The following is a 55,330-nucleotide window of genomic DNA, read 5'->3' as shown; positions in this document are numbered from 1 at the left end:
CGATCTGGGTCAGCGAGATCACCAGACCGAGCTCGGTCTGCAGCAGGCGCAGCGGCTCGGAGATCACGCCGAGCCCCAGCAGCGCCTGATTGACCACGCCCTCGCGGCCGAGCACGACGATCCAGGCGAAAGTGCGCACCACGACCGACAGCAGCATCGGCATGATGATGATGAACAGCAGCACCTTCTGCAGGCGTGGGCTGAGGTCCATGTAGACCAGCGCCAGCGGGTAGCCGACGATCACCGTGGCGCAGACGGTCTTCAGCCCCAGGAGCAGGGTGTCGGCGATGACCTTGTAGTTGAAGGGATCGCCGAAGAATTTCGCCCAGCTCGCGAAGCCTGGCTCGGTGATCTTGTCGTCGTTGAAGAAACTGGTCGCGACCAGCAGCAGCAATGGCGCCAGGAAGAGCGCCGCGAACGCCAGCGCAAGCGGCAGGGCGAGCTGCCACTCGGCGAGGCGCAGCGAGCGCCGTTCACCATAAATTTCGGCGGTGACGACAGCCGACGTCATACTCCTCACCCGCCGTCATGCTCCTCTCCCCCTTGGGGGAGAGGCTGGGTGAGGGGGTGATGCAGGAGGAAATCTTCACGTTGAACCCCCTCACCTAACCTCTCCCCCAAGGGGGAGAGGAACATGAGAGGATGTGACGGGCCTACGATCACTTCGCCATTTCCTTGTTGAACTTCTCGATCCAGGCGGCGCGCAGGGGGTTGATCTTCGCCCAGTCGTGCTGGACGTAGTTGGCCATCTCGTCGAGGTTCTTCATCGGCATGTCGGCCGCCAGGGGCACGTCCTTGTTGACGGGCAGGAAGTTGTAGGGCGGCTTGGTCAGCGCCTCCTGCGCTTCCTTGCTGATGACCAGGTCGAGATACTTGTAGGCATTGCCGATATCGCCGCTGCCCTTGGCGATGTGCATGGTCGTGAAGAAGGTGATGGCGCCGCTCTCGGGCTTCACGAACTCGACATCGACGCCCTTGCCCTTGAGCGTCGCGACGGTCTGGGTGTTGGTGTACATCACGTCGCACTGGCCTTGCTGGAACAGGCCCGGCATCGCCGCCGGCAGGCCGACCGCGGCGATCTTGGGCAGTACCTTCTTGAGCTCGACCAGGGCGGGATCGACGTTGGTCAGCGAGCCGCCGAACAGCTTCGACAGCTCAATCAGCGACGAGGTGCCGAAGGTCGTCTGGAAGCCGGTGATGCCGAGCCGCGACACCCACGGATCCTTGAGCAGGTCGCCCCAGCCCTTGGGCGCCGGCAGCTTCTTGGGATTGTAGGCGATGCCCACGACCTGGGCGCTGACATGGACGCCGACGTCGTCGGTGAAGCCCGCCGGCAGCTTGGAAAGGTTGCCGAGCTTCGTGGCGTCGAACTTCTCGAACAGGCCGCCTTCCAGGCCGACGATGCGCGGGCCGGGATCGAGCACGAAGACGTCGAACGGCGGCGCGCCGCGGGCCGCCTTGGCCTTGCCAATCTGGTCCATGGCGAACAGCGGCGCCAGCTCGAGGTCGATGTCGTCCTTCTTCTTCAGCATCGGGGCAACGACCGTGCGATAGGCGTCTTCCCAGGTGCCGGGGTAGGTGGTGGCGATGACGCTGCCCTTGGCGTGGGCGATTCCAGGCAGGAACGACGCGCCGCCGAGCGCGGTGACGCCGGCGAGCAGGCTTCGACGATTGAAGATCATGGAGCTACTCCGTTGCTGTAGGCGTTGAGCGCGGGAAAAGGGAAGGGCGGGCGTCGGTCGCCAGGGCGCAGAAACGCCGCGGCACCTCGGTCGGCGTGTGCCGCCGCGGCTCGACGATCTTGAGGGCGGCGCCGTCGACGGTGCGCGCCTCGTGGATGAGCTGGGAGCCGAGCGGCAGGCTGAGGCCCGGTTCGATCGCCCAGCTGTCGGTCGTCGCGATGGGCGACAGCACCAGCTGCTCGGGTCGCACGGACAGCACGACGGGCGAACCCGCAGCGATTCCCTGGGGCGCCGGCAAGCGAAGCGTGGCGCCGGCCCCCAGTTCGACCATGGCAGTATCGCCTACGACCGCGGCGATCTTGCCCGGCAGGAGGTTGGTCGTGCCGATGAAGCCGTTGACGAACAAGGTCTTGGGCCGGTCGTAGATCGCGACCGGCGTATCGAACTGCTCGACCTTGCCCCTGTTCATGACGGCGATGCGGTCGGCGACGCTCATCGCCTCGTCCTGGTCGTGCGTCACCAGGATGGTGGTGAGGCCGAGCTGGCGCTGCAGGCGCTTGACCTCGATCTGCATGTCGAGCCGCAGGTTGCGGTCGAGCGCGGCGAACGGTTCGTCGAGCAACAGGATCGACGGCTCGACGGCAAGCGCCCTGGCCAGTGCCACGCGCTGCTGCTGGCCGCCCGAGAGCTGGCGCGGCAGGCGCGCGCGGAAGGCGCCAAGCTGCACCATCTCGAGCATGCGCTCGACACGCTGGTCGACCGAGGGACCGCGCTGGCCGCGGGCGCGCAGGCCGTAGGCCACGTTCTCCGCCACGGTCATGTGCGGGAAGAGGGCGTAGTTCTGGAAGACGATGCCGACATTGCGCTGGTTGGCCGGCAGATGGTCAATGGCCGTGCCGTCGACCAGCACGCGGCCGCCAGCCTGGCGGACGAAGCCCGCGATGACGCGCAGCAAGGTGGTCTTGCCGCAGCCGGAAGGACCCAGCAGCGCCACGACCTCGCCCGGCTCGATGCCCAGCGCCACGCCATCGACCGCGACGGCTGCACCATAGCGGACCGTGAGGTTGTCGACGTCGAGCGTGCGCCCGGCCGGCGCGACCTGTTGTGGAGTTGGCGCTAACGCTTGCACACCTGCTTCCTCCCCCGCGGTACGCAACGCAAGCTGCGTGCCAAGGCCCGGCTGGCACGGAACACGCTAGATCGACGGCAGGTTTGCTTGGATGTGCACATCTGTCTAGAGAATGTGCACATTATTTGTGAATGGGGCGCAGTGAGCGGGCAGATGGCACGACGGCGGGCAAAGACGACGGCGCGGCGGCGCAGCCCCAAGGGCAACGTGGCGATCGACGACGCCGTCTACGGCGCGATCCGCCAGGCGATGCTGAGCGGTCGTCTGCGGCCCGGCACCAAGCTGCAGGAGCCCGTGCTCGCCCGCCTGCTCAAGGTCAGCCGCGAGCGGGTACGCAAGGCCCTTCACCGGCTGGTGCACGAACGCTGGCTGGAGGCCGTGCCCAACCGCGGCACCTTCGTGCCGGCGCCGTCGGTCGAGGAGCTGCGCGAGCTCTACGAAGTGCGCGGCATCCTGGAGGACGCCGTCGTTGCCAGGCTGGCGCGCGTCACGGCCAACGGCTCGGCCCAGAAGCTTCGGGCGCATGTCGCCGAGGAGCGCTCGGCGGTGAAGAGCGGCGACCGCAGCCGGCTGTTCGGCCTGTCGACGGAGTTCCACGCGTTGCTGGCCGAGCTCAGCGGCAACGAGCAATTGTCGCGCACGCTACGGACCCTGCTGCCGCGCTCCTCGCTGCACTTCTCGCTGTTCGCGCCGCCGGCGCTGCACAATTGCGCTGGCCCGCACGATCACGGCGATATCGTCAAGGCGGTGCTGGCGGGCGACACAGACAAGGCGCGGGCCCTGATGCGCCAGCACCTGGCGGGCCTGGTCGAGCTGTTGTCCGCGCGCGAGGAGGCGCCGGAGAATCTGACGTTGGAAGAGGTCTTCTTGCCGGAGCGCGGACCTCCAGGTCCGCTCATGAATCTTGATGCGGGTGGGTCGCGGTTTACCGCGACCTTGGAGGCCCGCGGTCCGGCAAGAAAAAGGCGCGCTGCCAAGGCAGCGCGCCTTTGAGAAGAGAATAGAAAGGCGAGCTTAGCCCAGCTTGCCCATCGCGACGGCCGTGTCGGCCATGCGGTTGGAGAAGCCCCACTCGTTGTCGTACCAGCTCATGACGCGCACCAGCGTGCCGTCCATGACCTTGGTCTGGTCCATGTGGAAGGTCGACGAGTGGCTGTCGTGGTTGAAGTCCATCGATACGTTGGGCTGGTCGGTCCAGCCCAGGATGCCCTTGAGCTGGTTGGCGGCGGCGAGCTTCACCGCCTTGTTGATCTCGTCCTTGTCGGTCTTGCGCTTGGCGACGAACTTGAAGTCGATCATCGAGACGTTGGGCGTCGGCACGCGGATGGCCACGCCGTCGAGCTTGCCGTTCAGCTCGGGCAGCACGAGGCCAACGGCCTTGGCCGCACCGGTCGAAGTCGGGATCATCGACAGTGCGGCGGCGCGGGCGCGGTAGAGGTCCTTGTGCATGGTGTCGAGCGTCGGCTGGTCGCCAGTATAGGCATGGATGGTCGTCATGAAGCCATGCTCGATGCCGACCGCGTCGTTCAGCACCTTGGCAACCGGCGCCAGGCAGTTGGTGGTGCACGAGGCGTTGGAGACCACGACGTGATCCTTGGTGAGCTTGTCGTGGTTGACGCCGTAGACGACCGTGAGGTCGGCATTGTCGGCCGGCGCGGAGACCAGCACGCGCTTGGCGCCGGCATCGACATGGGCCGAGGCCGCCTTCTTGGAGGTGAAGAAGCCGGTGCATTCCAGGGCAAGCTCGACGCCCATCGCCTTGTGCGGCAGCTTGGAGGGGTCGCGCTCGGCGGTGACCTTCATCTTGCCGCGGCCGACATCGATCGTGTCGCCGTCGACCTTGACCTCACCGTTGAAGCGGCCGTGTACGCTGTCGAAGCGGAAGAGATGGGCGTTGGTCTCGACCGGGCCGAGATCATTGATCGCCACGACCTCGATGTCCTTGCGGCCCGATTCGATGATGGCGCGCATGATGTTGCGGCCGATGCGACCGAAGCCGTTGATTGCAACCCGAACTGCCATGTCTTCCTCCGTTATCTGCTGAGCCCGCCTACTTGCTGAGTTGACGGGCCGCTTCCGCGATCGCCTCGGCGGTGATGCCGAAATGCTTGTAGAGGTCGGACGCCTTGCCCGACGCGCCGAAGCTCTTCATGCCGACGAAAGCGCCGCGCGAGCCGAGCCAGCGCTCCCAGCCGAATCCCGATGCCGCCTCGCAGGCTACCCGCACCGTGCCGTCGGCCCCAAGGACCTGCTGATGATATGTTTCGTCTTGCGCAGCGAACAGCTCCCAGGACGGCATGGACACGACGGCCGCCTGGATGCCGTCCTTGGCCAGAAGATCGCGCGCACCGAGCGCAAGCTGGACTTCCGAACCCGAGGCGATCAGCCGGACCGGGGCAGACGCGTCGCCCGCCAGGATGTACGCCCCGCGGGCGCAGAGGTTGCCGTCGCCGGCGTCGCGGATGGTCGGCAGGTTCTGGCGCGTGAGCGCAATGACAGTCGGCGCCTTCTTCGCCTCGAGTGCCAGCTGCCAGCACTCGGCCGTCTCGATCGTATCGGCCGGCCGCATCACGCGCAGGCCGGTGATGGCGCGCAGCGCCGCCAGATGCTCGACCGGCTGATGCGTCGGACCGTCCTCGCCGAGGCCGATCGAATCATGGGTCATGACGTAGATGACGCGCAGGCCCATCAGCGCCGCGAGACGGATCGACGGGCGGCAGTAGTCGGTGAAGACCAGGAAAGTGCCGCCGTAGGGGATGACGCCGCCATGCAGCGCCATGCCGTTCATGGCCGCGGCCATCGCGTGCTCGCGGATGCCGTAATAGACGTAGCGGCCGCCGGCGTCGCTCGGCGTGTTGCCCTTCAGCGAGGCGGTCTTGGTGTTGTTGGAGCCGGTGAGGTCGGCCGAGCCGCCGACCGTATCGGGCAGCACGGGGTTGATGACTTCCAGCACTTCCTGGCTCGATTTGCGCGTCGCCCACGACGGCTCCTCGGTGGCGACCTTGGCCTTGAAGGCATCGATGGTTTCGCCGACGGCGGCCGGGATGTCGCCCTTGATGCGGCGGTCGAACTCGACGCGATCGGACTCGGCCATGGCGGCATGGCGCTTCACCCACTTGCGGCGGGCCGACTTGCCGCGCGATCCGATCTTGCGCCAGGCGGTGAAGATCGGCTCGGGGATCTCGAACGGCGGGTAGGGCCAGCCGAGCTTCTCGCGCGCACCGGCGACCTCGTCCTTGCCGAGCGGCGAGCCGTGCGTGGCGGCAGTACCGGCCTTGGTCGGCGCGCCGAAGCCGATCACCGTCTTGCAGGCGATCATCGAGGGCTTGTCGGTGACGTTGCGCGCCTTGCGGATCGCCCGGGTGACGGCGTCGGGGTCGTGGCCGTCGACGGCCTGCACGTGCCAACCGGCGGCGGCGAAGCGCTTCTTGTGGTCCTCGGAGGTCGAGAGCGAGGTCGGACCATCGATCGAGATGCCGTTGTCGTCGAACAGCACGATCAGGCGGCCGAGGCCGAGATGGCCCGCCAGCGTGATCGCCTCCTGGCCGATACCTTCCATCAGGCAGCCGTCGCCGGTGATGACGTAGGTGTAATGATCGACGATGTCGCGGCCGAAGCGCTCGGCCATCAGCCGTTCGGCGAGCGCAAAGCCGACCGAGTTGCCGAGACCCTGGCCGAGCGGGCCGGTCGTGGTCTCGATGCCGCTGGCGTGGCCGTATTCGGGATGGCCCGCGGTCTTGGAGCCGAGCTGGCGGAAGTGCTTCAGCTCGTCGAGCGTCATGTCGGCGTAGCCGGTCAGGTAGAGCAGCGAATAGAGCAGCATCGAGCCGTGACCGGCCGACAGGATGAAGCGGTCGCGGTCGGCCCAGTGGGGCTCCGAGGCGTCGAACTTCATGAACTTGGTGAACAGCACCGTGGCGACGTCGGCCATGCCCATGGGCATGCCGGGGTGACCCGAATCCGCTTGCTGCACGGCGTCCATGGCAAGAGCCCTGATGGCGTTCGCCATGTCGCGGCGGGCAGCGATTGGATCGGTCATTTTGCGGGGGCGCCGGTATGTTTTTTGAAACGGCGCGCAACATGCCGACCGCTCTCCCGGGCGTCAATGCGCAAAAACCGTCGGCAAAGCCAACATCTAGCGCCTCTAGACGCTCCACAGGGCCAAGATGTTGACCATTCACCGGCCCAACACTTATCCTCCGACGATGGAGCAGGTGCGGACGGGAGAGCAGCTACCGCCCTCCGGCGGGGGAGCGGTGTCCAAGGCGGCGGCCAGCGTAAAGGACCGCGTGGACAGTGCGCTCAGCCGGCTGGAATCGATGGTGGAAGAACGCCTGCAGGCGGAAGCCGACCGTGCCAACGATCTGGCCAAGCGGCTCGACAGGCTTGAGCGCCAGCACGACGAATTGAAGAAGGTGGCAATGGAGGTCGAGGGTCGCCTCGAGCGCGCGATGGAGTACATCCGCTCGCTGCTGGCCGCCGACCAGAAGTGATCAAAGCAAGACATCCACGCTCAAGGATGCTTCGCACAGGCTGACGTGTCAGAGTGTGCACCCCCTCGACGCCCGATAAAGGGCGCAACAAAAAGGAGTAACGTACGATGCCGGAGGTCTCGGTTCAGATCGCCAATCGCAACTATGAGCTTGCCTGCGGCGACGGCGAGGAAGAGCGGGTCCAGGAACTCGCTTCCTATGTCGACGAGAAGGTCACCGAACTGCGCCGGCAGCTGCCCGGCACCCCTGAAGTCAAACTGCTGGTATTCGCGGCCCTGATCCTGGCCGACGAAAGCCGCGAGGCGCGGGGCATCGCCAAGGCGGCCGAAAGCGCGAGAGCCAGCGCCACCGACAGCGCCGAGACGCTGGCGACGGCGCTCGAGGACCTGATCACCTCGCGCGTCGACAAGATGAGCAAGAAGGTGAGCGGGGCGGCTTAGAGATTCGACGCCCGCCAAGAAACAACCTCATGCTGAGGAGCAGCCCGCAGGGCTGTGTCTCGAAGCATGGGCAGCACAAAAGGTGCTTGTTGCCCACCCTTCGAGACGGCCGCTGCGCGGCCTCCTCAGGGTGAGGTAAATCGTCGAACCACCGCTGCATTGCGGTGACCCCCTCAAGTGCCTACATTGAAGGGGGGCGGATTTCTGCGCGGTGCGTGGTTCGCTTAAAACCCCGGGGCCAATAAGAACTCCTGGGAACTGTTCCTGGCCTTGACCCTGGTCTTGGCTACACGGTGCCCACCTGCTTACGCAGGCCTTGGAGGTTCTACGAGCCACGGCCCATCGTGGAGCCGCCCCACCTTATGCCCTTCCAGACATGTCCCTGATCCACGACAAGCGCACGCTGCGCTCCGCCATGCTGGCCTGGCGCGGCGGCCTCTCCGAGGACGAACGCCGCGTCGCCGCCGACGGGCTGGTGGCGAGCTTCGAGCGCGAGCAGCCGTTCGAGACGCCGACGGTCGTGTCGGGTTTCTGGCCAATCAAGGACGAGATCGACATCCGGCCGCTGATGATCGAGCTGCACAACGGTGGGTGCCAGCTGGTGCTGCCCGTCGTGCAGGGCCGCGGCAAGCCGCTGCTGTTCCGCGCTTGGCGACCGGGCGATCCGCTGGAGCAGGGCGTGTTCGGCACGCTGCAGCCCTCGCCCAAGCGCGAGACGCTGGAGCCCGACGCGCTGATCGTGCCGATGCTCGCCTGCGACGAGGAGGGCTGGCGATTGGGCTATGGCGGCGGCTTCTACGATCGCACGCTGCTTGGCCTGCGTGGCCGCAAGGCGGTGACGGCGGTAGGGGTGGGCTTCAACGCCCAACTCGTTGACGACGTTCCGCACGGGCCCGACGACCAGCGCCTCGATTGGTTGTTGACCGACAAGCGCGCTTGCGCCTTTGTCTAGCTATGAAGGTCCTGTTCTGCGGTGACATCGTCGGCCGGGCCGGCCGAGATGTGGTGATCAAGGAAGTCCCACGTTTACGGCGTGAGCTCGGTCTCGATTTCGTGGCGGTCAACGGCGAGAACGCGGCGGCGGGCTTTGGCATCACCGCCAAAATCTGCGGCGAGCTGCACGCGGCCGGCGTCGACTGCATCACCACCGGCAACCACGCCTGGGACCAGCGCGAGATCATCCCCTACATCGCCCAGGACAAACGTCTGCTCAGGCCCATCAACTTTCCGCCGGGCACGCCCGGCTGGGGCGCCAACCTCTTCCAGACCGCGCGTGGCCAGAAGATCGTGGTGATCAACGTCATGTGCCGGCTGTTCATGGACGCGCTCGACGATCCGTTCCGCGGCGTCGATGCCGAACTCGCGAAGTACACCCTGGGCAGCACCGCCAACTTCATTTTGGTCGACGTGCATGGCGAGGCGACCAGCGAGAAGCAGTCGGTCGGCCACTATTGCGACGGCCGCGTCTCGGCCGTGCTCGGCTCGCACAGCCATGTCCCTACAGCCGACAGCTGGATCCTGCCGGGCGGCACGGCCTATCAGACCGACGTCGGCATGTGCGGTGACTACGATTCGGTGATCGGCATGAAGAAGGAGTCGGCCGTGCAGCGCTTCGTACGCAAGGTGCCGGGCGAACGCCTGGCGCCGGCCGAAGGCGAGGGCACTTTGTGCGCGGCGGTTGTGGAAAGCGACGACCGTACAGGCCTCGCCACCGCGGTCCGGCCGATCCGGCTGGGCGGCCGACTGCCTCAGGCCCTGTGAATTGCTGCATCTTGTGTTGCAGAACTGGGCGTCCTACCTATTAGAGGTAGTCTGAAGACGCTCGTTGACGGCTTGGGGAAAAAGCGGCATCGTCTTGATGTTAAACGATTTTTCGCCGGCTTCGGCGACTGTCTTCAGGTTAGAGGGGGCGTCGGAATCTAGGTTCCGACGTTTTTTAGCGGGGGCTTCGGCCCCCGCCTTTTTTTGTCCCGGGCCCTGCAGACACGGTCTAGCACTCCCAAAGCCCACGAGAAGTGGTATAGGCGGCCCATCAACTCACTGAATCTGGTTTTGGGGCGATGGCGGGCCATTCGCAATTCAAGAACATCATGCATCGCAAAGGGCGCCAGGACGCCCAGCGGGCCAAGATCTTCACCAAGCTCATCCGCGAGATCACCACCGCGGCGCGGCTCGGCGCGGCCGATCCCAATGCCAATCCGCGCCTGCGTGCGGCGATGATCGCGGCGCGCGAAGCCAACATGACGCGCGACACCATCGATCGCGCCATCAAGCGCGGCTCGGGCAGCGACGCCGACGCCAACTACGACGAAATCCGCTACGAGGGTTACGGCCCGGGCGGCGTGGCGCTGATCGTCGAGGCGCTGACCAACAACCGCAATCGCACCGCCGGCGAGGTCCGCTCGATCTTCGCCAAGCACGGCGGCAATCTCGGCGAGTCGAACAGCGTCAGCTTCATGTTCGATCGCGTCGGCGAGTTCCGTTTCCCGCTGTCGGTCGGCAGCGCCGACGAGGTGCTGGAGAAGGCGATCGACGCCGGCGCAGACGACGTGGTGAGCGGCGAGGGCCCCGAGGGCGTGCACGAGATCTACGGCGCTCAGGAGAACTTCAACTCCGTGCGCGAGGCGCTCGAGAAGTCGCTGGGCCAGCCCTCGGTCGCCAAGCTGTCGTGGCGGCCCAAGACCACGTCGCCGGTCGAGGGCGAGACGATGCAGACCCTGCTCGACATGATCGCGGCCCTGGAAGACAACGACGACGTCCAGAACGTCTACGCCAATTTCGAGGTGTCGGACGACGCTCTGGCGAAGTTCGCGGCCTGAAGCCCGGGACGATGAGACTGATCGGCCTCGATCCCGGTCTACGATTGACCGGCTGGGGCGTGATCGACGTCGACGGCAACAAGCTGCGCCATGTGGCGCACGGCGTCGTCAAAGTGGCGGCCGAGGGCACGCTGGCCGATCGATTGTGCGCGCTGTTCGACGGCGTTGCCGCCGTGGTCGAGGCCCAGCGGCCGGTCGAGGCGGCCATCGAGGAGACCTTCGTGAACGTCAACCCGGCATCGACGCTGAAGCTCGGCCAGGCGCGTGGCGTCGTCATGCTGGCGCCGGCGCGGGCCGGCCTGCCGGTGTTCGAGTACGCCACCAACCTGGTGAAGAAGTCGGTCACGGGCGCGGGCCATGCCGACAAGCGCCAGATCGCCATGATGGTCGGCCGCCTGCTGCCCGGCGTCGATGCGACGGCCGATGCCGCCGACGCGCTGGCCGTCGCCATCTGCCACGCACATCATCGCGCCACTGCCAAGCGCGTGGAGGCGGCACAGTGATCGCCAAGCTGAAAGGCATCGTCGATTCGGTCGATACCGACAGCGCCGTCATCGACGTCGGCGGCGTGGGCTACCTGGTCTCGGCCTCGTCCCGCACCTTGCGCGACCTGGTAGCCGGCGGCGACGCGACAATGCTGGTCGAGACGATCGTGCGCGAGGATGCGATCGCGCTCTATGGCTTCCTCGAGACCGCCGAGCGCGACTGGTTCCGCATCCTGACGACCGTGCAGGGTGTCGGCGCCAGGGTGGCGCTGTCGATCCTCTCGACCCTGTCGCCCGACGAGATCGCCCGCGCCATCGCCGCCCAGGACCGCGCGACGCTCAGCCGCCCGGCCGGCGTTGGTCCGAAGCTGGCAGCGCGGCTTGCCACCGAGCTCAAGGACAAGGCGGCTGCCTTCGGCATCGCCCCTGTTGCCAAGGGCGCGGCGGCTTCCGCTGCGGTGGCGCCGACGGGATCGATCAACGAGGACGCCGTCTCCGCCCTGGTCAATCTCGGCTACAAGCGCGTCGAGGCATTCGGCGCCGTGGCGCGGGTGACGCAGCGCCTGGGTGACGGCGCCACCTTCGACGCCGTGGTCCGTGCCGGGTTGCAGGAGCTGGCTCGATGAGCGGCGAGGAGAGGTTGGTCACCTCCAAGCGCGCCGAGGAGGACGCTGCCGAACTGGCGCTCAGGCCGCAGACGCTCGACGACTTCATCGGCCAGAAGCAGCTGCGCGAGAACCTCAAGATCTACGTCGCCGCCGCGAAGGCGCGCAAAGAGGCGCTTGATCACGTGCTGTTCCATGGCCCGCCGGGGCTTGGCAAGACGACGCTGGCGCAGATCGTGGCGCGCGAGATGGGCGTAGGCTTTCGCGCCACGTCGGGCCCGGTGATCCAGAAGGCGGGCGACCTCGCCGCCCAGCTCACCAACCTGCAGCCGCACGACGTCCTCTTCATCGACGAGATTCATCGCCTCAATCCGGCGATCGAGGAGATCCTCTATCCCGCCATGGAGGACTTCCAGCTCGACCTGATGATCGGCGAAGGCCCGGCGGCGCGCTCGGTGCGCATCGAACTGCCTCCCTTCACCCTGGTGGGCGCCACCACGCGCTCGGGCCTGATGACGCGGCCGCTGCGCGAGCGCTTCGGCATCCCGCTGCGCATGGTCTTTTACGAACCGGCCGAACTCGAGACGATCGTCCATCGCGCGGCACGCGTGCTCAAGATGGAGATGGCCAAGGACGGCGGTGCCGAGATCGCCAAGCGCTCGCGCGGCACGCCGCGCGTCGCAAACCGCCTGCTGCGCCGCGTGCGCGATTTCGCCACCGTTGGTGGCCATGCTGTGGTCGACGCCAAGGTGGCCGACGAGGCGCTGAGTCGGCTCGAGGTCGACGGCCGCGGCCTCGACGCCATGGACCGTAAGTACCTCTCCTGCATCGTCGAGCACTATGGCGGCGGCCCGGTCGGCGTCGAGACGCTGGCGGCGGCGCTCTCCGAGCAGCGCGACGTCATCGAGGACGTGATCGAGCCCTACCTCATGCAGCTCGGCCTCCTGATGCGCACGCCGCGCGGCCGGCTCCTGTCGGAGGGCGGCTACCGTCATCTTGGCGTCGCCATGCCGCGCGACCAGAAGCGGCAACTCGACCTGCTGACGGCAGGCGATGCGGAGGACGAGGCGTGAGCGCTCCCGCTGGCCCCACCAGCGGCCATATCGCGGGTGGCGTGCATGTGCTGCCGTTGCGGATTTATTACGAGGACACCGACGCTGCAGGCATCGTCTACTACGCCAACTGGCTGCGCTTCCTGGAGCGTGGCCGCACCGAGCTGTTGCGATTGCTCGGCCAGGACCACAGCGCCCTGCGCGACGAGCGCGGTGTGAATTGGATCGTGCGCCGCTGCGCCATCGACTATCTGAAGCCAGCGCGACTGGACGAGACGATCGAAGTCGTCACCAGTTGCGGTGAAATGCGCGGCGCCTCGCTGGACATGATCCAGATCGCGCGCCGCGGCGAAGAGATCCTGGTCCGTGCCGAGCTCGTCGTCGCGTGCATGGGGGCGACGGGACGGCCGGTCCGATTGCCGCCGCACGTGCGGACTGCCTTGGCCCAGGTTAGTGCGGGGGAGTCGCCCCGCTCACGCCACATTCAGGTATAACCCTTTGAACTAACGGAGATATCAAAATGGACGCGTTTGCGCAGGTCGCCAGTACCCCTCTTGGCGGCAGCACCGGGCCGATCGACATGTCGGTCTACGGCCTGTTCATGCAGGCCGACTGGGTCGTCAAGGCAGTGATGATCGCGCTGCTGCTGGCCTCGTTCTGGTCGTGGGCGATCATCTTCGAAAAGATGTTGCGCCTGCGTTCGCTGAAGAAGAGCGCCCAGGCCTTCGAGGACACCTTCTGGTCGGGCGTCTCGCTGGAAGACCTCTACGACCGCGTCGGAGCGAAGCCGGATGACCCGATGTCGAGCATCTTCTCCGCCGCCATGCGCGAATGGCGCCGCTCCGTCTCCAAGGGCCTGGCGACCAGCGCCACGGCGCGAGCAGCACTTCGCCAGCGTATCGAGCAGGTGATGAGCGTCACCATCCAGCGCGAGATGGAGGCGATCGAGAAGCGGCTGGGCTTCCTCGCCACGGTCGGCGCCAACGCCACCTTCGTCGGCCTGTTCGGCACGGTGTGGGGCATCATGAACAGCTTCGGCCACATCGCGCAGTCGAAGAACACCTCGCTCGCGGTCGTGGCGCCCGGCATCTCCGAGGCGCTGTTCGCCACCGCGATCGGCCTGGTCGCGGCGATCCCGGCGGCCGGCGCCTACAACATCCTGTCGGGCCAGGTCGCGCGCTACGCCCAGCAGCTCGAATCCTTCGCCGGTGAGTTCATCACCATCCTGTCGCGTCAGCTCGAGGAGCAGGTCTGATGGCCGGCGTCATTCCCGCCGCCGGCAGCAGCGCAGGCGGCGGCAAGTTCCGGCGGCGGCGCTACACGCCGATCGCCGACATCAACGTCACGCCGCTGGTCGACGTCATGCTGGTGCTGCTGATCATCTTCATGATCACCGCGCCGCTGTTGCAGGTCGGCGTGCCGGTCGATCTGCCCAAGACCAGCGCGCAGCAGGTCGGCGGCAAGGACGAGCCGCTGGTCGTGTCGGTCAATGCCCAAGGCGAGGTGTTCCTTGGCGAGACCAAGTACGACCTCGGCGAGCTCGGCACCAAGCTCAAGGCCGTGCACGAGGAGAAGCCCGACCAGCGCGTGTTCATGCGCGGCGACAAGGCCGTCGACTACGGCAAGATGATGGAAGTGATGGGCGTGGTGATCGACAGCGGCTTCCGCCAGCTTGGCCTGCTCGGCGAGGCCGCGCAGCAGCTCGGCAAGGGCGGCGGCGGCACCGTCACGCCTGCACCCGCACCGGCACCGCGTGGCCAGCAGCCGGCGGCACCGACGCCGGCACCGGCGCCAGCACCGGCGCCGCGGCGCTAGGGCGACAGGAAGGAGAGGCGAAGCGATCGATGGATGACCGCATCATCGGCCGTATCCCGAGAAGCGTCGAAATGCGCACGCCGGCCATCGTGTCGGCGATGCTGCATGTCGTCGTGCTGGGCGCGGCGGTGATGAATCTCGACTTCTTCAATCGGCCGCCCTTGATGGATCCCGAGCCGGTGATGGTCGACTTCGAGATGATCGACAAGAAGGCTGCGGCGCCCAAGGTCGCCAATCCGCCGCCGCAGCCCAAGGACGTGCCGATCGCCGAGGAAGCGACCAAGGCGCCGCCGCCCAAGTCGGCCGAGCCGCCGCCCGCGCCCGAGAAGCCCAAGGTTGAGACGGCCGAGGCCAAGCCGCTGCCGCCACCGCCGGTCGAGAAGCCCAGGCCCGAGGCGCCGAAGCCCGCGGAGGACCTGATCGCGCTCAAGCCCAAGGAGCCCGAACCGCCCAAGGTCGAGAAGCCGCCTGAGCCGCCCAAGCCCGCGCCGCCGGAAGTAAAGAAGCCGGAGCCGCCCAAGCCGCCGCCGCCCAAGCCGCAGCCGGAGAAGAAGTCCGTCGATTCGATGATCGACGACATCCTGAAGAACAAGCAGTCGCCGCAGAAGCACCAGACGCCCGAGCAGCAGCCCAAGCCCGTGCAGCAGGTGACGCGCCAGGCGCCCGCCGCGCCCAACCTCGCCGCGGTCGTGACGGCGAGCGAGATCGAGGGCGTGCGCAACAAGATCCGGCCGTGCTGGAACACGATCGGCGGCGGGCGCGACCAGAACATGATCATCACGCTGATCGTGCAGATGAACCAGGACGGCACGCCGGTGAAGGCCGAGCTCAAGGATACCGGCCGCTACAACAACGATCCCAACTATCGCGCCGCGGCCGACGCCGCCCACCGTGCGATCATGAACCCACGTTGCCAGCCATGGCCGTTGTCACCGGAAAAATACAACTCCTGGCGCAACATCACTTTCAATTTCGACCCCCGCGACTACTGACAGCCTGTCGCGCTATAGAGACACCCCCTCAATGAACAAGAGGTCCGACATGATGCTTCCCCGACGCTCGACGATCCTGGGCGGCGCAGCACTTGCCGCCGGCGCGGCCGCCGTTCCCGCGCGCGCCCAGCTCACGATCGACATGACCCGGCCGAGCTTCGAGCCGGTGCCGATCGCCATCGTCGACTTCGCCGGTGACCGCGTGGGCGCCGACATCGCCAACGTCGTGCGCAACGACCTGCAGAACTCCGGCCTCTTCCGGTCGATCCCGCCCAGTTCCTTCATCCAGCGCGACGTCAATGCCAGCACACCGCCACGCTTCCCCGACTGGCGCCAGATCGGCGCGGCCGGCGTCGTCGTCGGCGAGGTCGGCCAGGCCGGCGGCAACATCAAGGTCGACTTCCGGCTGTGGGATGTCGTGGTCGGCCAGCAAGCCGCCGGGCTCTCCTTCACCAGCCAGCCCGCCAACTGGCGGCGGCTCGCCCACATCATCGCCGACGCGATCTACAAGCGCGTGACGGGCGAAGAGGGCTACTTCGACACGCGCATCGCCTACGTCGGCGAGAGCGGCCCGGGCAATGCGCGCGTCAAGCGCATCGCCATCATGGACCAGGACGGCGCCAACAACCGCTACATCACCGACGGCCGCACGATCGCCGTCACGCCGCGCTTCTCGCCGACGCTGCAGGAGATCGTCTACATGGCCTTCGGAGAAGACCGCAGCAGCCCGCCGCGCGTCTATCTGCAGAACGTCGATTCGGGTCGTCGCGAGCTCATGGGCAACTTTCCCGGCATGAGCTTCGCGCCGCGCTTCTCGCCGGACGGCACCAAGGTGGTGATGAGCATTGCCGCCGAAGGCCGCACCAACATCTACGAAATGGACGTGCGCGGCCGCGCGCTGCGCCGCCTGACCAACTCGTCGGCCATCGATACCTCGCCGTGCTTCTCCAACGACGGTGCGCAGATCGTCTTCAACTCCGACCGCGGCGGCACCCAGCAGCTCTATGTCATGAGCGCAGGCGGCGGCGGCGAACGGCGCATCAGCTTCGGCGAGGGCCGCTACGCCACGCCGGTGTGGTCGCCGCGCGGCGACTGGATCGCCTTCACCAAGATCAGCGGCAGCAGCTTCGGCATCGGCGTCATGCGGCCCGATGGCGGCGGCGAGCGCATGCTGGCGTCGGGCTTCCTGGTCGAGGGACCGACCTGGGCGCCGAACGGCCGCGTGCTGGCATATTTCCGTCAGCAGCCGAGCTCGGCCGGTCGCACAGGGGCGGTGACTTTGCACCAAGTTGACATCACCGGACGCTTCGAACGTCAGATACCAACACCGACCGATGCTTCGGATCCGGCCTGGTCACCCTTGATTCCGCAGTAGCGAAGGATATGATCTTTCTTGTCGACCCGAGCGCCTTCCTAGCGCTCGGGTCGATGTTGTCAGGGAGCGCTGAATGATGAAGACTTTCAAGGCTTTAGCAGCCATCGCGGCGATGATCGTCATGGCCGCGTGTAGCAGCCAACAGGAGGCTGCGGGCCCTGCGACGACAACCGTCACCCCAGGCTCGATTGCGGACTTCCGCCAGAATGTCGGCGATCGCGTGTTCTTCGACACCGACCAGTCGACGATCCGCGAGGATGGTCGTCAGACCTTGGCCCGCCAAGCCGAGTGGCTGAAGAAGTACGGCCAGTACAAGATCACCGTAGAGGGCCATTGCGACGAGCGCGGCACGCGCGAGTACAACTTCGCGCTGGGCGAGCGCCGCGCCAACGCGGCCAGGCAGTACCTCATCGCCCAGGGCATCCCGGCCGCGCGCATCAATACCGTCAGCTTCGGCAAGGAGAACCCCGATCCGCCGGGTTCCGACGAGGCGGCCTGGGCGCGCAATCGCCGCGCCGTCACGGCGCTGCAGTAAGACACCGAGCTGGAATCTCGGGAGCGCCGGTCCCTCAGGGCCGGCGTTTTCGTTTGGAGGCGAAGCGGCCGTGCCTGAAAATGGCCGCCTTTGCACAGAAACTGTCGGCTGCCATGAAGATCTTCCGTTCCTCCCTGCTCGCGATTGCGCTCGTCCTGCCGACAGCGGCCGGCGCCCAGCGCGCTGACCCGGTCTATCTTGAGGATCGGTTCAACCAGCTGCAGCAGTCGATCACCATGCTGACCGGCCAGATCGAGCAGCTCCAGTACCGCAACCAGCAGCTCCAGCAGCAGCTCGAGAAGATGCAGGCGGATTACGAGTACCGACTCGACCAGATGGAGAAGGGCCGCGGCGGCGCCGGCGGACCGCGTCCCGCTGGCGGCGCAGCGGGGGGCGGCGCGCAGGCGGCCGCCCCACCGCCACCACCCCCTGCGCCGCCGGCGGCGGGCGGCAGTGCCGACCAGATGTACCACGACGCCATGAAGAAGCTGCAGGATGGCGACAATGCCGGCGCCGAGCGCGGCTTCAAGGCGTTCCTGCAGAGCAATCCCAAGCATACGCTGGCGGGCAACGCACAGTACTGGCTGGGCGAAAGCTACTACGCGCGCAAGGACTACCAGAACGCGATGACCGCCTTTGCCGAAGGCTACAAGAACTACAAGACCAGCCCCAAGGGCCCCGACAATCTCCTGAAGCTTGGCATCACGCTGGCGGTGATGGGCCGCAAGGCCGACGCCTGTCAGATCTTCTCCAAGTTCAGCCAGGACTATCCGCGCGCCCCCGACCTGCAGAAGCGCCGCGTCGACCAGGAGCGCCAGAAGAACGGCTGCGGGTGAGCACGGCCGGCGATCGACCTCTTGAGGCTGCGGAGTTCGAGCGCCTGATGGCGCCGTTCGAGCCGTTCGAGCGTGCACCCATCGTCGCCGTTGCCGTCTCCGGTGGACGCGATTCGCTCGCTTTGGCGTTGCTGGCTGAGGAGTGGGCCAGCGCACGCGGCGGCCGCATCGCCGGCCTGATCGTCGACCATGCGCTGCGGCCCGAATCAGCGTCGGAAGCGGCGGCTACCGCGGCCCTGCTCGGACGCCACGGTTGCGAGGCCGAGATCCTGCGCTGGTCCGAGGCCAAGCCGCGCGCCGGCCTGCAGGAAGCCGCGCGCGTGGCGCGCTATCGGCTGCTGCGCGAAGCCTGTCGCCGGCGCGGCGTTCTCCATCTGCTGGTCGCCCACCATGCCGACGACCAGGCCGAAACGGTCGCCATGCGCGCTGCGCGGCAAAGCGGCCCCGACGGTCTTGCCGGCATGTCGGCTGCGCTCGAGCTGCCGGAAGTGCGGCTGCTGCGGCCGCTGCTTGGGGTTCCCCGGTCGCGGCTCACGGCAACGCTGGTCGCTCGTGGCGTGCCGTGGATCGACGATCCTTCCAACGCCGATCCGCGCTTCGAGCGCGCGAGACTTCGCGTCGGCCACCCGACGACCGGGCAGGCCGCTGATAGGGGCCGCCCTGCCCGGGAGTTAAGGCTGGCCGCGGTGGCAGTCGAGGCCCTCGGGGTCACGTCGGCGGGCGAGGTCGCAATTGATCGATCAGCCTTTGTTCACTTGGGGCGCGACCAGCAGGAGAGGCTTTTGAGCCGGGTTGTCCAAGCGGTCGGCGGCGGCGATCACCCGCCGCGACGGGACCGGTTGGAGCGGGCGGCCGGCCGTCTTTGTGGCTCTGTGATGCGGGGAAAGTCCGGAATTGCTCAGGATTTCACCCTTTCCGCATGTAGGCTGGTCCTGCGACAAGTCCCCCGGGGTTGTCGCCTGCAGTGGATTGTTCGGCCCGAGCATGGCAGGAGAGATGGCAGAAACGGGGCGCAGTCCCTGATTCCGGCTGCTTTTTTTGCTTGCGGCGCGTCCCGTGCTTCCCATCTAGAATGAACTCGCATCCCATTGGAAAGCTCCCGTGAACCCATTCAACCGTAACGCCGCCCTGTGGATTGTCATCGTGCTGCTGTTGGCGCTGCTCTACAGCGTCTTCCAGGGTGGCGCGACCCGGTCGGCGGGCAACACGGTTTCGTATTCGGACTTCGTGCGCGCCGTCGAGCAGCGTCAGGTCCAGGACGTCCGTATCCAGGGCAACACCATCACCGGCACCTTCCGCGAGCCGCGCAATGGCGTGCAGAAGTTCGCGACCTATGTGCCGTCGACACCGGTTGACGAGCAGCTGATGCCGATGCTGATCAAGAACGTCGACCGCGTCGATGCCGGGCCGGCGGAGGAGGGCGTCAACCTCGGCTCCATCTTCGTGAGCTGGCTGCCGGTCCTGGTTCTTGTCGGCGTCTACATCTTCTTCCTGCGCCAGATGCAGAGCGGCACCGGCCGCGCCATGGGCTTCGGCAAGTCACGGGCGCGCCTGCTGACCGAGAAGCACGGCCGCGTCACCTTCGAGGACGTCGCTGGCATCGACGAGGCCAAGGCCGAGCTCGAGGAGATCGTCGACTTCCTGAAGGACCCGCAGAAGTTCCAGCGGCTGGGCGGCAAGATCCCCAAGGGCTGCTTGCTGGTGGGCCCGCCGGGTACCGGTAAGACCCTCTTGGCGCGCGCCATCGCCGGCGAAGCCAACGTGCCGTTCTTCACCATCTCGGGCTCCGACTTCGTCGAGATGTTCGTGGGCGTCGGCGCCAGCCGCGTGCGCGACATGTTCGAGCAGGCCAAGAAGAACGCGCCCTGCATCGTGTTCATCGACGAAATCGATGCCGTCGGCCGCCATCGTGGTGCCGGCCTGGGCGGCGGCAACGACGAGCGCGAGCAGACTCTCAACCAGCTGCTGGTCGAGATGGACGGCTTCGAATCCAACGAAGGCGTCATCCTGATCGCCGCCACCAACCGTCCCGACGTGCTCGATCCCGCGCTGCTGCGTCCGGGCCGCTTCGACCGCCAGGTCATCGTGCCCAACCCCGACGTCGGCGGCCGCGAGAAGATCCTCAAGGTCCATATGCGCAAGGTGCCGCTGGCGCCCGACGTCGATCCGCGGGTTCTCGCCCGTGGCACGCCGGGCTTCTCCGGCGCCGACCTCGCCAACCTGGTCAACGAGGCCGCGCTGCGCGCCGCCCGCGTCGGCAAGCGCCTGGTCACCATGGCCGATTTCGAATACGCCAAGGACAAGGTGCTGATGGGCACCGAGCGTCGCTCGATGGCCATGACCGACGAGGAGAAGAAGCTCACGGCCTACCATGAGGCCGGTCACGCGCTGGTCGCCATGCATGTCCCGAAGAGCGATCCGCTGCACAAGGTGACGATCATCCCGCGCGGCCGCGCGCTGGGCGTGACCATGCAGCTGCCCGAGCGCGACCATCTCAGCCACACCAAGCAGTTCCTGGAATCCCGCCTGGCGATCATGTTCGGCGGCCGCATCGCCGAGGAGATCATCTTCGGACCGGAGAACGTGACCACGGGCGCGGCGAGCGACATCCAGGTCGCGACGCAGACCGCGCGCGGCATGATCACCGCTTTCGGTATGTCGGAGAAGCTTGGCCGGGTGCGCTACCAGGCCAACGAGCAGGAAGTGTTCCTGGGCCACGCCGTGACCCAGACGCAGAATGTCTCGGAAGCCACTGCCCAGCTGATCGACCAGGAGGTCCGCCGCCTGATCGAGGAGGCCGAGGGCAAGGCCAAGCAGATCCTGACCGACCATCTTGAGGACCTGCATCTCATCGCCAAGGCGCTGCTCGAGTACGAGACGCTCAGCAACGACGAGATCGGCACGATCCTGCGTGGCGAGAAGATCGTGCGCGACGATACTGGCGGGGCAGGCTCGGCCGACCGCCGCCGCCGCGCCTCGGTGCCGACCAGCTCCGGCCAGGGCGCTGGCCCGTCGCCGGGCGCCAATCCCGAGCCGCAGCCGGGGGTGTGACAGCGAGCTTTGCCGGCGTCACGCTCGATCGCCCGAGGATCATGGCGATCGTCAATGTGACGCCGGACTCCTTTTCCGACGGCGGCGAACGCCTCGACCCAGCGCAGGCCATCGACGATGGCCTGCGTTTCGTTTCTGAGGGCGCTGACATCGTCGATATCGGCGGCGAATCAACCCGCCCCGGCTCTCGGCCGATCGATGCCGACGAGGAACTGCAGCGCGTCCTGCCGGTGGTCGAGGGCCTGGCGAAGCGCAACATCGTCGTCTCGATCGATACGCGTCGCACGGCGGTGGCGCGTGCCTGCCTCGATGCCGGCGCGCGCATCGTCAACGATGTGTCGGCCTTGCAGGACGATCCCGAGCTGATGCCGCTGGTGGCCGAGCGCGCCGTGCCGGTCGTGCTGATGCACCGGGCCGGCCGTTCGGAGGAGAAGTATGTCGTCCCGGCCTACGCCAACGTGGTCGAGGACGTCCGCGGCTTCCTCGTCGAAAGGGCAAGGGCTTGCGAGGCCGCAGGCATCGCGCGCGAGCGCATCGCCCTCGATCCGGGCCTTGGCTTCGGCAAGAGCGTGCAGGAGAACGTCGACCTCGTCGCCGGCGCCGGCCGCTTGGCCGAGGCCGGCTATCCGGTGCTGATCGGCGCCTCGCGCAAAAGCTTCATCGGCCGGCTGACCGGCGTCGAGGAGCCGCGTCGCCGCGATCCGGCGTCGATCTGGCTGGCCGTCGAGGCGGCCCGGCGCGGTGCAGCCTTTGTGCGCGTCCATGACGTCGCCGGCACACGACAAGCCCTCGCGGTTTCGCGCGCGATGCGATAAAATTGCAGTCCATGTCACGACATCTCTTCGGCACCGACGGCGTTCGCGGCCGCGCCAACTCGGAACCAATGACAGCCGAGATCGCCATGCGCATCGGCATGGCGGCCGGCCAGGTCTTCAACCGCGGGGACCATCGCCATCGCGTCGTCATCGGCAAGGACACGCGGCTGTCGGGCTACATGATCGAGCAGGCCATGACCGCGGGCTTCCTGTCGGTCGGCATGGACGTGCTCCTGCTGGGGCCGGTGCCGACCCCGGCCGTCGGCTTCCTGACGCGCTCGATGCGAGCCGATGTCGGGGTAATGATCTCCGCCTCGCACAATCCCTACGAGGACAACGGCATAAAGCTGTTCGGACCCGACGGCTTCAAGCTGTCGGATGCCGTCGAAAGCCAGATCGAAGGGTTGGTTATGTCGCCGCGCGACATCCGGCTGGCCGCCTCCAAGATGATCGGCCGTGCCAAGCGACTGGACGACGCCGACGGCCGCTACATCGAGGCGGTGAAGGCGTCGGTGCGCGGCAATCTCGACCTCACGGGCCTGAAGATCGTCGTCGATTGCGCCAATGGCGCGGCCTACAAGGTCGCGCCGACCGTATTGTGGGAGCTGGGCGCCGAGGTGATCCCGATGGCGGTGTCGCCCGATGGCTTCAACATCAACGGCAATTGCGGCTCAACCTATCCTCAGGTGCTGCAGGAGCATGTGGTGATGCATGGCGCCGACATCGGTATCGCCCTCGACGGCGATGCCGATCGTGTCGTGCTGGCTTGCGAGCACGGTCGCCTGATCGACGGCGACCAGCTCATGGCGACCATTGCCGACCATTGGGCGAAGGATGGCCGGCTGGCCGGCGGCGGCCTGGTCGCCACGGTGATGTCGAACCTCGGGCTGGAGCGCTATCTCGGCCAGCGCAAGCTCACGCTGGTGCGCGCCGCCGTCGGCGACCGCTACGTGCTCGAGCGCATGCGGTCCGATGGCTACAATCTCGGCGGCGAGCAGTCCGGCCATATCATCATGATCGACCACGCCACGACCGGCGATGGCCTGATGGCGGCTCTCCAGGCGCTGTCGGCGATGCTCAAGACGGGCAAGCCGGCGAGCGAGACCTTCCGCGCCTTCGAGCCGGTGCCGCAGCTCCTGAAGAACGTGCGCGTGGGCGATGCCAACGCAGCCCTTTCCGCTGCCGCGGTGACGCACGCAATTGCCGACGCCGAGGCCCGGCTCGGCAAAAGCGGCCGCATCCTGGTGCGCAAGTCCGGTACCGAGCCCTTGATCCGCGTCATGGCCGAAGGCGACGATTCGGATCTCGTGCGCACCGTCGTCGACCAGATCATCGAGGCGATCCCCCGGGTGAAGGCCTCGGCATGAAAGGTCGCGTCCTGATCGTCGCCGGCTCGGACTCCGGCGGCGGGGCGGGCATCCAGGCGGACATCAAGGCGGTCACCGCGATGAACGCCTTTGCCGCCACCGCCATCACCGCGCTCACTGCCCAGAACACCGAGGGCGTGCACGGCGTCGTGCCGATCGAACCCGCTTTCATCGCCCAGCAGATCGAGGTCGTGCTGACCGACATCGGCGCCGATGCGCTCAAGACCGGCATGCTGCACAGCGCCGAGGTGATCGCAGTCGTGGCGGCTTCCCTGAAGAAGCACGCGCCCGGCGTGCCGCTGGTGGTCGATCCGGTGATGGTGGCGAAGGGCGGCCATCGCCTGCTGTTGAGCGAGGCCGAGGCGGCGTTGCGCGACACGCTGTTGCCGATGGCGGCGCTGATCACGCCCAACCTGCCCGAAGCCGAGGTGCTGGCGGGCTTCCCGGTGCGCAACGAGGCCGACATGCGCCGGGCCGCCGAGCGGCTGGGCGAGCTCGGCGCTAAAGGCGTGCTGCTGAAGGGCGGGCATCTCGAGGGCGACACGGTCGTCGACCTCCTGCTGCACGACGGCCGCTTCGAACGTTTTGCCGACCCGCGCATCAAGTCCAAGCACACCCATGGTACGGGCTGCACGCTCGCCTCGGCCATCGCCGCGGGCCTGGCGCAGAAGATGAGCCTTTTAGACGCGGTGGCGCGGGCGCGCAGCTACGTGCGCCAAGCCATCGAGACCGCGCCCGGCTTCGGCCGCGGCCACGGCCCCCTCAATCACGCCGTGACGGTGAAGTCTTAGCTGGGGGCGCGCCACTCCAGTGGCGCGTCATGGTCTTCCGGACCGCGAGCTTCCAGCTCGCTCATGATTCATAAGCGCGCAAGATGCGCGCGGTCCGGAAGTACATGAGAAGACGCGCCACTGGAGTGGCGCGCTCCCAGCATCAGATCAGCGGCGCGTCCTTCGGGACGGCGATGGCCGGCAGCCATTTGCCGGCCTCGGCCAGCACCAGGAAGTTCCAGAGCTCGCGGTTGAAGGCGTCGGGCTCCTCGATGTTCACGGTATGGCCGGTCTTGGCGAACAGGGCGAGGCCGGCGTTGGGCAGCACGTGCTTGAGCCAGAGGCTCGGTTGCAGGCAGGGCTCGTCCTCGTCGCCGCAGATGATCAGCACGGGAAGGTCGAGTGCCTTCCATTCGGCCTCGAAGTCGTAGAGCGAGGGCCGCTTGCCCTGGTACTCCTGCATGGTGTTGGCCGAGCCGACGTCGGGATGCTCCGACAGGTGCTTCACGAACTCGGCGAAGCCGCGCGGATCCTTCTGCTTAAAGCGCGAACGCGTCGGGTTGCCGACCAGGGCATCCGCATATTTGGCCATACCACTCTTGCGGATGCGCTCGGCCGTTGCCTGGGCATCCTTCTTGAACCGCTCATGACCTTCGCGCCCGGCGCCCGAGCCGACGCCGGCCAACGTCAGCGACAGCGCTCGGTCGCGATACTGGCGGCCGAAATGGGCGGTGGCGAAGGCGCCCTGCGACAGGCCGACGATGTGCGCCTTGTCGATCTTGAGATGGTCGAGCATGTGGCGGGCGTCGTCGACCGCATGCTTCTGCCCGTACATCGCCGCTTCCTCCGGCACGTCCGAGCCCGGATAGCCGCGGAAGGAATAGGTGATGCAGCGATGCCGGCGGGCGAAGAAGCGCATCTGCGGCTCCCAGCTCCGCCAGTCGCCGCTGTACTCGTGCACGAACAAGATCGGCGTGCCGCTGCCGGTCTCCTCATAGTAGAGCTTCACGGCGTCCGGCGTCGTAGCATGCGGCATGTCTCGTCTCCGTCATGGGAGGAGTGCACGATAAGGGCTTCCGATCGTGCAGAAACAGAAAAAGATCGGCTCAGACCTTGCTAGCATCGGCCCCATGAGCACGAACACCGTTTTCACCACACGTCACGAACAGATGTTCCCGGTCTTCGATGGATCGGACGTCGCGAAGCTGCGGCGCTTCGGCCAGCGTCGGTCCTATGGGGCCGGCGAACCCCTGGTGCAGGCCGGTACGGCAAGCCCGGGGATGTTCGTGATCCTGTCGGGCGAGGTCGAGGTCACGCGCCGCAATCCCGACGGCGGCAGCACGCTGGTCGTCACTCACGGGCCGGGCGCCGTCGGTGGCGAATTGACCGCGCTGTCGGGCCAGCCGAGCCTGGTCGACGCCATCGCGATCCGCCCCGTCGAGGCGGCGGTGGTTTCGCCGGATCGCCTGCACGATCTCATGATCGAGGAAGCCGATCTCGGCGAGCGCATCATGCGCCTGTTCATCCTGCGCCGCGTTGGCCTGCTCGAGACCGGCGCCGGCGGCCCGGTGATCGTCGGCCGTGTCGACCAGGGTGCGGTGTTGCGCCTGCAGAACTTCCTGTCGCGCAACGGCCATCCGTACCAGACCCTGGATCCCGAGACCGACGCCGGCGCGCTGGCCTTGATCGAGCGGTTCAAGGTCGGCCCGCAGGATCTGCCGATCGTGCTCTGTCCCAACGGCCAGATCCTGCGCAACCCCAGCGACGTGACCCTGGCGCGTTGCATAGGCATGGTCAGTGCCGTCGACCCCGACAAGCTCTACGACGTCGCCATCGTCGGTGCCGGACCGGCCGGCCTCGCTACCGCGGTCTATGCCGGATCGGAGGGCCTTTCGACCATCGTCCTCGACAGTCGCGCCTTCGGCGGGCAGGCGGGCGCTTCGGCCAGGATCGAGAACTACTTTGGCTTTCCCACCGGCATATCGGGCCTGGCGCTCACGGCGCGCGCCTTCAACCAGGCGCTGAAGTTCGGCGTCGACATGGCCATTCCGGACGAGGTCGCCGGCTTGCAGTGTCTGGGCGACAGGTTCCGCATCGTCCTCGCCAACGACGAGCGCGTCCATGCGCGCGCCGTCGTGGTCGCCAGCGGGGCGAAGTACCGCCGGCTCGGCGTGGCCAATATCGCCGACTTCGAAGGAAGCGCCGTCCACTACTGGGCCTCGCCGCTCGAAGCAAAGCTCTGCAGCGGCCAGGAGGTGGCACTCGTCGGCGCCGGCAATTCCGCCGGCCAGGCGGTGATCTACCTGGCGAGCAGGGTGGCCAAGGTTTGGTTGCTGGTCCGCGGCAGGGGCCTCGAGGATACGATGTCGAGCTATCTCGTCGAGCGCATCGCCGCCCAGCCCAACATCGAGGTGCTGACCGAGACCGAAATCGTGGCGTTGGCGGGCGGGGCCGGCGATCTCGAGACCGTGCGCTGGCGGCACCGGGCGACGGGGCGCGAGACGACGCGCCAGATGCGCCACGTCTTCCTGTTCATCGGCGCCGAGCCCAATACCGGATGGCTGGCGCAGAGCGGGGTCAGGCTCGACGACAAGGGCTTCGTGTGCACCGACGAGGACTATGACGGCGGGCGCCTGCCGATGGAGACCAGCCAGCGGGGCGTCTTCGCCGTGGGCGACGTACGGGCGGGCTCGGTGAAGCGCGTCGCTGCCGCGGTCGGCGAGGGCGCGCAGGTCGTGTCGGCGCTGCACACCTACCTGGCCGGCTGAGCGCTCAGGCGCCGAAGCGTTCCAGCCGTTCCAGCACCGCCGGGATCTTGTCGTCGGCAACATTGGCGAAGGCGAGGCGCACGAAGCGCTCCTGGCCGGCGCCGAACATGTCGCCCGGGATCGTGAGCAGGTTCTCGTCGTCGGCGAGCCGCTTGGACACCGCCGTCGAACGCTGGCCGGCGAAGGGGTGCTCGACGTAGGCAAAGTAGGCACCGATGCTGACAAGCCGCCAACGGTTCGAACGCTGCAGGCCATTGCCCAAGAGGTCGGCGCGCGCCTTCAGGCCTTCGGTGTTGCGCCGTGCCCAGGGCAGCAGGTTCTTGAGACCGTAGAGTGCCGCCTCCTGGCCGAGCCGGGGCGGGCAGATCGACACGCAGTCCATCGCCTTCTCGATTTCGGCGATCAGCGCGGCGCCGGCCGTGATGCCGCCGACGCGATAGCCGGTCAGCGCGAAGACTTTTGAGAAGCTGTAAAGATGGACCAGCGTCTTGCGCCAGGCGGGATCGCTGAACAGCTCGTGCGGCCGAGCGCCCTCGGGCAGGAAGTCCTTATAAGTCTCGTCCAGCAGCAGGGCGATGTCATGGCGCTGCGCCAGCTCGTAGAAGGCATGGATGGTCTCGGGCGGATAGACCGCGCCGGTGGGATTGTTGGGCGAGATCAAAACGATGGCGCGCGTCCTGGGGCCGATCAGCTTGGCGGCATCCTCGGCGTTGGGCACGGCGCCAGAGCCCGGCCGGAAGTCGAGCGACACCGGCTCGACACCCTGCATGCGCATCCACATGTCGTGGTTGAAGTAGTGCGGGCGGGGCAGGATCACCTGGTCGCCCGCCTTGGCGATGCTCATCAGCGCGAGACAGAAAGCCTGGTTGCAGCCCGAGGTGATGCCGACTTCGCCGGCGGTGATCGGTGCGTCATAGAAGCCCGAGAGGTGGGCGGCGTAGCTCTCGCGCAGCGCCGGCAGGCCGAGGATCGGCGTGTAGCCGTGCACCGCAGGATCGAGCAGCAGCTCGCCGAGGTGCTTGCGCAGCTCGAGCGCCGGCGGATAGCCGGGCACCGCCTGGCTGAGATCGATCAATGGCCGGTCGGCAGGGAAGGTACGGTTCAGCACCCAGCGCTTGGTCTCGCCGATGGGTGAGGGCTCGACGGCGGCGAGCCAGGGATTGGCCGTGGGGATCTGTTGCATTGGCGGGCCGGAGCATCGTGGTCCCGTTGGATGCTGTCAAACCGGCATGCATCTGATCGACGACAGGACGGGCAAGGTGCTTTAATGGCGGCGGGCCGTCCGGCCCGGCGACTTTTGCAAGGAGAAATCGATGGCTTCGTTGGCAGGCAAGGTCGCCTGGGTGACCGGTGCTGGCTCCGGTATTGGTCAGGCGGCGGCGATCGCCCTCGCCAAGGAGGGCGCCACGGTCGTGCTGACAGGCCGGCGCAAGGAACCGCTGGAGGAAACCGCGGCCGCCATCAAGAAGGCGGGCGGCAAGGCGGTGGTGAAAGCGGCCGACCTGATGAAGGCCGCCGCGGTCGGTCGCATCGCCAAGGACATCGACAAGAAATTCGGCCGCTGCGACATCCTGGTGAACAACGCCGGGCTCAACATCCCGGATCGCAAGTGGAGCGAGCTCACCTCGGCCGGCGCGGAGATGGTGATCGACGGCAACCTGTCGAGCGCCTTCTACTGCTCGTCAGCCGTGCTGCCGATGATGCGCAAGCGCAAGGACGGCGTCTTGATCCACACCTCGTCGATGGCGGGCCGTAATCCCAGCACCTTGAGCGGCGCGGCCTATTCGGCGGCCAAGCACGGCGTGGTGGCGATGAGCCACACCATCAACATGGAGGAGTGCGTCAACGGCATCCGCTCCTGCGTCGTATGCCCCGGCGAGGTGGCGACGCCCATCCTCGACAAGCGGCCGATTCCCATCACCAAGGAAGAGCGTGCGCGCATGGCGCAGTCGGAGGATGTCGGCGACCTGATCCGCTACGTCGCCTGCCTGCCGCCGCACATCGTGATCAACGAGGTCATGATCAACCCGACCTGGAATCGCGGCTATGTCGGCGCCCTGCAGCGCGCGGCGGACGAGAAGAAGGCCAAGGCCGGCAAGAAGTAGGATCATCGGACCGCGGGCCTCCAGGCCCGCTCATAAATCATGAGGCGGGCCTGGAGGCCCGCGGTCCGGAAGAGCATGAGGAAGCGTACCAAATGACAGTCACCATCAAGGCGAAGGCCTTGGAAGCCTTCGTCGCGGATATCTTCACCTCGGCGGGATGCTCGACGGAGGAAGGCGGACGCATCGGCCGCTACATGGTGAGCGCCAACCTGTCGGGCCACGATAGCCATGGCGTCGTCCGCGTGCCGCGCTATGCCACCCAGAAGAAGAACGGCACGGTGCTGCCCGACGTCATTGTGGACATCGTCGTCGATACGCCGGTGATCGCCGTGGTCGACGGCAAGTACGGGTTCGGCCAGACGGTGACGCCGCAGGCCGTCCGCATCGGCATCGACAAGTGCCGCAAGAACGGTCTCGCGGCCGTCACCCTGCGCAACGCCGGCCACGTCGGCCGCGTCGGCGACTGGGCCGAGATGGCGGCTGAAGCTGGCCTGGTCTCGATCCACTTCGTCAACGCCTCGGGCAGCGTGCTGGTGGCGCCCCATGGCGGCGTCGAGCGCCGCTTTTCGACGGCGCCCTATTGCGTGGGTGTGCCACGGCCGGGCCAGGATCCGCTGGTGCTCGACTTCGCCACCTCGATCGTGGCCGAGGGCAAGGTGCTGGTGGCGAGCCAGGGCGGCAAGAAGGTGCCGGAGGGCGCCCTGGTCGGTCCCGACGGAAAGCCGAGCAGCGATCCGCACCTGCTCTATGGCGACTACACGCCGACCGGCCCGCGCGACCACAGCAAGGGCACCGGCGCCATCCAGGCCTTCGGCGACCACAAGGGCTCTGGGCTTGCCTTCATGTGCGAGCTTCTGGGCGGCTCGCTGTCGGGCAATGGCGCCACCGATCCCAAGCGCGGCCGCTTCGCCAACGGCATGCTGTCGTTCTACGTCGATCCCAAGGTGCTCGATCCGGCGGGCTTCTTCCCCACGGACATCGCCAAGTACGTCGACTTCGTGAAGAGCTCCAAGCCTGCGGCGGACGGCGGCGAGATCCTGCTCCCGGGCGAGCCCGAGGTACGCATGCGTGCCCAGCGGTTGGCCGAGGGCGTGCCACTGCCCGACAATACCTGGGCCGCCATCGTCGAGACGGCGCGCTCGGTGGGGTTGGATGAACGGCGTATCCAGCAGGCGACGATGTAGTCATACGCGGACCGCGGGCCTCTGGCCCGCTCATGATCTTCGTCTTCCGGACCGCGCGCATCCTGCGCGCTCATGATCATGAGGCGCGCTGGAAGCGCGCGGTCCGGAAGAGCATGAGCGGGCCAGAGGCCCGCGGTCCGCGCTAACGCTGGTCGGCCAACAGCTCGTCCGTCGTCACGACGCGGATCGAGCGGTTGGTCAAAAGATCGCTCCAGACCCAGTTGTGGTGGCGGATGACGGCGGGTGCTTCGAGATGCGGCCGGTCGCTCAGCGTATGGGCGTCGCTGACGGCCACCACGTGGTAGTCGCGCGACACGGCGGATCGCAGGGTGCTGTCGACGCAGGAGTCAGTGGCCCAGCCCGCGATGACGACACACTCTGTCGCCAGGCGTTGCAGCGTTTCGTGCAAAGCCGTGCCGGCGAAGGCGTCGTTCAGCGTCTTCTCGATCTCGAGGTCCGCAGGCTGGCGATCGAGCTCGGGCAGGAATGCCCAACCCGGCTCATGCCGCGCGAAGCCGTCGCCGGCCTTGCCGCAATGCCTGATCCAGACGACCGTGCCGCCTTGTCCGCGCACGAACGCCGCCACGGCATTGATGCGCCGGACGACGTCCGCCAGGTCGTGCTTCGGCAGGCCGTCGAGCAGGCCGACCTGCATATCGACGACGACCAGCGCATCGCGAGGCATGCTAGCGCCCAGGCTTCAGCGCCCAGGCTTCTTCTTGATGCGGTCGACGGCGCCGGCGACCGTATCGATGAAGGCCTGGGTGGCGACGTAGTCTTCTCGCATCATGCGGCGCAGCGCCTGGATGCGGGCGCTGCTCGCCACCATGCCGGTCGCGACCTCGAGTTGGTAGGGATCCATGTCCCACAGCCGGATGACCAGCACGTCGTAGCCGAGGTCGAGCGCGCGATCGATCTGGCCGCGCAGGTCGTCGACAAGCTGCTCGTCGCTCCAATCAGGATGGCGCAGCACCTGCCCGGTGAAGCCGATCCATTTGAACTTGGGCTCCGTCTGCGGCGCGGGGCCCAGTCCTGCGACTCCCGGATCGTTGTAGCCCCAGTACAGCGAGCCATAGATCATGGCCCAGTCGAAGTCGTGCATCAGCCAGACGGTCCGGTCGGGATTGGATTCCCGTTCCATGCGCTGGATGGCGCCCTCCCAGGCGCTGTCCAGGCCGCGCAGGGGCGCGATGCTCCAGACGTTGTAGGCGAACAGGGCGACCGTCAGGCTTGCGAGCGCCGCCAGGCCCTGGCGGCCAAATCGGCGCCGCTCGCGCACCGCAACAAGCACCACCGCCCAGCCGACCGTCAGCCAAGCCATGACATTGAGCTGCATCTGCGGGTCCTGCGGCTGCGAGTAGAGGTTGAAGACCTGACCAGCCACGAAGGTGACGCCGAAGATCGCCGACAGGGCGCGCGAGCGCGGGTCGTCCCAGTGGCGCCACAGGAAGGGCAGGGCGAAGAACGCCACGGCCAGCATCCAGACCGTGGCGATCCAGCGCCAGATGTCCCAACCCGGGATCCCGGGGATCGATGCAACGCCGGCGCCGAGCAGGTAGCCCACCATGCCGTCCCACATGTAGCCGACCTTGGCCCAGGTGAAGCCGGCCCATACGGAGCGCACCGCCTTGCCGGTCCAGATCAGGTCGAAGGCCCCGACCGCGCCCGTGTGGCCCTGCCAGGCCCAGGCGACAATCGCAGCTGTCGCCACCATGCCGATCAGAAACAGCGCCATCCAGCCAAGCCGCCAAGCCAGGCGCCTTTCGCACACCCACAGCGCCACCAGCATGGCGGGCAGGGTGGGGAACATCAGGCGCCATTCCATCAGCCAGGCCAGCGAGAACAGCACCGACACCGCCAGCACGCGCGGTGCCGTCGGCTTGGCCAGCCAGATGGCGCCCAGCGCCATGGCGGCGAGCAGCACCGTGTAGCTCGGCATGATGTCCTCGTTGATGATGGCGAGGAACATCACGAAGCTCGAGGCGAGATGGAACAGTGACGCCAGCAGCGCCACCAGCCGATCGCCGGTCAGGATGCGGATCAGCAGGTAGACCACGCCCAGGCTGAGCGCACAGCTCGCGGCGTTGAGGATGGTCATCTGCTTGCGCGGATCGCCCACGAAGACGCCCAGCGAGTCGAGCAGGCGACAGAGCGTGCCGTACAGGGGATAGAACAGGTAGTTCGAGGGGTAGAGCGGCGCGTTGGCCGGGTCGACCACCCAGGGCCTGAGCTCCAGGCTCTTAAACAGGCCGTTGCCGGTCAATCCGCCCTGCGCATTGTCGAACCACAGGACGATGGCGATCAGGAGAGCGCCGCCGCCCAGCACCACGAGGGCGAGGTCGAACAGGAGGCCGGGGACTGTGGAGCGTCGGGTGGAGGTGGGGACGGCGAAGACCAAGGACGGGATGACTTGTTCAATTCAACTCGGCGCGACAGTCGCCTGCCGGCGCGCAATATACAAGTCATCCATGCACAAGCGATTGGTGGCCCGCAGTGTTCGTGAAATCGAGCCAGCTCGAGTCGAGAACGCCATCGGCAGCTGCCTGCGTTCAAGCGGAAAGACGAGGTGGCGTTCAGTCGGCACTGTATACCCGCGCTACCCGCAACTGGTCGCGGTCTTCGTTGAGAAGGCAAGGAGTGGCAGGGATATCAATGAGTTAGCTTGAGCCAAGGCTTGCGTCGGCTGCGGGCGTAGCCTAGCAATCGCCGATGGGGGACGGCGAAGACAACGAAGACCCGCCGCAGGCGAACCGACTGCGCGAGCTTCTGCTGCCGGCCATGCGCGAGCTCCTCGAGCGATCCGGCGTCGAAGGAAGCGGCGCCTACAACTACTACGACACGAGGGTGCGGCAGGGCCTGGTCTTCCTCGAGTATGAGATCGCGCTCGCCCGCAAGCTGCTGTCGTGCGGTCTTGGAATCCATCGGGTGGACGAAGTCGGCAGCGGCTTCGGCCAATTTATGTTCCTGCTCGGCTGGAATGGGTTCAAGATGATCGGTTTCGAAGTCAATCCTTTGCGTGGCGACACCGCCGCGACTCTGCACGGCATGCTGCAGCGTGCCGAGCCGGCGCTCACCAGCAATGTCCGGCTGATCCAGGCGGAGTTTCCGGTTCGCTTCGGCCCGCGGCCGCAGCCCGGTTCGATGGTTCTCACCACCAACCTCGTCGCTACATGCAGCCGTGCGAAGCAGCTCGCCGTGCTGCGGGCGATGCGCCGCTATCCGTTCGTGCTATCGGACGTCCAGCGCTTCTTCGACTACCGGCCCGAGCGCCATCAGGAACCCGACGTGTTGGCCTTGTTTGCGGAAGCAGGCTTGCGCGATCCTGAGCTCTTCCTCGATCTGGGAGCGGGTGGGCGCTACTACCTGTTTGCCAATCCCGCACGGCGCGGCTTTGGCCTGCTGTCGGCACTATGGCGATGAGCTTTCTCGGCCGATTTATGCGGAGATCGAAAGACAGTGGCGGCCGCTTGCGTGTCCTCGCATTGGGGTCGTGCCGGGTGCACGATCCCCTGGTCGCCATGCAGAGCCTGGGCGAGATCGACTATCTCAATCGGCGCATCAAGTCGCGCGCGCCGATCTATGTGCACGACGTGCACGAGATGATTCAGCTCCTCGGCCTGCTTGCGGGAACGGTCTCGATGCCGGCCGCGATCGCGCCGTTTGCCTTCAATGTTTGGCGCGCGGGAAAGCCGATGCCGCGCCTGATCGGCAATGCCGAGCGGCTCGTCATCGAGGTGTGTACGGACAAGTATTATGCGGCCATGGGTCATGCGCTGAACATCAACGAGATCCACCGCCAACTCGTCGCGCCCGCGGGCGAAGCGGGCGAGGCATGGTGGTACGACGCTCACCGCGGGCAGCCGGCGCCGCTGGAGATCATCGAGAGGGTCGAAGCAGCTCTCAGCCGGTCGCGCCAGCTGACGGAAACGCATCGGCGGATCTTGCGGGAGATCACCCTGGTGACGCTCTCCTCGGCGGCAATCGCCGAGGGCCTGACGAGGCTGCGCAGCCTGGTCGCATGCCCGATCCTGGTCGTGCCTCACGTCGCGGTCCGCCTGGCCGACGGCAGCCTGCTCGGCGAGCGGATCGAGCATATCGACAAGACGATCGAGGCGGCCCGGCAGGTCGGACTTGCCGTCCTGGATCCGCGCCGCTTCGTCGAGCGGGACGGCCAGCAGCGTGCGCTCGCCGAGCGAGGGACCGACTTCCACCACTACGCCACGGACTACCTGCCGGTCGTCGGGCGCGAAATCGTGCGCGCCCTACGCGAGCAGGGCGCTCATGGGGAATCCTTGGGCGGGGGAGGAAGGGGCACCCAGTGAGTGGGGTGGAAGCCGACGAAGTATCGCCCTTGCGGCTTCGTGGTCACCCAGCCGTCCTTGGACCATCGAATGCCCGTCCACGACTTCTCGTCGGAGGTGTATCCCGGCTCACCGGCCATCACGCCCCAGGCGATAATCTCCGTTCCGTCCTTCGGCGCACTATCAATCGGCCGCCAGTCTGGCGGGGCGGTGTCGGTCATGATGCCTCCGTGAGGGAACGTACGCGAGTTAATGCTCGAATGCGACGGGAGGCCACAAGCCTCGACAAGCCGTCCTGCAACCCGAGCCTGTTCATCCAGCCATCGCGCTTTCACTGCGACGCGGGATGCTGCCCAAGGGCACCACGGCGAAATGCGTTATGTACGCATCGCCAAATTGTTGAGTTTGTTGGCGCTCCCTACGGGAACACAGACGACGTCCGGCACGGTGCAAAGCGGTGCGAGAGCGTCAGCCTGTGTGGATAAAACTCATGCCCGCTTGCAACGGATCATCCCGGTTGGTTCGAGGGTGTCCAGCAATGTCTCATCAACGGCAGGCTTTCATTGAGCCAATTCGGGGCCATTTTCGGGGACGACGTCCCCGACCACCCGAAAGGAACTTGCAATGACAGTCGGATTCCAACTCAACGCTCGCAAGGTGGCAGCCATCAAGGCCACCGGCAAGAAGCAGGTGTTCACGGACGGCAACGGGCTGCGGCTGATCGTAGAGCCAGCCGGCAGCAAGCGCTGGCTTCTCCGCCGCATGGTCGAAGGCAAGGACAGGGAATTCGGGCTCGGCGGGTATCCTGCCGTCTCACTCGACGTGGCGAGGGCTAGGGCGGCCGCGCTGCGTGCCGGGTCGGCCTTGCCGGTGACCCCGAAGTCGTCGGGCTCCCCCATCCCACCTGGCGTCACCGGAAGCGGCGCCACGTTCGAAGAGGCGGCCCGCGAATTCTTCGAGATGCACAAGGCCTCGTGGAAGGCCCGTGCCGGCGCGACCAACTGGATGAGCCGCATGACCATGCACGCCTTTCCCAAGATCGGCGGCGTGGATATGCGCGAGTTTTCATCGGCCGATGTGCTCGCCGTGCTCAAGCCGATCTGGACGACGCTGCCCGGTATCGCGAAAAAGCTGCGTGCCGACATCGGAGCCGTGGTTTCCCTGGCGGTTGCCAATCGCTGGTGCGGTGCCGAGGCCTCCAACGCCGTTGCCATCGCAGCGAGGGCACTGCCGCGCCAGCCTAAGAGCGAGGGTCACGAAGCCATGCCCATGGAAGCCGTGCCCGGCTTCCTACGGGAGCTTCACGACATTCAAGCCGATCCGCTCCTGAAGCTGGCCATGGCGTTCGTCATTCTCACGGCCAAGCGATCAGGCGAAGTGCGCATAGCCGAGAGAGCGGAGATCCGCGAAGAGGATGCGATGTGGATCATCCCGGCCAGCCGCATGAAGGCCGGCCGTGCGCATCGCGAGCCGTTGACGCCGCAAGCGATGGCGATCCTGCGGCAGGCCCAGGTGCTGTCCGGCGATTCGCCGTACATCTTCCCGAACTTGAACATCGACAAGCCCTATTCCGATATGGCCTTGCTGTCGCTGTTACGGCGCAATGGCCATACCGCCACCGTGCACGGCTTCCGCGCGACGTTCCGCACGTGGGCCGCGGAGGAGACCAACTATCCCCGGGCCATTTGCGAGCTGGCCCTGGCGCACGGCAATCCGGACAAGATCGAAGCCGCCTATCAGCGCAGCGACCTCGAGGTTAAGCGGCGCGCCTTGATGAGCGACTGGGCCAGCGCCGCCGTCGGCGATCACGGGCAACCGCTACTAGGGCAGTCCCACGTTATAGCCAGCGTCGGAGGCGCGGTGACCTCCGCCACGTCCGATTTGGCGAGCGTGAATGAATGACTGGTACGATTCGTAAGTCCGGATCATGATGATGCGCGAGGTCTTGGCGCTAGCGAGGCTGATTGCGCCGGCGCCAAGACCTCGCCAATTCCATATCGCATGAAACCATCACGACGTGGCGCTTCCTGGATGGGGTAGGGGGCCTCTTTCGGCGGGACACCCGATGAGCAGCAACTTCGAGCAACGCGCCAAAGACATGCCGCGAGTTGATAAACGCGGCCGAAAGCCCGGGCCCTGGGGAAGTAAGCCGTGGCGTGACGCGGTGAGTCGCGCCGCCCATCGGCGTGATCCCGCGACGGGGCTGCGATACCTGGAGATGGCGGCGGCCGCGCTCGTCAGGCGAGCCGTCGAAGGGGATGACGCCGCGCTGAAGGAACTGGGGGACAGGCTGGACGGCCGAGTCAGCGGCAACGCGGGCGAGGGCCAGGCGCGTGTAAGTTTCGTAGTGCATATGCCGGCACCGCTGCAGCCGGATGCGTGGGCGCGTTCGGCCGGTGTCAATCACGCCGCCGTGGGCAGCGTTGCGCCTTGTCACACCATGGTGGAGGCCCAACGAACCGATTTCGGGGATGATGTCGGGGACGGCGAGGGCGAAAGCGAGCGTTTTACGCGGAGTTAGCCACGCCATTGGCTCCGCATTTGGGAGCCGGCTGCAAAACGCGACCCCCCCCCCGCCCCCATCGAATCGGAACGGGTGCCCAATACAACGGGGCCGCGAACGGCGGTGCGCTCGACGAATGCATGGCCGCATTTTCCATGAATCACAGCGGCGTCATCGCGGATCTCCTGGACCGCGCAAATGCGCCGTGCCGACTGTGAGGGCCGCGGGTACAGGTGATCGTGCGCAGCGGTTTAGGCAAGGAGCGCCACTAAATCACTGGCGCATCAAATGACTCTTCTGGATCCCGCGGCACTCGTTCAGTTCAACGCGCCGCGCCCGGCGAGCATTAGCAACTTTAACGACTCGCGCAGTTGGACTCCAACCGCTCGTCCTTGCAGATTTGGGGAGGCGCGCAGGCCGCTGAGGAGATCCAGTGAGATCCTCGAAGCTCGCGGCGCAGTGTAATGGCAACGCTAAGGAGACGGTAATGCCGAAATCTTCGGGGCAGGCGAACCACAAGCTGGTGATGAAGATGCTCTCCCCCATCAGACAAGTGGCGCAGCAATTGGGGTTGGGCACTAACATGGAGGCAGCGCTCATCGATATGGGAGAGTTGCGTCTGGCCTCGCGGTTTGGGGTAGTGGGGCCGTGTTACTGGATTGGTCCCGGCGGCCTTTGGATGCCGAACCACGCACTCACTATTGTTGAGGGAGGAGGGGGCCCGCCACTACCGATGATCGTCGATAGCCCAGAGAAAATGTCGGCCCATTAGATCCCGCGCCGCCGGCAGCCTGAATCCTGCGCGTCGTGGTTTGCCGGCGGTTTTCTTCAGTTGCCAATGCGGGAGCGGTTGATGGACGAAGCCCCGAGTGTCGCCAGAGCCTTCGACGTGTTCGAGCGCGCGCGATCCGCGTACGTGATCGCGCTTGCCGCGTGCCGCGACGCTGAGCCGCCGAGGGTGGTCCCGGCCGAGGTTATCCGACACCTCTTCCAGTGTGGCGCGCTGGTGTTCGCCTGCTACTGCCACCCCTCCAATTGGCCTGAAGGCCCGTTGGCGGCACCGGCTCAGCCCTTGCCGCCGATGCCGGCAAGGATCTGTGCGGCCTTCGCCAGTTACATAGCCGCCGGCACCTTGCCGGGTCCGATTTCCGACGCGCTGCGCCGCGGCGCTCCGAAGACCGGGCCGGAGGAACTGCGAGACGAGGGCTGGGCCGTCGCCTACGCGCTTGCCGCCGTTGAAGGGGTCATCGTGGACGGCAAGCCGACGGCGACGGTGGCCGAGGAGTTTGGGGTCGAGCCTCGTACAGTAAGGCGGTGGAAGGTGAGGCTCGCGGCGGCCGGGGTTAGCTGGACCGACATGGTGCCCGCCGCCGTGCCAGCGGCCGACCAGGCCCAGTTCATCGCCGACCGTATGCGGGCGGCGGGGCAGCGCTACCTCAAGCAGGGCCGCCTCGCTACACCGCGCCGCCAATAAAACAAACGTTCTGGCGCAGGGCGGACATCGACTTCGATTTCCGGTCCCTCCCGATGGTGGGGCGAAGCAATACTTTGTAGTTCGACGCTGCACACCAGGAGACAACATGGGCGTGATTCGTATCCAAGAGGTCATGGTTAAAAGCAAACTTAGCCGGAGCACCATCTATTCCCTATGCATCCAGGGCCTTTTCCCGCCTCCGCGGAAAATTGGCGTTAGGGCGGTAGGGTGGATCGAGAGTGAGGTCGACCATTGGATGGAAGCTCGTCCGACGGCACTGCCAACTCGTCGGTCGGCAGGGGCCGAGCCCAAGGAGAAGCAATAGCCGCCGCCCACCCAGGATCTCGAACCACTGGCGACTCCGCCGGCAGAGCGCGGGCTCGCCCGAAGCCGCATACTTACCGGAGCAAGCAGATGAATTCACCGGACGACCACGGCAAGTTCCGTGGCGAGCAATTGGCCGATATCCATCTTGAGGCCGAATGGCGGCGAGCGATTCGCCAGCGCACCTACGATGTTCGGATGGTTGCTCCGCTTGAGCGGCTCGGCATTACGCCGGACCAGCTGCCTGCGGTGGGGGTCGAACGCGTTGAGTTCTTTGGTTCCGGGCGCGCCTACTATCGGCCGGCCGAAAACGGGCGCTTGGCCCTGATCGTTGCCGTAGCCGATATGGTCAGCGCCCCCGAGCTGGGTGGCATGGCTGAGGTCCGCAAGATCAGGGACCTGGTGGCGGTCGATATTGCGACTCGTCACGTTGCCATCCGGGACGGCTACGGCACGGCGCTTGGTGCCGACAACGTTGCCGATGCCCGCCTGAAGGGGGCACCCATTCTCCTTGCGGACACGGTGCTCGCTTGGCTGCGGGCGCCCAGGAGACACGGTGTTCATCATCGACTGGCGTTCGGCCGGTTACCTGCTCGATGGCATTGCGGTGCGTTGCCGGTCCCGGGAGATGGAAAAGCGCGTTTGGGCTTGCGCTCGCCCGTTATCGGTATCGCTTGAGCTGGACGACGTTGATATGGCTGCAACGGACGCGCCGAAGGGCCTACCGATGGCTGGGGAAGCTTGGGGCGAAATCGACCCGAGCCTGCTCGAAGATCCCACGACCAACGCGCCAGGGTTCCCGCTGCACCTCCTCACGCCCAAATGGGCGGGATGGATTCGTGAAACAGCGCATGCCGCGAGCGCACCGCCCGATTACGTCGCCCTAGGCCTCTTTGGTGCCGTTGCCGCGGTTAGCGGAGCAGGCGTGGTGGCTCAGGTCCATCAAGGGTGGTTGGAGCCGCTGGTGCTTTGGCTGGCGCTAGTCGGCAATCCCTCATCGGGCAAGTCTCCGGCTCTGGCCGCCGCCCGTCGGTTGCTGGGCCCCATCGAGGATGAACTTCGCGCGTCCGACGACGACCGCCAGCGAGACCACGCTACGAAGGTGAAGCAGGCCAAGTTATTGTGCGAGCGGTGGGAAGACGAGTGCGAGGCGGCCTTAAAACAGGGGGCCCCACCGCCGCTCAAACCCGTGGAGGCCGCCTTCGACGCTCAATTTGTGCGGGCCCAACTCCTGGTCGCCGACACAACTATTGAGGCGCTGGCCGACGTTGTGTCGGGCAACCCCCGCGGAGTGACCCTGTGGCGGGACGAACTGGCAGCATGGCTCGGAAACTTGGGCCGCTATGCCAATGGCGGCTCGGATCGTGCTTATTGGCTTGAGGCTTGGGGCGCAGCGGCCGTGACCATCAACCGGCGCTCGCGGTCGGGTCCGCTGAGCCTTAAGAAATTCCCCGTGAGCATCGTCGGCTCGATCCAGCCGGACCGCCTTGCCGAAGCACTTGGGGGTACAGACGACGGTATGGCGGCCCGCTTCCTGTACACCTGGCCCGCTCCCGCGCCTTATCGTTCGCTCTTGGACCATATCGCGGTCCATGAAGGCGATGCCATACAGCGTTTGGGCCGCATCGCGGCGGTGGTGGGGATAGCGGATAGCCCGCTGACGCTCATTCTGTCCCATGACGCCTTGGTGATGTTCGACGAGTTCCGCAAGAAGCTGCTCGCCGAGCAGAGAGACCTTGAGGGTCCGGAAGCCGGCTGGTTGGGTAAGGGCCCAGGCTCCGTCGTCCGGGTGGCAAGTCTTCTAACGCTGCTGGGTTGGTCGGAGGGCCAAGCCATAGCTCCGCCTGCGAAAATTGAGAGGGCAGCGCTGGCCGCCGCCATAAGCTTATGGAACGACTACATGCGTGCCCATGCTCAGGCGGTGTTCAACAAGGCGGGGCGGACCGGGAAGGACAGAAACCTGCGCCGGGTTGTACGCTGGCTGATGTCCGCCGGCATTGACGAAGTGTCCCGAGAAGACGTGCGGTGCACCGCCCTCGCCCGCGCTGTTGATGCCGATGGCGCTGATCAAGTCATCGCTCGGCTGGTCAAGGCGAACGTGCTTAGGCAGGTGCCCTCCTTGCCGGCCGGACCCAAGGGTGGGCGCCCCGTCCATAGATGGGCCGTCAACCCGGCGTTGGCAGGTAGCCAACGTCCGACCGGGACACCTGGATAAGCTTCGAGATCGTTTACCGGGAACTCCGGAAACCACCTAAGGCGGATGTCTTGGGAGTTTCCGGGGTTTCCGGTAGTCGAATCCGACTGATTTGGAGTGCACCCCGCCGGTAAAACAGGAAGCTGTGGACAGTTTATCGAAGAGAAACTGATATCCGGCTGAGATTAAACGTGACCGTCAGCCAGGGCGGCGGCTGTCGGGGCGATGAGCGATGCAGCGTGGATCAAGGATCGTGGGCGGCAAGAGTCCGATTGCCGATGGCGTGCTGGAGAGATGCGAACCTGGCCATCCCAGGGGCAGTCGCTTGGACGGCCCGCCGTTGCGTAGCGGGTTGCTCAATGATGGGACAGCATGCGGGCGGGCAGCCCCGCGCGCTCGCGGTCTGGGAAGTGATCCGGTAATTTTGTATCGCAAGACAGTCGGGCGATTAGCGGCTGTGCCCTTTGGCCGGCGTGTGCGGTCCTGGCAGAAGTGTGCCCCGCGCGAGCACGACGCGGTGGTGCGCGACGCCATCCACCGCGTGGGCTTGGCTCATGGCCACCCTGCGGCTATCGCTACATCACCAATCTGCCGCGGCGCGAGGAAGTATCGAGGTCAACCGCAAGCGGGTGCTGCGTCTGTGGTCTCGGGCATCAAGCGATAGCCATGGGAGGCAGCAAAGGGCTGACCGCCAAGTCCACAAGTTCAAGCCATAATGTCGGATCGGTGGAGCGGTGCAATCTCAGGTGCGATGCGAGGATCGGGTTGCTATAACCCAATCGACATGCCGCTCGCGGTCATGTGTCTGCTGGATCGAGGCCGGGTGCTAAGGCACACGTAGTTTGGAGACCGGAGAACGGGTTTTCTGGAGAGTTCTCAGCCGCCAGCCGTGGCTACCGAGGTTGAACGGTTCTGACGCCCGGGGGCGCACCAACGCGGGGCCAACCTGTCGAAGCCCGTATCTGTCCTCACCGTCATTTCACCCCCGGTTAAGCCGTGAGAAGCCAAACGCCTGCCAGGGGGCTAGCCTCATGACCTGACGCCCGCTGCGGCCATTCCATGAAGTGAACTACCGGCCCTTTGGTAAGATCCAGTTTTCTTGATCGAGCAAATCAAGAGGCGGCCCTGGCGATGGTTTACTGCTTACTAATCACCCACCATCCGCATTGCGAGGATTTGTAACTCCACCTACAATTGCACCGAATATCGGAGCGCGCCAATGAGTACGCTTCACCGAAAGACTTTGGCTGCAGCAGTAGTGAGCCTGGTGATCCTCGCGTCGCCGGTATTGTCTCAATCGTCTACCGCTATCCCCCCACCACCCCGGCTGAGCACTGACACGATCCCACCACCACCCCGGATGACGGGGCCGCCGCCCATTGAGACGAACGCCTCCGCCGCAATCACCGGGAGCCCCCAGCAAGCGTATTGGGTAATTAAGGACATCATTTCGAAACAAGCCCGGTTTGATGAGACATACATTGCTAAGCAGGACCCCAGCCGGCTTTCTCTCGCAAACTGCTCTGATACCCATTTCGTTGGCTCAAAGCCCGTAGAGTACTTCGATCCCAGAACTGACCCAGGGCCGCCACCCGGCGTCTACCGTCCCTCAATCGAGGAACTCCTGGACGGCCTGGCGACTTCGTCCCTCCAAGTGGAATACGTGCTTTCAAGGTACCGGTTACCGGACGTGTTGTGGCGCAAGGCGCTTGCTGACCTCGAATTGGACGCCCTCCGAAAAATTGTGAACCGGGACGACAGGTGGGTCGACCTTGATCGAATGGAGTTGATTGAGAGAATTAATGCCAATGCGCGAATGCGCAACTGGCAGATTCCGGAGCTAGATCCTGCGCTTTGCGGCGGTCCACCGGGCGTCTATCTCGTTCGCACAGATCCAAGTGCCGCTCAAATAGAACTCATTCCGAAGCTGTATTTTACCTACTGCGAACGGATTGGCATTAATCCCGAAGATACTATTAGTTGCAATTATTGGTTTCCTGCAATCAGAGACGGCCAGCGAGTTTTTCTCGGTGGGCTGTACAAAGTTCGACTTCGCTGGGCGGACAGAACTACCCGAGTGAGTGACTTCGACGTAAGTAGGCTAAGCGGCGAGGAAATCACTTTTTTTGAACGACGCTAAGAGACGTCAAGTACATGGCTGAAAACCGGACGGGACTTGATTCGTTTCATGGGCTTCTAGGCGATGTCCAAAAGCTTTGGAAGTGGATTGTCGTAGCTGGGTCAGGTCCATTCATCGCCAAATTTCTGGGTGTGGCTCCGCCTTGGCCCGCGGCTTTGCCATTCATAACAGCGGCGTTCATGCTCGTCGCGATCGTGCTCGTCTATCAAATCTACAAGAGATCTTCGCGGAAAACGGTAAACAAGGTCCTGATCCGATTCTCAGTCTTACTCGTGGCGGCTTTTTTCCTGTATCTCGCCATCTACTCGGAATTTACATTCGACGTGCCACTGCCAAATGGTTCATCAGTGGTCAGGATTAAGGGGTTTGTGTGCAACGACGTAGCGTTGACGGTTCACGAAAAGAGCTGCCCTTGGTTGGGTGAGAGGGAGCTTAGTGGGGCTGAATGGACGCCCGAAAATCTTTGGCGGTCGTGGTCCATCACCGTTGTTCGGCTTATGTTGGTGCTCACCTGGTTGACTACCTTTATGTCACTGTCCGCCGTTCTCGCTTGCTTCGCGAACTTTCAAAAGCGGACCGCTGCCTAGCCGTGGTGGCCCTCTGCATTAAGAAGTGGAAGCGCGAAGGCTACGGACGGTGCGCCATGACCAACATATCCTGAATCTGTGCTTCTTAGAGGGCCGCGTCGCGGAATGTTCATCTAACACAAACGCCTAGCCGCCGTTGCAGTTTGGCACCTGGAAAGCCGTGAGCCTGTGCTGTCATTCATTGGTCGCCTGGAGATGCTCGACCTTCAATGAAGAACGCCATGGGGACTGACATGCTCCCCGGAATTGTCCCCGGTCAGAGGTTAGGATGGACTTGCCCTGGACTTGCCCCGAACGCTGGACCGGGCCGGTGGCGTCATGAAGCTCTCGGCCTTGGCGTTATCGTAGGGGTTGCCGACCCGGCAGGTGGCGGCAATTCCGTATCCGATCAGCATCCCGGTGTACGCGGCACCGCATTGCACCCAGCGATCGGAGTGATGGATCAGGCTGCCCCAGATCGGCCGCCGCTCCTCGAGAGCCATGCCGAGTGCCGCCACCGCCAGGCTGGCCTGCAGATGATCGGCCATCGCCCAGCCGACAACATGGCGGCTGACAGACACGACGGAGAAGCTCGTGGCATCGGATAGCGGCATGCTCGATCGCGTGGATGCGCTGGAGAATCGCGGCGTCGACGCGGGTTACCGAAGACAGCGAAATGGGCAAGCCGAAGCAACCTGTGGAGGATGCCGAGGAATGGAGCGCCCTGTCTAACGCACAGGTCAAGGCCGATGCTGTCGCCTCCGGCCTCTAAGCAGCCCCGCCGCCAGGCCTTCCAGGCGCTGCTGATTTCCGCCTATCACGCCGCTACCACGGCAGCCTGGAAGAGGAGTGGGCGAGGTTCAACAAATTCTTTGGCGCACGCGACAGACTGCAGCAGAAGCTAGATGAGATCGCCAGCACCAACTTCCGCATTGGCCAGCCCGACCCATCATGAACGACAGCGGAGGCACCATCCCCAACAAATCGCTCACCCTTGGGGAGCATGGTGGAAGCACAGGTGGCGCGGTGGCGGCACCGGGGGCTGAATCCTCGAGAGTGAGAAAAGCGCCATTAAATCAACCAGACATGCGGCTAGCGTTTCCGCCAGACCCAGCGCGGCCCTAGCGCTTCGGCTTGTCCGGCGTTGGCCTACGTAGGACATGGACATTAGCGCGCCTGTCAGCGGCCTGGGCGTTAGACCTCTTTAGATCAATTTGGCTCACCACTTCGTTAGAGAGAACTAAATCCAGCGGCTCGTTGTAAGCTCCGAGCGCCAAAGGGAGTTCAAGCATCGTTATGATGGCTTGCGAAAGATCGCTCTCGTAGGTCCAGCAATCTTCCTTCTCCAGAATGGCTTTCACCGTCCGTTCTATCTGCGCATCATCGACAACAACGCCATGCCGCCCGGCCATACGCAGTGTGTGTTCGAAGACTTTCGCCACAAGCTCAACGACGCCTAACATATCGCTGTCGTCATGATCGTCATCATCGCCGCTCATGGTCCGAAATCCTTTCCTGAATTGTCCTTCGACGACCGCCGGCCGCTCCCTAGGGACGGCGGCCAATCGCACGGGCCGAGCGGGGACTTTGTAGGGGATGATTCCAGAACGCGCAAAATTCACGCGAATTCAATCAAGCATGGCGGATTCATCCTCCGCCTCGCCTGCGCGGGCTCTGTTTCGAGGTGTTTCTCCGCTGTGCTGGACGCAACACCGCGAAAAGGATCAAGATTAATCGGGTTCAGGAGCATAGCCATGACGTACCCCGTCGCCGATGAGGAGCAGGAAGTCGACGCCGTCTTACGCGCCGCAGCGCACGGCAGGTGGTTCGAGCTTCGCAAACTACGGAAGCCGAGCAAGGTGGAGCGGCACGACTGGATACGGGCGTGGCTAGTGGGCAAACAGCTGCGCTCTTCCGACGACGACGTGTCTAGGGTGGACCGCCTCGCCCTGACGCTGTCTCCGGAAGAAGCAGAGGAGTGGGCGCGGCATAGCAAATTCTTTGATGCACTAGATGAGCTGCAACAGAAGCTCGACGAGGTCGCCAGCACCGACTTCCGCAAGATCGGGTAGTCCGGGCGTCATGAACGACAACGAAGGCACCATCCCTCAGCAGATCGCGCACTTGGAGGCTATGGCGAGCATTATGCGCGAGGACGTTTCATCGGGGTGGTGAGCGCCAGTCCCATTTCAGAACTGCATCAAAAAGTACCTTGAAGGCGGCAAAGCAGTCGGCGTATGTCGGTCCATTCCGAAGCTGGTATTCGGAGGACGGGCGGCGATCATTCCCACGCTTTCGACCGACAACGCAACATCGCCGCGGTTCTTAACAAGCTCCATCCGGATCTTGGTGATACCCCGCCCCGGTTTACTTGATGGACGGGCCTCCAAGATGGTTATCCGTTCACGCAGCCTGTCTCCGGCGCGTACCGGTTCAACAAACTTCAAGTGCCAGTCTAAACCACCGAGAAAAGCCCATCGCCGGTCCGGCCGATTGTAGATTTCATGACCCAGCCGATACATGATCGATATTGTGTACCCGCCGCTTGCTATCACGCCACCGTAGGATGTCTTGGCAGCGGCTTCCGGGTCTACGTGCATCGGCCAAGGGTCGTTTTGTTGATTGTAGGCCAGCATCTCATCCCCATCGACAACGTGTTCGCTCGACTCCCAGCTATCGCCGATCGATAGATCTTCCAGGTAGATCACTTTCATGATGGCGCCTCCCACGACAGTTTCCCCGGCCGCTTGATGATCAGCAATGCGGGAAGCGCCGCTAGGCCCGGTTTTTTACTCGTACAGCTGTTTTGGCCTCTGGCTGGACTCCAGAGGACTTACCAGCCCGCCAAAACGCTCCCGTGAGTCAGATTTTGACTCTGGCGGGCTATCATGGGCGGCACTAGGCTGACGAATGACCTTCGCCGAAAAGCCCAAGCCTGTGGCCTATTGCGCGGGATGCAACATGCCCGCGTCGATCGAAGTGGTGGGCACCAGCTGCCGTAACGGCGACTGTAATGGCACCTACAAAGGTGCCGGTGCGGCGGACGAATGGATGCGGTGCGCCGCCTGTGATGGCACCGGGAAAGTGGGGACTGCGTTTTGCGAAACCTGTCACGGGTCCGGGTGGACACCCGTGCGCCCTTGAGCCGATATGCTCGTTCAATCCAAACAGGCGCAACAATTGTCGCGACCTCTGGCTTTGGCGCTGGGCCCACAGTGAGGTCAGTGGCCACGTTTGAGTAGTCTTGTGATCCTTTGGTAAGTAACGTCGTCCATCCGCGCGTAGGTCTTCGAGGCCCATTCTGAATCACGTGTGATTTGCTCGGGTTTGAACACTTTAGCGAATCGCTCGGCATCAGCATTTTCTTCAAACGCGGCATAGATAGCTGCACCTTCCCAATGGAACGCGTAGTTGCCAGCCGTGCCCAAACTCAACGCAAGACGTTCCAAGACTGCCCTCGCTGCAAGAATCTTGGCTGATGTCGCAACTTTCAGCTTCACCTCTAAAAGATGCGGACGGTGATGGTCGCGCAGAAAATCTTCCCAATCCATTATTGGCATTTTAATCACCGTGCGTGACCAGATCCCGACCGGCTTCTGTTAGGCGAACACTGTCGCCGCGATCGAGCATCCAGCCGCGATCGACGGCTACTGCGATGGCGTGTTTCGTTAGGTCATTCAATTCGGTCGGCAGTAGCCACCAGCGCCTGTCGCCGTCTGTCGCATAGTACAATGCCCGCACCAGGAGACGGGCGGACCGGTCGTTCTGGTCGACCATCAGCCATTTACGCAGCCCGGTCTCAAGTGGTTGCGGGGGGGGCTGGCCAGGCGGCCGCAGGCGTGGCGGGACTGACGGGAAACAATCGACTCCGCCCTGTAACCATTTCCCTGATTGGCAGGTTTTGCTTCAGGGAGCAGGCTTCGCGCGCTTGTGCTCCTGGTCAGTGTCACATCAGGCCGCCCGCCCACTCCTTGGTCAGCACTGGCTGGGCGAACCCAGGCGGTTTTTCTGCCAGTGGAATCGATTTTGTGCATGCGGTGGTGGATCGCTTTTTTAATCTCCCTGTGGGTTTTCCCGGTTGGGGCTCAAGTGGACCTTTCGCCTGAGGAGCGGCGCGCAGCCTACTGCTACGGTGCGGCGGTGGAGAAAGACGCGGGTCGACGCGACCAGCTGTACGACTACCTAGAAAGCCGAGGGCTCGGCTTCCATGGTCACCGCCCTATTCTTGCTCGTCAGCTAAGAGACGAGATTAGCAAAGTCGGTGCGCGTAATTTTCAGATCTGCAAAATCAGTCCCGGGGGCGCCGCGTGCCTGGAAGTCGATAGCTGCCAGTAGCCGACCGAACACAAGCGTCAGGCTCCAGCTGGGCGTTCGTGCGGTACAGCAGCGGGGGCGTGCAAGGTCTCCGATCGCTCGCCAAGGCACTGCAGGCGAGAGGAATGCGCACACCAGCCGGCCGTCGACGTGGCCAGCACACGCAGGTTGCGCGGTTGCTGGGATAGCGCCGTCGCTACGTTTGAACCGGCGTTTGAACCAAGGGCAACGGAGGACAAGCCAGGTAGGCCGGCCGCATCCGCCCCGCCGGGGACCATCCACGAGAGCCCACCGTCTGGTCCACAGCCGCTTGGCGCAAATCTTGCGACGCGCTGAGCGTATCTCCTCCCTCAACTACGCGCCCGGCAGGGTTTACCCCGTGCCGGGCTTTTTTTGGTTGAAGCACGGCGTGGCGACACGGCGACGGCAATTTTAGTCACCGGGCGGAGTCTTCAATTCTGCTGCTCGGCCCCCATATCATCGGCAGTCGTCGGGGTATCGAAAAGCAACGCGCTTTCTCGTGTGTCTGTAGTCCCACACCCACCACCTACCGGCATTGCCCGACGGCCCTGATCCGAAGTCTCAAGAACCTTCCGGAAGGCACTAGGAAGGCTTGCGGCGCGGCGGCAACCTGCCCGGCCGGAAAGTCGACCAGCGGCCCTGATGGCGGCCGCGTCCGCTAGGTCTTGTGCTGGCGCTCTATCTGGTCGGCCTGGGCTTCAAGTTCCGTCGCCTTGGCGAGCAGCGCGTCCGGTCCGCTTTGAGCGAGATATGTTCGGCCAGCCGACGGCCACTCTCGGACATCGGGCCAGATGGTGTGGGCTGCTTCCTCATAGCAAATCACGCCGCGTCATCATGGCCGTGGCTCAGTCCGGTATCCATTCGAGGCGTGGCGCCCCTTGCGGGAGATCAGCAGCGGAGCATAGTCACCTTAGAACAATAGGGGGAGGCGGGCATGGAAGAACAATCGCGGGCTCAAGCCATTGCCACACTTCGGCAGATTATCGCTGGAATGAAGACATCGCAGGCACTTCACGTAGCGGCAAAGCTGAGCGTTGCAGATCACCTCTCGCGAAAGCCTATGAGGGCCGCTGAACTGGCGACTGCCACCGGAACAGATCCAGCGGCCCTGCATCGCTTGATGAGAGCGCTGTGCGCGCTTGGGGTTTTTGCAGAATCGAGCGGCGGTGAATTCTCGCTAAACCCTGCGGCCGAGATGTTACGATCCGATGTCCCAGGCTCCTTTCGCGCTGCTGTCTTGTTCCTAGTGGGAGGCGTGCGTTGGCGCTGTTGGGCAGATCTGATCGGAGCCGTCCGCAAAGGAGTCGGAGGAGCGGAGGGCGCGCTTGGAATGGAACTATTTGAATTCTACGCCGCGCACCCGGAAGAATCAGAGATTCACGATCAGGCGATGAGGGCTGTATCGGCGGCCCAGATACGAGCGGTGCTTGAGGCGTTTGACTTTGCCCAGGCAGGCACCGTCGTCGATGTTGGTGGAGGCACGGGAGAGCTATTGGCCGCGATCCTGGCGGCCAATCCATCCCTTCGAGGAGTCTTGTTCGATTTGCCTCATGTTGTCGCGCAGGCGACACCCGTCTTGACGGACCACGGGGTTGTCGACCGAGTCAAGGTCATTGGTGGCAGCTTTTTCGAGACTGTTCCAACCGGCGGGAATACTTACCTGATGAAGTCGGTGATCCATGACTGGGATGATGCGCGGTCAATGTCGATCCTCCGCAACTGTCGGAAGGCCATGACGTCGGGGGATAGGCTGATAATTCTTGATCGGCAGTTGCCGGAACTTGGACAGCCAGGAACGCCGGAAATCTTCCTGATCGACCTTGAGATGTTGGTGATGTCCGACGGCGGGCGGGAACGTACTCGCGAAGAATTCGCGAAACTCCTGTCAGACGCCGCCTTCAAGCTGGCCAGGATTGTTTCGACAAACTCGGTGCTCAGCATTTTCGAGACCCATCCCACTTAGTGACTAGCGTTGGGCTTGCCTGTCGAGGACCAGGCCGAACTTGACGCCTCGCTGCACTGTTGATGGTCGATTTCTGCTAAGGGTCAAACTCTGACGAAGTGTTTCGCGTGAGCAAAGTCGGGAGTCGGCCCGAAAGCGGAAGTGGACGACCACGCATTATTGAGTTTTGACCCTAGTAGACGACGAACTGCCGATGGTGCCTACGCCGTGGCCCAAAGGAAAACCTCTGCCGGATCTGCGACGCCAGATTCTAGGTCGGTAAGAGAATGAAGCCGGACTCGACCGCTTACCCGCCTCGGGGGATGTCCCGCGAGGAAGCTGCCCGGTACGTCGGCGTCGGTGTCCTTCGCTGTATCGCCGTTAGTGCGCCGCCTGTCGCTGCATGACGCCGACAGCCTGTCAGTCGAGGATCTACACTGGAAGCTGAAGTTCTCCAGCACAGGTCGCCTACCTGGCGGAGAGACCAGGTTCGTTGATTTCCTGCGCGGCTTGGTCCGGGGAACTACATACCTGCCGCCCGGGACGACAACGACCGTGCAAGCCGAGCTTGGGCCTGGCGCCATTTCCGGCGTCAATGTCCAGACCCAGGCCGGGTTCATGCTTCCAGTCCAAGGCTCTCCTGCTTCTAAGCCGGCGCGGGTTCGGATCAACTATGATGGCCAGCGTTTCACGCCTGCCATCGCAACCATCACCCCGGGAGCAGTGATCTTCGAGATCACCAATACCGGCCCACGGCGGGGCTCGCTGTTGCTGACAAACTGGCCGCCCGAGATTGTGGCGATGCCTGTCAAGCCAGCGTTGGAGTTCGAGCCCTATCTGTCAGGGGGAATGCTGCTTACAAGGCAAACCTTCCGGAGACTGTTCCGTTCGGAACGGGTGGACGAGGAGGAGGGCCTCGGGGTGAGGCAAGTGACCTTTCTGTTCACGGACCTCAAAGGCTCCACGGCGCTGTATGAGCGTCTGGGTGATCTTAACGCCTATGCTCTGGTCCGCCAGCACTTCGCCTTACTTGACGCCGTCGCTCATAGACATGCCGGTGCGATCGTCAAGACGATCGGCGACGCCGTGATGGCCGCCTTCTCGCGACCTGCCGATGCAATCGCCGCGGCGATCGATACCCTGCAAGAGATCGGCCGCTTCAACCGCGAGCATGGCGGTCCAGCCATCATTCTCAAGATAGGGGCGCATTGCGGACCATCCATTGCGGTGACGCTAAACGAGAACATCGACTACTTCGGCCAGACCGTGAACATCGCCGCTCGTGTGCAGTCGTTTGCTGATGCCGGTGAGATCTGCCTGACAGAGGCGCTCTATACCGCCCCCGGCGTACGCGAATTGCTAGCGACTCGCGATATTGTCGAATTCGATGCACCCCTTCGGGGCGTCGAGGGAAGCGCGCGTGTTTATCGCCTAATCGGCTGATCTGCACGCCTGCGTGCTACGCAGTGAGCCGAAGAAGTATCAAGGATATTGTCGATGCAACTCAATAGCCGGCTTGCATCGAACTGATGCGATCCATGGTCATGCACTTTCATCCGTCTGAGTGTAAACCAGCGCGAAGGAGGGCCTTGGACATGCCAGCCGACGTAGGTAGCACTTCGCTGAACTACTCGAAACACCGGTTCCTCAGTATTTTTTGGAAGTGCATGCGGAAAATTTTCTGCGTCCGTCACCGTCGCTCTACAACGTGCGTCGATTGCAGTGCCATCACGAGTTTTCTGTGCACGCGGTGGGACTTTCACTCGGTTCCGCCGCAATCGACGAAGAGCATCTTGAGCGTGTCGCTGGACTTGTCGATGAACTGCAGCCTGGACTGGTCTCGGAGCACCTGTCGTGGAGCAGACTCGGAAATGCCTACTTCAACGACCTACTTCCACTTCCCTATACCGAGGAGGCTCTGGACGTAGTCGCTCGCAATGTAGGGCGCATGCAGGATCGCCTGAGGCGGCAGGTCGCTATCGAGAACCCCTCGAGGTATCTTGAGTTCAACACCTCTACTTTGACGGAAGCCGAGTTTCTCGACGAACTTGTGCGCCGTAGCGGATGTAGCCTGCTCGTCGACATCAACAATATCGTCGTCTCTGCGCACAATATCGGCTTGGACCCGGCTGAGTGGCTGAATGAGCTGCCGGAGGAGGCGATTGTGGAATATCACCTTGCCGGTCATGCACTCAATGAAGCCGACGGCGAAGTGGTCTTCATCGATGATCACGGAAGCCGCGTTAGCGAGGCCGTGTGGTTGCTGTTCGATGATGTCCTGAGCCGATTTGGCGCGCGTCCGACATTGATCGAATGGGACACTGATATTCCACCACTAAACGTGTTGCTCGGCGAAGCAGAGCGCGCTCGCCGTGCGCTTGCGAGAGCGGAGATGAGCCATGCAGCCCTCGCTGCGTGAGATTCAGGTCGCCTTCGCAGCCCATCTCGCTGGGCACGACCAACCCGCCCTCGTCGCGGCCATGGTCGGCGGTCATTTTGCTGCGCGGCGACGGCTGCAGATTCATCGCCGGCACTTTCAACTTAGCCTTGAGGCTGCCTTGGCGTCGACGTTCCCGACGGTATGTGCCCTGGTCGGAGCGAAGTGCTTCCATCGCTTTGTACTGGGTTTCGTTGCCGGCGCGCCTCCTGCCGATCCGGTGCTAAGCCGCTATGGCGACGGCTTTTGCCCATTCGTTGCTGAGCATGAAGCTGATCACGGCTTGCCCCACTTGGCAGACGTCGCGCGACTCGACTGGGCGTTGAATGTCGCCTTTCATGCCCCGTTGGAGCCTCGGCTCTCCGCCACAGATCTGGTCGCTTGGCCGAAGGATTCCCTTCCGAAGTTGTCGGTCCGGTTGCCGGCGGGCTCGTCGTTGATCGAATCGGCCTTTCCGCTCGATCTGATCTGGCAGGCTTCGCAACCCGGAACGTCGGTCGACAAGGTCGATCTTGCGGCAGGTCCGGCTTGCCTCGTGGTTTTCCGACGCTCCGAGGACGCTGCGTTTGCCGTGCTCACCCCGGACGAAGCAGCTTTCGTTGAGGGCCTTTCCCGTGGCGATCACTTGGCGGCCGCGGCGCAACACGCCTCCCGAATGGCGGAGAGTTTTGATCTTGCTACGACATTCGGCCGGATGCTCCGGCTCCGCTTGCTTATCGCCGGCACGCCGGCATGACCGTCGCGGCGCTGGCACGGCCTTTGCGTTGCATGAAGGTGCTGTGAACCTTCGCATTCCACGCCGTCACGGTCATTTTGTCTTCGGTGTCATCCAGTCCGGTCTGACGTGTCTGGTTGCAGCCGGGATCGCGAGCTATCCACCTTCGGGTGCGGCCAGGTTCATTGAACACTGGCTCGCCTCTTGGCTGATCTCGTGGCTGACGATGTTGCCGGTGGTGTTCCTGGCGGCCCCCTTCATCCGGGCGCTCGTCAACCAGCTGACGCGCGAGTAGCTCGGCGGAGCCTAGAGTCCAAACCCATAAAGTTATCCGCCGCGCGTCTGATCCCGGCCGGTCCAGCATCGCTGACGACGAGTCTAGGCTACTTGCCCCAGGCGTGGCTCTGTTCCGGCCAGTAGCCGCCTAATGTTGGCTCGATGGCGCACAATCACGTAAGCGCTGCCTGCAATCACCAGCAACCGATAGGGCAACGGTTGCTCCAAGGCGCAGATAAGGGCGATCGCAGTCAACGCCGCTATCATCGAACTAAGGGAAACAATCCGAAAGACAGCCAGCACGACGCCAAAAACTGTCGCGGCAACTAGAGCTACTGGCCAAGACATCGCCAGCAGCACGCCTAATCCTGCCGCAGCGGATTTGCCACCTGTAAAATTCAACCAAATGGAACGGCTATGCCCTAACAACACGCCAAGGCCGGCCAGGCAAACAGCCCAAGGCAACGAGGTTTGCAGCTCAAGCGCTGTCGGTGGCGCGGCCGACGACAATGTAAGGCACCAAGGATAAAGCCAGCAGACAAAGACGATCGCCCCAACACCTTTCAGTACATCTACCAGGAGCACCACCAACGCAGGCTATTTTCCCAGCGTTCGCAGTACGTTTGTTGCCCCGGTGGATTTGGAGCCATGCTCTCGGATATCAATGCTCTTGAGCAGTTTTCCCGCCAGATAGCCCGTGGGCGTAGAACCGAAGAGATAGCCGATCGCCAATCCAACCAGACTCGCTATCCAGAAAACCATGAGTTTCACCTCGGCGCTCTCACGTCAGGCAGTTACGATTTGATCATCTACCTCTTTGACCGCTATGGGTCACTGTTTGATGAACAGCTCGACGACCGACTTTATGGGGTTTGATCCTAATCTAGACGGCGGTCAGCATCGCTTCGGCCAGATTGGCGAAGCCCAGCCGCTGCGCGCCGCTACCGCGCTCGCTGAGTTCTGCGCGTCCCTCGGGTGTCAATCTCCCGACAGCGGCATCGGCCAGCAGCACGCCCCGCCGCACCACCAGATCGGTTAACGGTGTCGGTTCCCGCTCGGCGTACCGCGCGAGGGCGACGGCGTGCCGCCGCGCCTCCTCGGCGCGACCGGCGGCGAGCTCGGCGTCGATGGCGTAGCGACGGAAGAAAAAATGGTTGTGACCCAGTGTCGGCGCGGCCAGCAGCATGTCGCCCTCGTCGAGCAGCGCCTGCCGTTCGCCCGGATCGTCGATCAGCCTGGCGGCGATGCCGAAGGTCGCAGGCCCCATGTAGGCCATGGAATGTTCGCGACAGAGCGCCAGGGCCTCACGCGCCATGGCCGCGGCCAGCGCCGCCTCGCCGGCCTGGGCCTGCAGCTCGGCGCCGAAGATTATGTTCTCGGCCTCGAAGCGCCACGCGCCCAGCTCGGCCACGATGGCGCGCGCCCGCTCGACATGCGGCAGCCCATCCTGCGGGCGGTTTGATTCCATGGCGGCCACCATCAGACCGTGTAGCGCGATGAGTTCGGCGCGTGGGTTGTGCGCCTGGCGCGCCATCACGCGCGCGACCTCCGCCATGTCGCGCACCGCATCGAGTCGCATCATGTAGCACTCGGCGATCGCCGCCATCGGCCGGTTGGCGATTTCGACCGAAGCGGCGCCTGCGCTGCGCGCCGCGGTGATGCAGCGTTCGAGCGCCTCGACGGCCGAGCGCATCTGTCCCTGGGCGTAGAAGCCGTCGGCGAGGCCTCCTAGCGCACGCGCCACCAGGGCCGGCGACTGCACGCGCTCGGCCAGCGACAGCGCAGCACGATGCTCCTCCATGCAT

56 protein-coding genes, 1 other RNA gene and 3 pseudogenes (2 of these 60 running past the window's edge) are annotated in these 55,330 nt (G+C 64.8%); 43 read left to right on the top strand and 17 right to left on the bottom strand.

Annotation, left to right across the window (positions count from 1 at the left end; all coding sequences use genetic code 11):
• From RSO01_RS12805 to RSO01_RS12795, 3 genes are all read right to left on the bottom strand, one after another.
• Window positions 1–511 carry the 5' portion of an ABC transporter permease gene (locus tag RSO01_RS12805; RefSeq protein ID WP_147149482.1) on the bottom strand. The gene continues 374 nt to the left of window position 1, outside the view, so only the first 511 of its 885 coding nucleotides appear in the window; the start codon lies at window positions 509–511; its stop codon lies beyond the left edge, outside the window.
• Window positions 512–659: 148 nt separating this feature from the next.
• The gene (locus RSO01_RS12800; RefSeq protein ID WP_147149481.1) at window positions 660–1,682 is read right to left on the bottom strand and encodes an extracellular solute-binding protein; all 1,023 of its coding nucleotides are present in this window, start codon (window positions 1,680–1,682) and stop codon (window positions 660–662) included.
• Between the two features lie 4 nt (window positions 1,683–1,686).
• Window positions 1,687–2,811, bottom strand: a complete 1,125-nt coding sequence (locus RSO01_RS12795) for an ABC transporter ATP-binding protein (RefSeq protein ID WP_147149480.1) — start codon at window positions 2,809–2,811, stop codon at window positions 1,687–1,689.
• A gap of 153 nt (window positions 2,812–2,964) precedes the next feature.
• Between RSO01_RS12795 and RSO01_RS12790 the strand changes: the two genes are divergently transcribed.
• Window positions 2,965–3,804, top strand: a complete 840-nt coding sequence (locus RSO01_RS12790) for a GntR family transcriptional regulator (protein WP_147149479.1) — start codon at window positions 2,965–2,967, stop codon at window positions 3,802–3,804.
• A 21-nt stretch (window positions 3,805–3,825) separates the two neighbouring features.
• Here RSO01_RS12790 and gap read toward each other — a convergent pair whose 3' ends face one another.
• Both gap and tkt read right to left on the bottom strand, forming a co-directional pair.
• Window positions 3,826–4,833, bottom strand: coding sequence for a type I glyceraldehyde-3-phosphate dehydrogenase (gene gap / locus RSO01_RS12785; protein ID WP_147149478.1), 1,008 nt, complete (start codon window positions 4,831–4,833; stop codon window positions 3,826–3,828).
• Between the two features lie 28 nt (window positions 4,834–4,861).
• On the bottom strand, window positions 4,862–6,850 hold the full coding sequence (gene tkt, locus RSO01_RS12780; protein WP_147149477.1) for a transketolase: 1,989 nt from the start codon (window positions 6,848–6,850) through the stop codon (window positions 4,862–4,864).
• A 166-nt stretch (window positions 6,851–7,016) separates the two neighbouring features.
• Here tkt and RSO01_RS12775 point away from each other — a divergent pair, with 166 nt between their 5' ends.
• From RSO01_RS12775 to thiD, 21 genes are all read left to right on the top strand, one after another.
• Window positions 7,017–7,304 carry a hypothetical protein gene (locus RSO01_RS12775; RefSeq protein ID WP_170303018.1) on the top strand — a complete coding sequence of 96 codons (288 nt, stop codon included), beginning with the start codon at window positions 7,017–7,019 and terminating at the stop codon, window positions 7,302–7,304.
• A gap of 107 nt (window positions 7,305–7,411) precedes the next feature.
• Window positions 7,412–7,744, top strand: coding sequence for a cell division protein ZapA (locus RSO01_RS12770; protein WP_147149475.1), 333 nt, complete (start codon window positions 7,412–7,414; stop codon window positions 7,742–7,744).
• Between the two features lie 198 nt (window positions 7,745–7,942).
• Window positions 7,943–8,099: non-coding RNA, 6S RNA (ssrS, locus tag RSO01_RS12765), on the top strand.
• 21 nt (window positions 8,100–8,120) lie between these two features.
• Window positions 8,121–8,696 carry a 5-formyltetrahydrofolate cyclo-ligase gene (locus RSO01_RS12760; RefSeq protein ID WP_147149474.1) on the top strand — a complete coding sequence of 192 codons (576 nt, stop codon included), beginning with the start codon at window positions 8,121–8,123 and terminating at the stop codon, window positions 8,694–8,696.
• Window positions 8,697–8,698: 2 nt separating this feature from the next.
• Window positions 8,699–9,505 carry a TIGR00282 family metallophosphoesterase gene (locus tag RSO01_RS12755; protein WP_147149473.1) on the top strand — a complete coding sequence of 269 codons (807 nt, stop codon included), beginning with the start codon at window positions 8,699–8,701 and terminating at the stop codon, window positions 9,503–9,505.
• A gap of 299 nt (window positions 9,506–9,804) precedes the next feature.
• Window positions 9,805–10,563 (top strand): YebC/PmpR family DNA-binding transcriptional regulator, encoded by a 759-nt coding sequence (locus tag RSO01_RS12750; RefSeq protein WP_147149472.1) that lies wholly within the window; start codon window positions 9,805–9,807, stop codon window positions 10,561–10,563.
• A gap of 11 nt (window positions 10,564–10,574) precedes the next feature.
• Window positions 10,575–11,066, top strand: a complete 492-nt coding sequence (gene ruvC / locus RSO01_RS12745) for a crossover junction endodeoxyribonuclease RuvC (RefSeq protein WP_147149471.1) — start codon at window positions 10,575–10,577, stop codon at window positions 11,064–11,066.
• Window positions 11,063–11,674 carry a Holliday junction branch migration protein RuvA gene (ruvA, locus tag RSO01_RS12740; protein ID WP_147149470.1) on the top strand — a complete coding sequence of 204 codons (612 nt, stop codon included), beginning with the start codon at window positions 11,063–11,065 and terminating at the stop codon, window positions 11,672–11,674. The genes ruvC and ruvA overlap by 4 nt, the downstream gene beginning before the upstream one ends.
• The gene (gene ruvB / locus RSO01_RS12735) at window positions 11,671–12,726 is read left to right on the top strand and encodes a Holliday junction branch migration DNA helicase RuvB (protein WP_147149469.1); all 1,056 of its coding nucleotides are present in this window, start codon (window positions 11,671–11,673) and stop codon (window positions 12,724–12,726) included. Before ruvA ends, ruvB begins: the two co-directional genes overlap by 4 nt.
• On the top strand, window positions 12,723–13,199 hold the full coding sequence (gene ybgC / locus RSO01_RS12730) for a tol-pal system-associated acyl-CoA thioesterase (protein WP_246158355.1): 477 nt from the start codon (window positions 12,723–12,725) through the stop codon (window positions 13,197–13,199). The genes ruvB and ybgC overlap by 4 nt, the downstream gene beginning before the upstream one ends.
• A gap of 26 nt (window positions 13,200–13,225) precedes the next feature.
• A complete protein-coding gene (tolQ, locus tag RSO01_RS12725; protein WP_147149468.1) occupies window positions 13,226–13,960 on the top strand; it encodes a protein TolQ in 735 nt (244 codons plus the stop codon).
• Window positions 13,960–14,520 (top strand): protein TolR, encoded by a 561-nt coding sequence (gene tolR, locus RSO01_RS12720; RefSeq protein WP_147149467.1) that lies wholly within the window; start codon window positions 13,960–13,962, stop codon window positions 14,518–14,520. The genes tolQ and tolR overlap by 1 nt, the downstream gene beginning before the upstream one ends.
• 29 nt (window positions 14,521–14,549) lie before the next feature.
• Window positions 14,550–15,512 (top strand): cell envelope integrity protein TolA, encoded by a 963-nt coding sequence (tolA, locus tag RSO01_RS12715; protein ID WP_147149466.1) that lies wholly within the window; start codon window positions 14,550–14,552, stop codon window positions 15,510–15,512.
• 49 nt (window positions 15,513–15,561) lie between these two features.
• On the top strand, window positions 15,562–16,887 hold the full coding sequence (tolB, locus tag RSO01_RS12710; protein WP_246158353.1) for a Tol-Pal system beta propeller repeat protein TolB: 1,326 nt from the start codon (window positions 15,562–15,564) through the stop codon (window positions 16,885–16,887).
• Between the two features lie 73 nt (window positions 16,888–16,960).
• On the top strand, window positions 16,961–17,422 hold the full coding sequence (pal, locus tag RSO01_RS12705) for a peptidoglycan-associated lipoprotein Pal (RefSeq protein WP_218037324.1): 462 nt from the start codon (window positions 16,961–16,963) through the stop codon (window positions 17,420–17,422).
• A 113-nt stretch (window positions 17,423–17,535) separates the two neighbouring features.
• Complete coding sequence (gene ybgF, locus RSO01_RS12700; protein ID WP_147149464.1) at window positions 17,536–18,258, top strand: tol-pal system protein YbgF; 723 nt, start codon at window positions 17,536–17,538, stop codon at window positions 18,256–18,258.
• 47 nt (window positions 18,259–18,305) lie between these two features.
• Entirely contained in the window at window positions 18,306–19,334 is a 1,029-nt protein-coding gene (gene tilS / locus RSO01_RS12695; protein ID WP_147149463.1) for a tRNA lysidine(34) synthetase TilS, read from the top strand.
• 25 nt (window positions 19,335–19,359) lie between these two features.
• Window positions 19,360–21,309 carry an ATP-dependent zinc metalloprotease FtsH gene (gene ftsH / locus RSO01_RS12690; protein ID WP_147149462.1) on the top strand — a complete coding sequence of 650 codons (1,950 nt, stop codon included), beginning with the start codon at window positions 19,360–19,362 and terminating at the stop codon, window positions 21,307–21,309.
• A gap of 41 nt (window positions 21,310–21,350) precedes the next feature.
• Entirely contained in the window at window positions 21,351–22,124 is a 774-nt protein-coding gene (gene folP / locus RSO01_RS12685) for a dihydropteroate synthase (protein WP_147149461.1), read from the top strand.
• 11 nt (window positions 22,125–22,135) lie between these two features.
• Entirely contained in the window at window positions 22,136–23,491 is a 1,356-nt protein-coding gene (glmM, locus tag RSO01_RS12680) for a phosphoglucosamine mutase (protein ID WP_147149460.1), read from the top strand.
• Window positions 23,488–24,282, top strand: a complete 795-nt coding sequence (thiD, locus tag RSO01_RS12675; RefSeq protein WP_147149459.1) for a bifunctional hydroxymethylpyrimidine kinase/phosphomethylpyrimidine kinase — start codon at window positions 23,488–23,490, stop codon at window positions 24,280–24,282. Before glmM ends, thiD begins: the two co-directional genes overlap by 4 nt.
• A gap of 142 nt (window positions 24,283–24,424) precedes the next feature.
• Here the strand turns inward: thiD and RSO01_RS12670 are convergent, their stop codons facing one another.
• Window positions 24,425–25,297, bottom strand: coding sequence for an alpha/beta fold hydrolase (locus RSO01_RS12670; protein WP_147149458.1), 873 nt, complete (start codon window positions 25,295–25,297; stop codon window positions 24,425–24,427).
• Between the two features lie 94 nt (window positions 25,298–25,391).
• Here RSO01_RS12670 and RSO01_RS12665 point away from each other — a divergent pair, with 94 nt between their 5' ends.
• Window positions 25,392–27,029, top strand: a complete 1,638-nt coding sequence (locus tag RSO01_RS12665; RefSeq protein WP_147149457.1) for an FAD-dependent oxidoreductase — start codon at window positions 25,392–25,394, stop codon at window positions 27,027–27,029.
• 4 nt (window positions 27,030–27,033) lie between these two features.
• Here RSO01_RS12665 and RSO01_RS12660 read toward each other — a convergent pair whose 3' ends face one another.
• A complete protein-coding gene (locus tag RSO01_RS12660) occupies window positions 27,034–28,212 on the bottom strand; it encodes an aminotransferase (protein ID WP_147149456.1) in 1,179 nt (392 codons plus the stop codon).
• A 130-nt stretch (window positions 28,213–28,342) separates the two neighbouring features.
• Between RSO01_RS12660 and RSO01_RS12655 the strand changes: the two genes are divergently transcribed.
• Together RSO01_RS12655 and RSO01_RS12650 are read left to right on the top strand one after the other, a co-directional pair.
• The gene (locus RSO01_RS12655) at window positions 28,343–29,134 is read left to right on the top strand and encodes an SDR family oxidoreductase (RefSeq protein WP_147149455.1); all 792 of its coding nucleotides are present in this window, start codon (window positions 28,343–28,345) and stop codon (window positions 29,132–29,134) included.
• A 92-nt stretch (window positions 29,135–29,226) separates the two neighbouring features.
• Window positions 29,227–30,318, top strand: a complete 1,092-nt coding sequence (locus RSO01_RS12650) for a malate/lactate/ureidoglycolate dehydrogenase (RefSeq protein ID WP_147149454.1) — start codon at window positions 29,227–29,229, stop codon at window positions 30,316–30,318.
• 142 nt (window positions 30,319–30,460) lie between these two features.
• Here the strand turns inward: RSO01_RS12650 and RSO01_RS12645 are convergent, their stop codons facing one another.
• Window positions 30,461–31,003: an isochorismatase family protein gene (locus RSO01_RS12645; protein WP_147149453.1), complete on the bottom strand. Its 543-nt coding sequence runs from the start codon at window positions 31,001–31,003 to the stop codon at window positions 30,461–30,463.
• Between the two features lie 15 nt (window positions 31,004–31,018).
• Entirely contained in the window at window positions 31,019–32,716 is a 1,698-nt protein-coding gene (locus RSO01_RS12640; protein WP_147149452.1) for a glycosyltransferase family protein, read from the bottom strand.
• Window positions 32,717–33,096: 380 nt separating this feature from the next.
• Between RSO01_RS12640 and RSO01_RS12635 the strand changes: the two genes are divergently transcribed.
• Complete coding sequence (locus RSO01_RS12635) at window positions 33,097–33,738, top strand: hypothetical protein (RefSeq protein WP_147149451.1); 642 nt, start codon at window positions 33,097–33,099, stop codon at window positions 33,736–33,738.
• Window positions 33,729–34,640 (top strand): hypothetical protein, encoded by a 912-nt coding sequence (locus RSO01_RS12630; protein ID WP_507763591.1) that lies wholly within the window; start codon window positions 33,729–33,731, stop codon window positions 34,638–34,640. The genes RSO01_RS12635 and RSO01_RS12630 overlap by 10 nt, the downstream gene beginning before the upstream one ends.
• On the opposite strand, the gene RSO01_RS12625 is transcribed toward RSO01_RS12630, so the two are convergent.
• Window positions 34,598–34,840 (bottom strand): DUF551 domain-containing protein, encoded by a 243-nt coding sequence (locus RSO01_RS12625; RefSeq protein WP_147149449.1) that lies wholly within the window; start codon window positions 34,838–34,840, stop codon window positions 34,598–34,600. The genes RSO01_RS12630 and RSO01_RS12625 overlap by 43 nt on opposite strands.
• A gap of 403 nt (window positions 34,841–35,243) precedes the next feature.
• Here RSO01_RS12625 and RSO01_RS12620 point away from each other — a divergent pair, with 403 nt between their 5' ends.
• The 9 genes from RSO01_RS12620 to RSO01_RS12580 all read left to right on the top strand — a co-directional run bounded on the left by RSO01_RS12620 (window position 35,244) and on the right by RSO01_RS12580 (window position 43,841).
• Window positions 35,244–36,521, top strand: coding sequence for a tyrosine-type recombinase/integrase (locus tag RSO01_RS12620; protein ID WP_147149448.1), 1,278 nt, complete (start codon window positions 35,244–35,246; stop codon window positions 36,519–36,521).
• Window positions 36,522–36,684: 163 nt separating this feature from the next.
• Window positions 36,685–37,140: a hypothetical protein gene (locus tag RSO01_RS12615; protein ID WP_147149447.1), complete on the top strand. Its 456-nt coding sequence runs from the start codon at window positions 36,685–36,687 to the stop codon at window positions 37,138–37,140.
• Window positions 37,141–37,609: 469 nt separating this feature from the next.
• Complete coding sequence (locus RSO01_RS12610) at window positions 37,610–37,894, top strand: hypothetical protein (RefSeq protein ID WP_147149446.1); 285 nt, start codon at window positions 37,610–37,612, stop codon at window positions 37,892–37,894.
• 81 nt (window positions 37,895–37,975) lie between these two features.
• Window positions 37,976–38,596 carry a helix-turn-helix domain-containing protein gene (locus RSO01_RS12605; RefSeq protein WP_170303017.1) on the top strand — a complete coding sequence of 207 codons (621 nt, stop codon included), beginning with the start codon at window positions 37,976–37,978 and terminating at the stop codon, window positions 38,594–38,596.
• Between the two features lie 106 nt (window positions 38,597–38,702).
• Window positions 38,703–38,921, top strand: a complete 219-nt coding sequence (locus RSO01_RS49850) for a helix-turn-helix transcriptional regulator (RefSeq protein WP_147149444.1) — start codon at window positions 38,703–38,705, stop codon at window positions 38,919–38,921.
• Between the two features lie 89 nt (window positions 38,922–39,010).
• On the top strand, window positions 39,011–39,598 hold the full coding sequence (locus RSO01_RS48965; RefSeq protein WP_246158351.1) for a hypothetical protein: 588 nt from the start codon (window positions 39,011–39,013) through the stop codon (window positions 39,596–39,598).
• Window positions 39,483–41,135 (top strand): DUF3987 domain-containing protein, encoded by a 1,653-nt coding sequence (locus RSO01_RS12590; protein ID WP_246158360.1) that lies wholly within the window; start codon window positions 39,483–39,485, stop codon window positions 41,133–41,135. Before RSO01_RS48965 ends, RSO01_RS12590 begins: the two co-directional genes overlap by 116 nt.
• A gap of 1,198 nt (window positions 41,136–42,333) precedes the next feature.
• Complete coding sequence (locus RSO01_RS12585) at window positions 42,334–43,254, top strand: hypothetical protein (RefSeq protein ID WP_147149441.1); 921 nt, start codon at window positions 42,334–42,336, stop codon at window positions 43,252–43,254.
• A 14-nt stretch (window positions 43,255–43,268) separates the two neighbouring features.
• The gene (locus RSO01_RS12580; RefSeq protein WP_147149440.1) at window positions 43,269–43,841 is read left to right on the top strand and encodes a hypothetical protein; all 573 of its coding nucleotides are present in this window, start codon (window positions 43,269–43,271) and stop codon (window positions 43,839–43,841) included.
• A 263-nt stretch (window positions 43,842–44,104) separates the two neighbouring features.
• Here RSO01_RS12580 and RSO01_RS12575 read toward each other — a convergent pair whose 3' ends face one another.
• Together RSO01_RS12575 and RSO01_RS12570 are read right to left on the bottom strand one after the other, a co-directional pair.
• Window positions 44,105–44,434 (bottom strand): DDE-type integrase/transposase/recombinase, encoded by a 330-nt coding sequence (locus RSO01_RS12575; protein WP_147149439.1) that lies wholly within the window; start codon window positions 44,432–44,434, stop codon window positions 44,105–44,107.
• A 507-nt stretch (window positions 44,435–44,941) separates the two neighbouring features.
• Window positions 44,942–45,319, bottom strand: coding sequence for a hypothetical protein (locus tag RSO01_RS12570; protein WP_147149438.1), 378 nt, complete (start codon window positions 45,317–45,319; stop codon window positions 44,942–44,944).
• Window positions 45,320–45,574: 255 nt separating this feature from the next.
• On the opposite strand from RSO01_RS12570, the gene RSO01_RS12565 reads away from it, so the two are divergent.
• Window positions 45,575–45,892 carry a hypothetical protein gene (locus RSO01_RS12565; RefSeq protein WP_147149437.1) on the top strand — a complete coding sequence of 106 codons (318 nt, stop codon included), beginning with the start codon at window positions 45,575–45,577 and terminating at the stop codon, window positions 45,890–45,892.
• A gap of 117 nt (window positions 45,893–46,009) precedes the next feature.
• On the opposite strand, the gene RSO01_RS12560 is transcribed toward RSO01_RS12565, so the two are convergent.
• From RSO01_RS12560 to RSO01_RS12550, 3 genes are all read right to left on the bottom strand, one after another.
• Window positions 46,010–46,534: a MaoC/PaaZ C-terminal domain-containing protein gene (locus tag RSO01_RS12560; RefSeq protein ID WP_147149436.1), complete on the bottom strand. Its 525-nt coding sequence runs from the start codon at window positions 46,532–46,534 to the stop codon at window positions 46,010–46,012.
• A gap of 507 nt (window positions 46,535–47,041) precedes the next feature.
• Window positions 47,042–47,371, bottom strand: coding sequence for a hypothetical protein (locus RSO01_RS12555; RefSeq protein WP_147149435.1), 330 nt, complete (start codon window positions 47,369–47,371; stop codon window positions 47,042–47,044).
• A gap of 10 nt (window positions 47,372–47,381) precedes the next feature.
• The gene (locus tag RSO01_RS12550) at window positions 47,382–47,597 is read right to left on the bottom strand and encodes a hypothetical protein (protein ID WP_147149434.1); all 216 of its coding nucleotides are present in this window, start codon (window positions 47,595–47,597) and stop codon (window positions 47,382–47,384) included.
• Window positions 47,598–49,089: 1,492 nt separating this feature from the next.
• On the opposite strand from RSO01_RS12550, the gene RSO01_RS12545 reads away from it, so the two are divergent.
• The 5 genes and pseudogenes from RSO01_RS12545 to RSO01_RS12525 all read left to right on the top strand — a co-directional run bounded on the left by RSO01_RS12545 (window position 49,090) and on the right by RSO01_RS12525 (window position 53,544).
• The gene (locus RSO01_RS12545) at window positions 49,090–50,118 is read left to right on the top strand and encodes a methyltransferase (RefSeq protein WP_147149433.1); all 1,029 of its coding nucleotides are present in this window, start codon (window positions 49,090–49,092) and stop codon (window positions 50,116–50,118) included.
• 339 nt (window positions 50,119–50,457) lie between these two features.
• A pseudogene (locus RSO01_RS12540) lies at window positions 50,458–51,540 on the top strand (adenylate/guanylate cyclase domain-containing protein); the annotation flags it as partial.
• Window positions 51,541–51,724: 184 nt separating this feature from the next.
• A pseudogene (gene bufB / locus RSO01_RS12535) lies at window positions 51,725–52,516 on the top strand (MNIO family bufferin maturase); the annotation flags it as partial.
• A complete protein-coding gene (locus RSO01_RS12530; RefSeq protein WP_147149430.1) occupies window positions 52,497–53,270 on the top strand; it encodes an HvfC/BufC family peptide modification chaperone in 774 nt (257 codons plus the stop codon). The pseudogene bufB and the gene RSO01_RS12530, both read left to right, overlap by 20 nt.
• Before the next feature lie 43 nt (window positions 53,271–53,313).
• The gene (locus RSO01_RS12525) at window positions 53,314–53,544 is read left to right on the top strand and encodes a DUF2798 domain-containing protein (RefSeq protein WP_170303015.1); all 231 of its coding nucleotides are present in this window, start codon (window positions 53,314–53,316) and stop codon (window positions 53,542–53,544) included.
• Window positions 53,545–53,627: 83 nt separating this feature from the next.
• Here the strand turns inward: RSO01_RS12525 and plsY are convergent.
• Window positions 53,628–54,257, bottom strand: a pseudogene (plsY, locus tag RSO01_RS12520) (glycerol-3-phosphate 1-O-acyltransferase PlsY).
• Between plsY and RSO01_RS47215 the strand changes: the two are divergent.
• Window positions 54,174–54,401, top strand: coding sequence for a hypothetical protein (locus RSO01_RS47215; protein WP_170303006.1), 228 nt, complete (start codon window positions 54,174–54,176; stop codon window positions 54,399–54,401). The pseudogene plsY and the gene RSO01_RS47215 sit on opposite strands and share 84 nt — an antisense overlap.
• 7 nt (window positions 54,402–54,408) lie before the next feature.
• On the opposite strand, the gene RSO01_RS12515 is transcribed toward RSO01_RS47215, so the two are convergent.
• On the bottom strand, window positions 54,409–55,330 hold the 3' portion of the coding sequence (locus RSO01_RS12515; RefSeq protein ID WP_147149428.1) for an adenylate/guanylate cyclase domain-containing protein. Its footprint extends 2,306 nt past the window's final position; only the last 922 of its 3,228 coding nucleotides appear in the window; the start codon falls outside the window, past its right edge; it ends in the stop codon at window positions 54,409–54,411.

The organism is Reyranella soli, assembly GCF_007992495.1.
GTDB lineage: Bacteria > Pseudomonadota > Alphaproteobacteria > Reyranellales > Reyranellaceae > Reyranella > Reyranella soli.
This window is presented reverse-complemented; position numbering and strand designations above follow the sequence as displayed.

Bases quoted from the DNA above. Each gene is read 5' to 3' on its own strand.
- RSO01_RS12800 (WP_147149481.1), bottom strand. From the start codon at position 1,682: ATGATCTTCAATCGTCGAAGCCTGCTCGCCGGCGTCACCGCGCTCGGC.
- RSO01_RS12790 (WP_147149479.1), top strand. From the start codon at position 2,965: ATGGCACGACGGCGGGCAAAGACGACGGCGCGGCGGCGCAGCCCCAAG.
- gap (WP_147149478.1), bottom strand. From the start codon at position 4,833: ATGGCAGTTCGGGTTGCAATCAACGGCTTCGGTCGCATCGGCCGCAAC.
- tkt (WP_147149477.1), bottom strand. From the start codon at position 6,850: ATGACCGATCCAATCGCTGCCCGCCGCGACATGGCGAACGCCATCAGG.
- RSO01_RS12775 (WP_170303018.1), top strand. From the start codon at position 7,017: ATGGAGCAGGTGCGGACGGGAGAGCAGCTACCGCCCTCCGGCGGGGGA.
- RSO01_RS12770 (WP_147149475.1), top strand. From the start codon at position 7,412: ATGCCGGAGGTCTCGGTTCAGATCGCCAATCGCAACTATGAGCTTGCC.
- RSO01_RS12760 (WP_147149474.1), top strand. From the start codon at position 8,121: ATGTCCCTGATCCACGACAAGCGCACGCTGCGCTCCGCCATGCTGGCC.
- RSO01_RS12755 (WP_147149473.1), top strand. From the start codon at position 8,699: ATGAAGGTCCTGTTCTGCGGTGACATCGTCGGCCGGGCCGGCCGAGAT.
- RSO01_RS12750 (WP_147149472.1), top strand. From the start codon at position 9,805: ATGGCGGGCCATTCGCAATTCAAGAACATCATGCATCGCAAAGGGCGC.
- ruvC (WP_147149471.1), top strand. From the start codon at position 10,575: ATGAGACTGATCGGCCTCGATCCCGGTCTACGATTGACCGGCTGGGGC.
- ruvB (WP_147149469.1), top strand. From the start codon at position 11,671: ATGAGCGGCGAGGAGAGGTTGGTCACCTCCAAGCGCGCCGAGGAGGAC.
- tolQ (WP_147149468.1), top strand. From the start codon at position 13,226: ATGGACGCGTTTGCGCAGGTCGCCAGTACCCCTCTTGGCGGCAGCACC.
- tolR (WP_147149467.1), top strand. From the start codon at position 13,960: ATGGCCGGCGTCATTCCCGCCGCCGGCAGCAGCGCAGGCGGCGGCAAG.
- tolA (WP_147149466.1), top strand. From the start codon at position 14,550: ATGGATGACCGCATCATCGGCCGTATCCCGAGAAGCGTCGAAATGCGC.
- tolB (WP_246158353.1), top strand. From the start codon at position 15,562: ATGATGCTTCCCCGACGCTCGACGATCCTGGGCGGCGCAGCACTTGCC.
- pal (WP_218037324.1), top strand. From the start codon at position 16,961: ATGATGAAGACTTTCAAGGCTTTAGCAGCCATCGCGGCGATGATCGTC.
- ybgF (WP_147149464.1), top strand. From the start codon at position 17,536: ATGAAGATCTTCCGTTCCTCCCTGCTCGCGATTGCGCTCGTCCTGCCG.
- tilS (WP_147149463.1), top strand. From the start codon at position 18,306: ATGGCGCCGTTCGAGCCGTTCGAGCGTGCACCCATCGTCGCCGTTGCC.
- folP (WP_147149461.1), top strand. From the start codon at position 21,351: ATGGCGATCGTCAATGTGACGCCGGACTCCTTTTCCGACGGCGGCGAA.
- glmM (WP_147149460.1), top strand. From the start codon at position 22,136: ATGTCACGACATCTCTTCGGCACCGACGGCGTTCGCGGCCGCGCCAAC.
- thiD (WP_147149459.1), top strand. From the start codon at position 23,488: ATGAAAGGTCGCGTCCTGATCGTCGCCGGCTCGGACTCCGGCGGCGGG.
- RSO01_RS12670 (WP_147149458.1), bottom strand. From the start codon at position 25,297: ATGCCGCATGCTACGACGCCGGACGCCGTGAAGCTCTACTATGAGGAG.
- RSO01_RS12665 (WP_147149457.1), top strand. From the start codon at position 25,392: ATGAGCACGAACACCGTTTTCACCACACGTCACGAACAGATGTTCCCG.
- RSO01_RS12660 (WP_147149456.1), bottom strand. From the start codon at position 28,212: ATGCAACAGATCCCCACGGCCAATCCCTGGCTCGCCGCCGTCGAGCCC.
- RSO01_RS12655 (WP_147149455.1), top strand. From the start codon at position 28,343: ATGGCTTCGTTGGCAGGCAAGGTCGCCTGGGTGACCGGTGCTGGCTCC.
- RSO01_RS12650 (WP_147149454.1), top strand. From the start codon at position 29,227: ATGACAGTCACCATCAAGGCGAAGGCCTTGGAAGCCTTCGTCGCGGAT.
- RSO01_RS12645 (WP_147149453.1), bottom strand. From the start codon at position 31,003: ATGCCTCGCGATGCGCTGGTCGTCGTCGATATGCAGGTCGGCCTGCTC.
- RSO01_RS12635 (WP_147149451.1), top strand. From the start codon at position 33,097: ATGCGCGAGCTCCTCGAGCGATCCGGCGTCGAAGGAAGCGGCGCCTAC.
- RSO01_RS12630 (WP_507763591.1), top strand. From the start codon at position 33,729: ATGGCGATGAGCTTTCTCGGCCGATTTATGCGGAGATCGAAAGACAGT.
- RSO01_RS12625 (WP_147149449.1), bottom strand. From the start codon at position 34,840: ATGACCGACACCGCCCCGCCAGACTGGCGGCCGATTGATAGTGCGCCG.
- RSO01_RS12620 (WP_147149448.1), top strand. From the start codon at position 35,244: ATGACAGTCGGATTCCAACTCAACGCTCGCAAGGTGGCAGCCATCAAG.
- RSO01_RS12615 (WP_147149447.1), top strand. From the start codon at position 36,685: ATGAGCAGCAACTTCGAGCAACGCGCCAAAGACATGCCGCGAGTTGAT.
- RSO01_RS12610 (WP_147149446.1), top strand. From the start codon at position 37,610: ATGCCGAAATCTTCGGGGCAGGCGAACCACAAGCTGGTGATGAAGATG.
- RSO01_RS12605 (WP_170303017.1), top strand. From the start codon at position 37,976: ATGGACGAAGCCCCGAGTGTCGCCAGAGCCTTCGACGTGTTCGAGCGC.
- RSO01_RS49850 (WP_147149444.1), top strand. From the start codon at position 38,703: ATGGGCGTGATTCGTATCCAAGAGGTCATGGTTAAAAGCAAACTTAGC.
- RSO01_RS48965 (WP_246158351.1), top strand. From the start codon at position 39,011: ATGAATTCACCGGACGACCACGGCAAGTTCCGTGGCGAGCAATTGGCC.
- RSO01_RS12585 (WP_147149441.1), top strand. From the start codon at position 42,334: ATGAGTACGCTTCACCGAAAGACTTTGGCTGCAGCAGTAGTGAGCCTG.
- RSO01_RS12580 (WP_147149440.1), top strand. From the start codon at position 43,269: ATGGCTGAAAACCGGACGGGACTTGATTCGTTTCATGGGCTTCTAGGC.
- RSO01_RS12575 (WP_147149439.1), bottom strand. From the start codon at position 44,434: ATGCCGCTATCCGATGCCACGAGCTTCTCCGTCGTGTCTGTCAGCCGC.
- RSO01_RS12570 (WP_147149438.1), bottom strand. From the start codon at position 45,319: ATGAGCGGCGATGATGACGATCATGACGACAGCGATATGTTAGGCGTC.
- RSO01_RS12565 (WP_147149437.1), top strand. From the start codon at position 45,575: ATGACGTACCCCGTCGCCGATGAGGAGCAGGAAGTCGACGCCGTCTTA.
- RSO01_RS12560 (WP_147149436.1), bottom strand. From the start codon at position 46,534: ATGAAAGTGATCTACCTGGAAGATCTATCGATCGGCGATAGCTGGGAG.
- RSO01_RS12555 (WP_147149435.1), bottom strand. From the start codon at position 47,371: ATGGATTGGGAAGATTTTCTGCGCGACCATCACCGTCCGCATCTTTTA.
- RSO01_RS12550 (WP_147149434.1), bottom strand. From the start codon at position 47,597: ATGGTCGACCAGAACGACCGGTCCGCCCGTCTCCTGGTGCGGGCATTG.
- RSO01_RS12545 (WP_147149433.1), top strand. From the start codon at position 49,090: ATGGAAGAACAATCGCGGGCTCAAGCCATTGCCACACTTCGGCAGATT.
- RSO01_RS12530 (WP_147149430.1), top strand. From the start codon at position 52,497: ATGCAGCCCTCGCTGCGTGAGATTCAGGTCGCCTTCGCAGCCCATCTC.
- RSO01_RS47215 (WP_170303006.1), top strand. From the start codon at position 54,174: ATGCTCTCGGATATCAATGCTCTTGAGCAGTTTTCCCGCCAGATAGCC.